Here is a 55,706-nt window from a genome sequence, read left to right as displayed (position 1 = left end):
GTGCTGGGCCTGATGGGCGTGACCCGTCGTGTCAACCACTTCGAAGATCCATCGTTGCAAATCTGGACCATCATCGCCTGGTTTGGCGCCGTCTCGATCGCACTGGGTATTGCTTCCATGCTGATCCAGTTCTTCGTCAGCTACCGCAACCGTCACGCTCTGCGCGACGTGACCGGTGACCCATGGGGTGGCCGTACGCTGGAATGGTCGACGTCGTCGCCACCGCCAGACTATAATTTCGCCTTTACGCCACAAGTGCACGAACTCGATGCATGGACTGACATGAAGAAACACGGTTACCAGCGTCCGACGTCCGGTTTCACGAAGATCCACATGCCGAAGAACACCTGGGCTGGTTTCGTGATCGCCGCACTGTCCGCACTGGTCGGTTTTGGCCTGATCTGGCAAATGTGGCTCGTCGCCAGCATTGGCTTCGTGATTATGATGGTTACCATCATCGTCCATACCTTTAACTACAAGCGCGATTACTACATTCCTGCGGAAGAAGTGGTCCGTACCGAAGACGCTTATACTAAATTGCTGAGCAGCCATGTCTGATACCATCGCCCATAACACCGGCGCCGCTGGCGCCGCACCAAGCACGCGCAGCTACTTTGTGCGCGAGCACCACCCGGAAAACGGCAGCCTGCTGGGTTTCTGGCTCTACCTGATGAGCGATTGCCTGATCTTCGCCTGTCTGTTCGCCACGTACGCCGTGGTCGGCCGCAGCTACGCGGACGGCCCGACGGGCGCCGCGCTGTTCGACCTGCCGCTGGTGGCCGTCAACACGGCCATGCTGCTGCTGTCGTCGATCACCTACGGCTTCGCCATGCTGGCCATGCAGCGCAAGCAATTGCGCAGCACCCTGGTCTGGCTGGGCATCACGGGCCTGTTCGGCCTGGCCTTCCTGTCGCTGGAAATGTATGAATTCATTCATCTGATCCACGAAGGCGCCGGTCCGCAGCGCAGCGCGTTCCTGTCGTCGTTCTTCGCCCTGGTCGGTACCCACGGCTTGCACGTGACGTTCGGCGTGATCTGGCTCGTGACCTTGATGTTCCAGTTGAACAAGCATGGCCTGACCCCGGAAAACGGCCGCCGCATGATGTGCCTGTCGCTGTTCTGGCACTTCCTGGACGTCATCTGGATCGGCGTCTTCACCTTTGTCTACCTGATGGGAGTGCTGCCATGAGCGACCACCACACACACGGCGATAGCCACCACCATGACAACCACGATCATGGCAGCCTGAAAAGCTACACGATCGGTTTCATCCTGTCGGTGATCCTGACGGCCATTCCGTTCTGGCTGGTGATGACGAAAGCCATCACCAACTCGGGCACCATGGGCCTGGTCCTGCTGGCGTTCGCGGCTGTTCAAGTCGTGGTACACATGGTGTACTTCCTGCACATGAACACCAAGTCCGAAGGCGGCTGGAACATGATGGCGCTGATCTTCACCATCATGATCGTGGGCATTGCCATGGCCGGTTCCCTGTGGGTCATGTACCACATGAACCACAACATGATGCCGGATCTGATGCCTGAGTACATGCATACGAAAACGGCTCCATGATGAGTAATACGCGCCCAAGCAACACCGGGCGCGCCCCTGGCGCCGCATCGCAAGATGCCGCGCCAGGCCCACGCGGCATGGCTGTGCGCTACGCATTAGCCTTGCTGGCGGGGATCTTGTTTGCCGGTTTCTGTGCCTTGGGCACCTGGCAAGTCAAGCGCCTGTTCTGGAAGCTTGACCTGATCGAGCGCGTCGAACAACGCGTACATGCGCCCGCAACGGACGCCCCTGGACCCGCAGCCTGGGCCAGCATCACGCAGCAAACGGACGAATACCGCCATGTGCGACTCTCCGGTACCTATCTCCCCATTTTTAATACCCTGGTGCAAGCAACGACGGCACTGGGCAGCGGTTACTGGCTGATGACGCCCTTGCGTCTGGCCGATGGCAGCACCGTGCTGGTCAACCGCGGCTTCGTGCCGAAACGCGAAGGCATCGCCGCCAGCACGCCGGCCGGCATCGTGCACGTCGACGGCTTGCTGCGCGTCAGCGAGACGGGCGGCGGCTTCCTGCGCGAAAACAGTCCCGCCACGCAACACTGGTATTCGCGCGACGTGGCCGCCATCGGCGCCTCGCACATGCTGAGCAACGTGGCGCCGTATTTTGTCGACGCAAAGGCCAAATCGGAAACGGCCGTTGATGCACCCGTCGGCGGCCTGACCGTGATTTCCTTCCACAACAACCACCTCGTGTACGCCCTGACGTGGTTCGCGCTGGCCCTGATGGTGGCCGGCATCACGTGGTGGCTCGTGCGCGAGGACAAGCGCCGCCGCGCGCGCCGTAATGCCGGTCTTCAAGAGAGTGACCATGCCGGGCAGGATTGAGATCCTGCCCAACCGCGAAGTGTTAGAGCGCGGCGCGGTGGCGGCCGAGATGGAACATCCGGCCGGCCACCAGAACATGAAGCTGCTGATCCAGCTGCGCTGGCTGGCCGTTATCGGCCAGATCAGCACGATCTTCGGCGTGGGCGTGGGACTGGGCATCGCCTTGCCCGTGCCCTACATGCTCGAAGTGCTGTCCTGCCTCATCGCTTTTAACCTTGCCAGCCTGCTGCGCTGGCATGAACGCCAGCCCGTTTCCAACACGGCCCTGTTCCTCGCTCTGCTGGTCGACGTCACCGTGCTGACGGCCCAGCTCTACCTGAGCGGCGGCATCAGCAACCCGTTTGCCTTCCTGTACCTGCTGCAAGTCATCCTCAGCGCCGTGCTGCTGGAAGTGTGGTCGACCTGGATCATGGTGGCCATCACGAGCCTGTGCCTGGCCGGCCTGGCCTTGCTGCCCGGCCCCTTGATTCTGCCGATCGACCCCGAGCGGGGCTTTTCCAGCCTCTACGTGCAGGGCTTGCTGATCTGCTTTATTTTGAATGCCGCCTTGCTGGTGGTGTTCATCACGCGCATCAACCGCAACCAGCGCGCCGGCGACGCCAAGGTGGCGGACTTGCGCCAGCGCGCGGCGGAAGAAGAGCACATCATCCGCATGGGCTTGCTGGCCTCGGGCGCCGCGCACGAGCTGGGCACGCCGCTGGCAACCCTGTCCGTCATCCTCGGCGACTGGCGCCGCATGCCGGAACTGAGCAAGAACAGCGAATTGCTGGAAGAAATCACGGAAATGCAGGCCCAGTTGCAGCGCTGCAAGAGCATCGTCAGCGGCATTTTATTGTCGGCGGGCGAGGCGCGCGGGGAATCTTCCGTGAAGACGACGATCAATACCTTCCTCAACGACCTGGTCGACGAGTGGCGCACCAGCCGCCCGATCCAGGGTTTCGAATACGATAACCGCATCGAGCACGACGTGCCCGTCGTCTTCGATTCGACCCTGAAGCAAACCATCTGCAATGTGCTCGACAATGCGCTGGAAGCGTCGCCCGAGTGGCTGCGTTTCGAAGCGACGCGCGAAGCGGATGCCTTGCACCTGGTCATTACCGATGCGGGCCCCGGCTTCGAGCCGTCGATGCTGACGCACCTGGGTAAACCGTACCAAAGCAGCAAGGGCAAGCCCGGCGGCGGCCTCGGTTTGTTCCTGGTGGTCAATGTCGCGCGTACCCTGGGCGGCACGGTGACGGCACGCAACCGGGTGCAGGGCGGGGCGGTGGTGCACCTGGCCTTGCCGCTGGCGGCCATCAAACTGGAAAGAGAAAGCGACCACCATGCAGGATGACCGTCTGTTACTGATCGTGGAAGACGATGCCGCGTTTGCCCGCACCCTGGGCCGCTCGTTCGAACGGCGCGGCTACCAAGTCATCCTGGCCACCAATTTCGACGAAGCGAGCGCCTTGCTCGAGCAGCATTGCCCCGACTACGCCGTCGTCGATTTGAAGTTGAATGGGAACACCTCGGGCCTGGCCTGCGTGCAGATGCTGCACCAGCATGACCCGGACATGCTGATCGTCGTGCTGACCGGCTACGCCAGCATCGGCACGGCCGTCGAAGCGATCAAGCTGGGTGCCTGTCAGTACCTGGCGAAACCGTCGAACACGGACGACATCGAAGCGGCCTTTGGCCACGTGGCCGGCAATGCCGACATCGAACTGACGAACCGCGCCACCAACATCAAGACGCTCGAATGGGAACGCATCCACGAAATGCTGGCCGAGACGGATTTCAATATCTCGGAAACGGCCCGCCGCCTCGGCATGCACCGGCGTACATTGGCGCGCAAGCTGGAGAAGCAGCGGGTGAAGTAAGGCGTTTCCCTGCAAACCTCGCCTGATAAAACCGCGAAGTGTGGCGCGAGCCGGAGTGTTGTTATTTTTGACGCCTGCCCCGATACGGGAGTGAATGGATGACCAGGGCACTGGGAATGACAGCATCGACGTTGCCAAAGATACGGGTACCATTTTCGTCCTTGAGCATCATTCCTGAATCGACGTCTCCGTCAAGATTGAGGACGGCATTCAGGCCGGTGCCCAGGGCGCCACCCGGGCGAAGTATCTCCGCCAGATCAAACAGTGAGGCGCTCGTCGTCTGTATCAGGTACACCCATCCCTTTTGATCGATACCCACCAGCGAGCGTACGGCCCTGACCGATTGTTGCGACTTGCGTATGCCGTTCACACCATTTTTTTCAATGACCATTGGGCCGGACTGAATGGCAGATAGGCAGTCGGTCGTGGCGATGGCGCTGATTTCATCGATGGCGATGCGTCCATCGCGGTGGATGCAGATGACCCCTCTGATTTTTGTTGAATCGTTGATGATTTTCGAGGTATGTTTGCCTTCGGATAAAATCAAGCCGGTCGGTATCGGCTTGATGAGGGAGCGCGTGTAGCCACCGTTAATTGCCGCAGCAGGAGTAATCAGGCGCATCACTTCTCGCAGGCTGAAGGCGATCTGCATGGAATTCTTGTCATGCGGATTGGACAAGTAGCGCACGTCAACGACCGATATGCGCACCAGCGCGGGATTGACACGGATAAGGTGAAAATCCACGGAATCGGCACTGCTTTTGTTCACCGCAACGGTTGCGTCGCTGATCTCTATGCCGGGCGCCACTTTTTTGTACTGCAACGGAATGCCTGCACTTGCCGATGGCATTGCAATGGTCGCCAGCACCGAGATGCCCAGGTAAACAAGTTGCCTTTTGAAATGGGACATTTATTGTTGCCTCATTTTTTTGTTTCTGACGATAATGACGCACGTAATGATGACATCCTTGTTCTGTACATCGGTTGGGCTGATCGATAGCAGATGCAGGTTGGGCAATCTTTTATGTTTGGAAAACTGGTCAAAGTTGAGTTTTTTGGCTAGCGAGATATTCAAAACGGGACGGCTCATTGGAATGGAATGATCGGAACCTCCGTCGTCATCGATCGGTTTCTGGTCCACGGTTGCCACATATCGAAAGTCGAGTTGTTCTGTGTCGACGTAGATGGTCAGTTCAACTTCCTGCTCGGGAGTCGAATAGAAAGGGATATTGTTGTCATTGAATTTGCCCCTGGCCGGCAGAATCATCACCTTCGTATAGCCGGAGTCCACATGATCATGCAGGAAGTCCAGAACGTTGGTTTTCAAGGCAGTCGATTCCTTGCTATCCGTATCGGTGCTCAATTTCAGCAATTCTTCCCGTATCAGCGATGGTGGATAGATATATTTTACGATCGGTGTAAAAATGAGTTCTTTGTATCCAATCCCCATGAATCCTAGCGCTCCAAGTAGAAATGTCAATGTGCCAATTTGTGCGGCCAGGAGTTTTAATTTGCGTTTGACGTACAGTTCCATCTGGGCATTAAAGTCAGCATCCTTCTGGCTGGAATCACGCTCGTTGCTGGATGCTTCCATGGGGCGCTCCGGAAGTAAAATAAGGACGGCAGCAAAGGAATACGAGCAATCAATGTCTCCAAAAAACGGTTGCAGCCATGGGGCGCTACATCCGTGGTTAATTCTTGCAGCTGCAGCTGCTTTGGTGCTGATAAATATCTAGATATCCTGCTAAACGGGGGCTATTTCCTGTTTCCATGCGCGGCTCGCCAGCAGCAAGATCATTGAAAACGCGGCAGGCAATGTGGCGACAATGCAGGGTACGCAGGCTAATTGTTATCGAATGTCAGTTCGATCATACTGTCATCGCTCCAATCCTGCTCCCGCAACGGTGGCGTGAACGACGAACCGCTGAAGGGCACGGGCGCGCTTTTGCCGTTGTAGCTGATGGTCGCGGCCGTGATGCGCCGTGGTTCGGAAAAGCTGTAGGTTCCCTTTTGCGACACGAAATTGCAGGGTCCGCCCAATGCGCCCATCGCCGTGCGCATAGCAAAAGGCAAGGTGTCCTTGTCGATGGCCCAATGGACTTCGCACGCCAGCCGCAGGTCGCCCAGGCGGCGCAACGTGTCGCTGGACGCCGCGCTCCTGACGTAGGGAATCCACCTGACCGAGCCCGCCTTGCGGTTCACGGTCAGCTCGGCCTTTTCATACAGCGGTCCCTGTTCGACGGGCAAGGTGAAGATATTGCGCTCCCCCATCGGTATGGCCATAGCCGCGTCATCGCTTTCCAGCCGCAGCGCGATGGCGTGCATGTCGACGTCGGCACGGCGCGGCTCCAGGATGAAGCGCAGCTGCGCGCCTGGCGCCAGCGCATGTTTTTCCTCGAAGCGCTTGACGCCCTTGAGCATGGCACTGTAGGGCTTCCAGTCCGGGTCGCGGATGCCCTTTACATTGACGGACGCCGCGACATCCTGAGCGGATGGCTCCGTGGCTTGCGCCGTATCCGCCTGGGCCTGTACCGCGGCGCCGTATAAACACAGCATAAGACCAGCTATTGCACGCATATTCATCCTGTTCATTTGAATCCCAAGTAATCTCACCTTGGCAGAGTGTAGAAAAAAACACAGGCGCCAGGTGGTTTTTAAGACAGGATGTCAATCGGGATGAATGGAGTGCTTGAAATCGCGTTTATCCGGATTCACCATCAATGATCCGCAGCTTGCACGGCGGCGCCCGATGTGACCAGGACTTCATGTTCATAGGCGCCCAGATGGCCGTAATGGCCTTTGGGACTGAGATAACCGGCAATATGCACGCGCGGCTGCTCATAGCTTGAATTGGGCGCCACCAGGCCGACGTCCCGCCACCCGACGCTGCCGAAGGAGTTGAACCACCATGCTCTGGCGTCAAGGTCGAGATCAGTATGGGCCGGTTGGAAAACGCTCTTTTCAAAGCCCCGCGACCAGACGCCATCGCGCTCGATGGCACGGTAGCCATAGCCTGCCATGATGTTGGTCCGTTCGGACGGATGATCGCGCCAATAGCGTTGGCCATTCACGTAGGCATCACGCATGGCGGCCGATTGCGTCACGATGCCGCCTGAGGGATGGGTCAAGCCTTGAAAGAACCATTGCGCGTAGTCGGCTGGCGGCGTGGATGCTTGCTTGTCCGCCGCCTGTGTTTGCGCAAACGCATGGGCATATTCAAGAACGATATCGGGAATATTCGCTGCGCTCGCCTTGCCGGCAAGGACAGTCAACAGCAGGAGTGTCGAGATAGATCGCAGCATCGCTTTGCACCTTTCTACTGATTAATACCTATGCCGGCGCCAGCCATTCCATCTTCTGCACCTGGATATGCGGATGGCTTTCCAGCGCTTCCCACTCCGGCAAAAAGACAAAGCCCTGTTTCCGGTAAAACGCGGCGGCGCGTGCATTTTCCGGCGCCACGTCGAGCACTGCCGACAGCGCATTGTTTCACGGCGTCGACCAGGCCCTGCGCCACGGCCATGCCCCGATATTCGCGATGCACCCACATGGCGATCAGGTGGCACTCGCCATTGCCGGCCACCACTTGCGCGGCCAGGCCGATGGGGTGTTCTCCGCCAAAGGCGAGGAAAAACGTGCGCTGGGGCGTGCTGGTGGCGCGCTGCTGCCAGTCGGCATCGGAAAAACCGGCGGCGCTGGCGTGGCTGGCGCCAAAGGCCGTGGGCGCGTCGAGCAGGGCGGCCAGACGCGTGGACTTCAGTGCCGGCCAGTCGGCGGCAGTGGTGGGGTGTATCAGCATGCTCAATTGAAGACGATCGCCGTCTTGTGCTCGATGCTGAGCCGGCATGCCTCGTACGCGGCCAGCCAGGCGACCAGTTCGCGCTCCAGGCCGTCCTCCGCGTCGATGCGCGCATTGATGCGGGCCGCTTCTTCATCGCTCAGTTCGTTACCCAGCAGGAAGATGCCCAGCGCGGGCGCGACCGTGACCAGTTCAGCGCGCAGGCTGTACGAGGAGCCCAGCATGCCACCCAGCAGCGCGTGTTCCTCATCGGCAAAAATGACTTCCTCGAAGACCAGGGGGAAATAAAAACCTTCGCAATCGGAATGGCAGATCAGGTGGCTGTCAAAGTCATCTTGCGCGGCATCGAGCACCGGATCCTCGCTTGCATCCTCGCCGTCGGCCAGTGGCGTGGCACGCCATTGCGCATCGAGGCGCGCATGGGCATACGCGCGGCGCAGCGTGTGCAGGAAGCTGTATGGAAAGGAATCGAGCATGACGCGCGAGTCCAGTTGCGGCAGCGCAGCTGGTTCGTTGTGCTGTGGCAATCCCGCCTTTTGCAGCAGCAGATTGGCTTCCTCCAAAGCGGTGACGAGCCACTGCGCGCCTTCCGGGTCTTCTTCCAGCAGGTCGGCAAGGGCGCCGACCGAAATTGCCAATCCCATCATGAACTCCTCTAGTTGCAGCTGCGCATCAGTCTAAACCATTTGCCTTTAATCATCATTTACGATTGATCCCACACTTCGATGGTCAGCAGCTGACCGGGCTTACAGGCGGCGATGCGGTCCTGGTGCACGGTAATGCAGCCGGGCCAGCCTGTGAGCCGGTCCTGCGGAAATTCGCCATCCTGCGCTTCGGCGATGCCCGCCTGCAGCAGGGGCACGACGACGTTCGCCAGCGCCGTGTAGCGGTTGGGAAAGCCGTTGAAAGCCAGCTGGGTTGCCTTGCCATCGTGGCACAGCTGGGCGATCCAGTCGGCGCCGAACAGGCCCGCTTCCCACGTGGCGAGAAAAGCGTCCTTGTTGACTTTCGTCATGTCGGCCATTTGCTCCGGCGTGTCTGTCGAGATAATGGTCCACCAGCCTGACATGGATTTTCCTTGTGAAAAGTAAAAAATTAACGGGTCATGGCGCGGCGCAGCAGGTAGCTGAGGCCATCGACGGCGGCCACCATCAGCAGCATGGCGACGATGACGGTAGCGGCGTTTTGCATCTGGAACAGCGACAGATGGTATTTCAGCATTTGCCCCAGGCCGCCAGCACCGACGACGCCGAGGATGGCGGCTGCGCGGATATTGTTTTCCCAGCGGTACAAGGTGTACGACATCATCTGCGGACCGCACTGGGGCAAGGTGGCGTACAGGAAGGCCACGGCAGGACGCGCGCCATTGATGCGCAAGGTGGTGGCCGGCAAGGGCGGGCAATTCTCAAACGCATCGGCAAACAACCGGCCCAGCACGCCCATCGTATGCAGCGCCAGCGCCAGGGTGCCCGCGAACGGGCCCAGGCCGGCGGCGATCAGCAGAATCGAAGCCCATACCAGTTCGGGAATCGAGCGCAGCACGTTGAGTATCGCGCGCGTGGCATTGCGCGCCAAGCGACCAAAGCGGCCGCTGGCGGGCAGGGCCAGCAGCGCGCCCACGAGTGCCGCGATCACCGTGCCGATGGCCGACATGGCCAGTGTCTCGAACGTGGCGACGCCCACTTTCATGAGGAAGTTCGGCGCCAGCTCGGGCGGGGCGAAGCCGTGCAGGAAGTCGGCGCTCGTGCGCACGGCGTCCGCGCTGAAGAACTCGCCCCATTTCAGGGGCAGGGTGGCGAAGCTGGCGATGACCAGCAGCAGCAAGCCGGCCAGCAAGGCCCAGGTCGACCACCGCACGGGCGATGGGGTGGGCAGCATGGCGTCAAGGTGATGCTTCATGCCAGCCTCCGGCGCAGCATGGCGGACACGGCGTCGGCGCCCGCCACCAGCAGCACGAACACCATCAGCATGGTGGCCAGTTCACTGCCCGCCATCATCTTCATCGATTCATCCATGCGCTGGCCCAGGCCGCCCGCGCCGACAAAACCCATGACGACGGAGCCGCGGATCGCGCATTCCCAGCGGTAAATCGTGTATGACACCAGTTCGGCGGCCGATTCGGGCAGGGCGCCGTACAGCAAGGCTTGTAATCTGCCGCTGCCATTGTGGAGCAGGGCGTTGCAGGCGGACGCATCCGACGATTCAAGGATTTCCGCGTAGACCTTGCCCAGCATGCCGCAATAGGTGAGCGCAATGGCGATCACGCCCGCCGTCGGTCCCAGGCCGACGATGCGCACCAACAGCAAGGCCCAGACCAGTTCCGGCACGCTGCGCAGCAGCACCAGCAGCGCGCGCACGGCGTGGCGCACGCTGGCAGCCAGCGGCGACACTCGGCCAGAGCCGATGCGCGAAATCGACAGCCGCTCCGTCACCAGCAGTGTCAATGGAATGGCGCCCAGCATGGCCAGCGCCATGCCGGCCGTGGCCATGGCTATGGTTTCCCAGCTGGATACGGCTACCAGTTGCAGGAATTCCAGCGAGTGGGCGGGTGGCACGAAGCTGGCGATGAATTGCCAGGTGGCGGCCAGGCTTTGCGCATCCCATAAAATCCACGGCTTGAATTCGGCCTGTACCAGCATCGGCCACAGCACGAGCAGCACGACGGCGCCGCCGGTCAGGCGGCCGCGCCAGGCGGGGTCGCGTGGCATGGCGGCGCTCTTCAGCAAAGGGGCCTCGCGGCGTCCAGCTTCGTTTCCACGGCCTCGAATTGCGGAGCGGGATCGGCCTTGTTGCGGTACAGTTCGGCGATCATCGCGTCGCTGACCTTGGCGCCAGGCAAGTCGAAGACAATCTCGCCATCGCGCAGGGCGACGATGCGCGTAAAGCAGGCGCGGGCGATTTCCACCTGGTGCAGGCTGCAGATCAGGGTGGCGTTGCGTTCCGTTGCTTCGGCCTGCAGCACATGGATCGTCTGCAAAGCCAGTGTGGGGTCGAGCGCGGACAAGGGTTCGTCGACAAGGAACACCTCCGCGTTCGACACGAGCGCGCGGGCCATGCCGCAGCGCTGGCGTTCGCCGCCGGACAGGCGGTCGACACGCGCATACAGTTTATCCTGCAGGTTGAATTTACCGAGGGCTTCCCACGCGGCGCGCGGATCGGCCGGCGCCAGCAGCGAGCGGATAGCCGTCCACAAACTCCATTGCGGCAAGCGGCCCGCCAGCACGGCGTTGACGACCCGCTGGCGCGGCGGCAGCGGCGGCGTCTGCGGTGCCAGGAACAGGCGCGCGCGCAAGCGGTGGCGCGCGGCGCTGGCGACTTGCCAGGGTGAAGTGCCAAGAATGTTCAATGTACCCGATTCCGGGCGCAGCGCGCAGGCCAGGGTGTGCAGCAAGCTGGTCTTGCCAGCGCCGGAAGGGCCGATCAGGGCGATCTGTTCACCTTGGGCCACGTCCAGGCTGAGTTCGCGCAGGGCCAGCGCATTGCCGGGCGCACCCGCGTGGTGGACGCTGACCTTGTGAAGTTGGAATGTCATGCGATGTTTCGGTTTTTTTTGGGGCGGTGTCGGATTACACGGCTGCGCCGCTAATCCGACCTACGCCATACAACGGACAGCGTAGGTCGGATTAGTCCGCAGGACGTAATCCGACAGGTTCGGCAATAAAGTTACTTCAACAGCTTCGCATCGCGCGCGGCCGCTTCGATATCCTTGTAGTTCTCGGCCTTGGTCGGGATGAACTTGGTGGCGCGCTGCAATTCGAGGATTTCCTTGCCTTCAGTCGTCGATGGGTCCAGCGCCAGGAAGGCGTCCGTCAGTTTCTTGCGCACGGCGGGGTTCATGTCGGCGCGCACGCTCCAGTTGTAGTCGTAGTAGCCTGGTGTCGTGTAGAACACGCGCACCTTGCTTGGGTCGACCTTTTTCGCTTCGACCAGTTTTTCCCAAACAGAAATGTTCAAGGTGCCCGCATCGACCTTGCCGCCGGCCACTGCCGCCACGGTGGCGTCATGCGCGCCGGAAAACGCGATGCGCTTCATGTCCGTGTCAGGATTGATCTTGGCTGCCAGCAAGTAGTAGCGTGGCATCAAGTGGCCCGAGGTCGACGATTCCGAGCCGAACGTGAAATTCTTGCCTTTCAGGTCGGACAACTGGTTGATGTCCTTGCTGGTGGTCACAAAAACCGAGCGGAATTTCGTGTCTTCCTCGCGCTGCACCAGCGGGACGATCTTGCCGCCGCTGCGCACGTTCGCTTGCACGAAGGTAAAACCGCCGAACCAGACCATGTCGAGCTTGTTATTGATCAAGCCTTCCACGGAGGCCGCATAATCGGTGACAGGCGTGAATTCCACCTTCATGCCCAGCTTTTTCTCCAGGTAGCTGCCCAGCGGCTTGAACTTGCGCTGCAATTCCGTCGGCGCTTCGTCGGGAATGGCGGACACGCGCAACACTTGCTGCGCTTGCGCCAGGCCGCTGTGGATGGCCAGGGTGGCGGCGACGGTGGCCAGGATGGCGGGAAATTTCGAGAATGTGGTCATGGGACTGCCTTTAAAAAATTGTTCATTAAAATACGGAAACCCCGGTCGTGCCTTCCAGCACGTCGCCAATCACTGTGGCGTCGGCAAAACCTTCTGCGCGGAAAATCGCCAGCACTTGCTCGACGGCTTCCGGCGCGCAGGCCACCAGCAGGGGGCCGGCCGTTTGCGGGTCCGTCAGAATCGCCTTGTCGATGGCGCTCAGGCTGTCGGCCAGCGCCACTTGCGCGCCATATCCCTGCCAGTTGCGGCCGGAGGCGCCCGTGATGTTGCCGTTTTGCGCCAGTTGCTGCACTTGCGGCAGCAGCGGCACGGCATCCATGGCGATACGCGCCTGCAACTTGGCGCCGCGCGCCAGTTCCAGGGTATGGCCCAGCAAGCCGAAGCCCGTCACGTCCGTCAGCGCATGCACGCCATCGAGCAGGGCCAGCTTCTTGCCCGGGGTATTCAATTTGGTGGTGTTGTCGATCAGGGAAGCGTAACCGCCCGCATCGAGCGCATTCTTCTTCAGCGCGGCCGACAGGATGCCCACGCCGATCGGCTTGCCCAATACCAGTTTGTCGCCGGCGCGTGCGCCCGCGTTGCGCTTCACTTGCGACGGGTGGACCAGGCCCAGCACGACGAGGCCATAGATCGGTTCGACGGAATCGATGGTGTGGCCGCCCGCGATGGGAATGCCGGCCTGGGCGCAGATGGTTTCGCCACCTTTTAATATGAGGCCGATGGTTTCCACCGGCAGCTTGTTGATCGGCATGCCGACCAGGGCCAAGGCCATGATGGGCGTGCCGCCCATGGCGTACACGTCGGAAATGGCGTTCGTGGCGGCGATGCGGCCGAAGTCGAACGGATCGTCGACGATGGGCATGAAGAAATCCGTCGTGGCGATCAGTGCCTGCTCGTCGTTGAGCTGGTAGACGGCCGCATCATCCGAGGTTTCTATGCCGACCAGCAATTCCTTCGGCAGGGGAAAGCCGCCGCTGCCCTTTAAAATGTCGGCCAGCACGCCCGGTGCAATTTTGCAGCCGCAGCCGCCGCCATGGGCAAATTCGGTCAATCGGATCGGTGTATTAGGTGTTGCTGCGCTATCGGACATGGTCTTCATCCTGCTGAAATAGGTAATTGGGTGGCAAGCCAGGCATCACGCGGCGCTGGCGGTACGGTTGCCGCCGACGATAGCACATAATGCGCGTGCGGCTTGCTCAAAGGCATGTTCTGAAATATCGGGCAGCACCAGCGGCGTCGCCTGGGCGTAGCGGCTGAAGTTGCGGGCGATCGACTGGCGGTAGACGGGGTCGTAATGCTGGACCAGCAATTCTTCCACCAGCTCGGCCATGCGGCCAGAGGTGGCCAGTTGCTGCCAGTGGGCAATTTTTTCCTTGCCATGCAGCTGCGTCAGCAGGGCCAGCTGCACGTTCAGGCGGGCCGGGTCGCCGACGAAATGCGCATAGTCCTGCATCAGCAATTGCACGCGCTGGTCCGTGGCCAGGAGCACGTCCGTGCAATCGGCCGCGCGCATCTTTTCCATCAGCGCATCGGGCACGCGCAAACGGCCCACTTTCTTGCTTTCCGATTCGATGAACACGGGCAGCTGCGGGTCGAAAGTGTGCAGTTGCTGCCACAGCGCGCTTTCAAACGCTTTTTGCGATGGCTGGTCTTCCTCGGGCAAGCCGCCCAGCACGGAACCGCGGTGGGCCGCCAATTGCTCCAGGTCGATCACTTGCGCGCCTTGCGTGTCCAGCACTTGCAGCAAGCGGCTCTTGCCGCTGCCCGTGGGGCCGCACAGCACATTGATGAAGTCGAAGCGCTCGGGCAGGGTGGCCAGCTCGGCGTTCACGTGGCGCCGGTAATCCTTGTAGCCGCCCTCGAGCTGCGTGACGGGCCAGCCGATGCGCGCGAGGATGTGCGCCATGGCGCCGCTGCGGTTGCCGCCGCGCCAGCAATAGACGAGCGGTTTCCAGTGCTGCGGATGACCGAGCAAACCGTCTTCGATATGCCGCGCAATATTCTTCGCCACCAGCGCCGCGCCCAGTTTTTTTGCCTCGAAGGCGCTCGTCTGTTTATATAAGGTGCCCACGCGCACGCGCTGTTCGTCGTCGAGCACGGGCAGGTTGATGGCGCCCGGCAAGTGGTCTTCCGCGAACTCGGACGGGCTGCGCACATCGATGATGGCATCGAACTCGCTCAAGCGGGGCAGGATATCGCTGAAAGGCTGAACTGCGGGGTATTTCATCGTGGCGCGGGTGCTGGCAAGGGGAAAGACGTATTATCCCCGATAAACGCCCGTGCCGTCAGTCCCTGCAAGCAATGGACCTCAGGCGGCTCAAGCCGCATCCGTTCCCAGGGTGGCCAGTTCCGTGCTGGCGGCCGTCGCCATCAGGGCAATGACGACCGCGGCGTCGCCCGCGTCCAGGTCGCCGCTGACCTCGAGCAAGTCGCTGACGAGAAAATTGACGGCGTTGCGCACGCCTGAAATGCTGGCGGCGAGGCCCTGGCAATCCGTGCCCAGCTGCTGGCACGCCGCCTTCATGCCATTGAAGGCGCCGATCTGGCCATTCAAGCCGCCGATCTGGCCTTGCAGGTCGCTGACATCGGACTTCCATTTCAAGTACAGGCCCAGCGCCACGGCCAGGCCGACGAGGCCGAACGGACCCAGCGCCAGCAGATAGTAATAGCGCTTCTGCGCCGCATCGAGTTCGCTTTGCGCGTCGCCCAGTTGCCCCTGCAAGGCCGTGACCTGGCTTTGCAAGCCCGCTTCGACACCGGCAAGCTGGTTGAAATAGCCCATCAATTGCGCCGTTTGCGCCGTCAGCGTGCCGGCCGTGCCGTTGGCCGTGCCTTGCAGCTGCTGTGCCTGCTGTTGCAGGGCCGACATCGCCGCCTTGATATCGGGCAGCGGCGCTTGCGCCGCCAGCATGCTTTGTACTTGCGCCAGCTGCGGCGTTGCCGTCTGGACGAAGGCGGCAACAGCCTGTTGCAGCGCGCGCGTCTGCGTCACCATGGGCTGGATCAAGGCGTTGCAGCCGGCCTGGATCTGCTGGGCGGCTGGCGGCAAGCCACCAAGGGCCGCGATCTGCTGCTGCGCGGCCAGCAGGTTGGCGAGGGTTTGCGTCAGCAGGCCGGCCATGGCGCTCACGCCGCCGCGGCAACGGCCGCTTCGCCCACCGTCTGGCCCTTGGGTGCGACGATGCTGGTGACGCCCGTCATCTGGCCCTTGATGGTGGTGATGTCCGTGGTGACGGCTTGCATTTCCGTGTTGGCGGCCGTCAGGAACAGGGTGCGGATGGTGTCCGTGTTTTGTATGCCTTGCTGCAGGTCGCTGATCAGGCTGCCCAGGTCGCTGCTGAGAAATTCCCACGCGTTTTCCATCTGCGTGGCCGATTGCACGGCCGCCTGCACCTGGTTCGACAGGCTGGCATAGCCGCTGCTGATGCCGGTGGCCAGCTTGACTTCGGCCGTCAGCGACGCTTCCTGTCCCAGCAGGGTCGCCTTTTCATCGTTGAGGTTTTTCAGGGTGATGGCCGACGCCACTTCGCCGCCTATACCGGCGGCCACGACGGCAACACCGGCCACCACGAGCGGCGTCGACGTGCCTGCCGTGACGAAATCGGCCACGCCGCCGACGACGACCATGAAGGTGCCGCCCACGATGGCCAGCCCGCTCAGCACGGTGCCGGCAATGGCGCCGTCGATCTGTCCCTGGATGGTACCGAGCTGGCTGTTGATGGAGCTGAGCACGCCATTGTCGCCATTCACGGCCGCGTTCAAGTCGCTGACGGTGGTGGAAAACGAGGCGGAATCCGTGGTCAGGTTGTCGTGCAAGGTCTGCAGGGCGCTGACGACGCCATTCGCGGCCGTCTGGTATTGCTGGGATTGCTGTTGCAGCGCCGTCAGGGTAGCGATCCATTGCGCCTCCGTCGAGCCGGTTGGCAAGGCCGTCAGCACGGCGTTGTTGAGCGCGTAGTAATTGCCGATATTGGCGATGTTGGCAATGATCGTGGGCTGGATGACATTCAGGTAGGCCGTGGCGTGGGTTTGCGCCTGGCTCAGGCCATCGTTGATTTGCGACTGGTATTTCAGCAAATTGGCGTCGCCCGAAAAATCCACGCTGGGCTGCTCGTTGATGCTGTTGGCGTAGGTTTGTATCAGCAGCGCTTGTGAACACTGCGATTTGTTGGCGGTGCTGATGCCTTGTGCTGCCTGGTTTTGATTCGACATGCGCGGCTCCTGGTCGGATGGGTCATTGTGTGGGCGGTCGGATAAACAAGCGGTGGCGCACCGTTCAGGAAGCGCCTGTCATGGCTTGCTCCAGCGGCGCCAAGCTGGCGGCCAGCAGCTGCCACGCCGTGTTGGCGTAGTCGAGCTGCCCGCCCAGCGTTTCGGTGTCGGCGCTGCTGGCCATGCCGGCGACGGCATCGGCAAAGGCGGCCAGACCGGCGCTGATGCCCGTCGCTGGCGGTGCTTGCGGCGACTGGCCCCAGTCCTCGGCCAGTACCTGGGCCGTGTCGAGTGCGTTGTGAAAGGCGCTGCTGAACTGGCTGTTCTGTACCTGCACCACCTTGGCCACGGCCACCAGCGCATCGGCGCCGGCCAGCTGCTGGTAGGCGCTGGCCAGCAGGGCATTGTTGGCGTTCAGGGCCGCGCGGGCCTGGGCCGTTTCGGCCACGCCCTGTTCCGCCGCATCGATGCCTTGCACCACGAAGTCGCCCGATGGCGCGGTCTTTCCATCACCCTGGGCATCGCTGATGGTGGTCATGGTCTTGACGATCAATTCCGTCACGGCAGCGCCCGTCTTGTTGGCACCGGCGACGATATCGGCGATATTCGTGTTGATGGCGGCTTTCAGCTGGTCGATGCTGGCCGATGACGCGCTGGCGGCGGCGCCGAGGGCGGCGATGGTGGCGGACAGCGCCGTATTGAAGCCCGCGTTGAGCGGCGCCAGTTCGCCGGCGCTGACGCGCATGTCGCCCGTCAGCGCCTGGGCTTGCTGGTTGATGTGCCCCGATTGCACGGCCAGTTGCCGGTAGACCTGCGCGATGTCGGCGCGTGTGCCGGCATCCAGCGCCGCTTGCGCCAGCCGGGGCCGTTGCAGCTGGTAGGCGGCGTTCCATAGCGCGGCAAAGGCCGTCGCCTGGCTCAGCAAACCGATGTAGGCGGGCAAGATGCGGTCGCCGGCGGTCATCGCGCGGCTCTTCATTTGCGACTGGAACTGGCTGACCTGGTAGGCCAGGCCGGCATCGACTTGGGCATCAAGGTCGAGATTGGCCTGCTGCTCCAGCAGATCGGCGGCCGTCTGCGTGAACAGGAACTGGTCGCTGGCGGAAAAATAGTCGACTTGCAGGGCCTGCGGCCCTGGATTGGATGTGCTTGCCATAGGGTTTCCGGGAGGGTGGGCGAACGGGAGTCCGCACACTATCGCCCAACCCGCGCTTGCCGCTTTGACCTGCCGCAATCGAGCCGAGGGAACGTTAAGCTAGCAAGCGCCCCAGCAGCGGCGCCAGCAGCACCGTCACGACACCGGAAAAAATCATCGTCAGGCTGGCCACGGCGCCTTCTTCCGTGCCGATCCGGCGCGCCACGGACAAGCCAAAGCCGTGCGCAGCCGCGCCATACGGCGCGCCACGGGCGATGCGCATGCGCAAGGGCAGCAGTTTCAGCAGCGGTTTGCCCAGCATCAGGCCGAACAGGCCCGTCATGACGACGAAGATGCCCGTCAGCTGGGCCGAGCCGCCCATATGGCGCGACGCTTCCAGCGCGAACGGTGTCGAGACAGATCTGGCCAGCAGGCTGCGCGCCATGTCGCCATGCACGCCCAGCAAGCGGTCCAGCAGCAGGGTGGCGGCGACCGACGCGACGATGCCGGCGCAGCTGCCCAGCGACAGGGCCAGCCAGTGCTTGCGGATCAGCTTGCGCTCCTGGAAGATCGGGAGCGCGAAGGCGATGGTGGCCGGTCCCAGCAGCCACGGCAGCCAGTGCGTCTCGCCGAAATACGTGGCGAACGGCGTCGAGGTGGCCTGCACGATGACGATCAGTAACGCCGAGGTGCAGATGGCGGGCGTGAGCAAAAAGTGCGGATGGCGGCGGTGCAGCGCCTGGTTGGCGTAGAACAGCACCAGGGTCAGCAGCAAGAACAGCAGGGACAGGAGCACGGTATTCATGCCTGCGCCCTCGCTGCGCGCTGGCGCAGCAGTTTGTGCAGGCGCAACTTGCGTTCATAGCGGCACACCCATTCCACGGTGAAGGCCGTGGCCAGCATCACGCTGGCAAAGCCCAAACCGATATTTACGAACAGCATTACACCCTGTGACTTCAACAGCTGAGTAAATTGCACCACGGACACGACCAGCGGGATAAAGAACAGCAGCATATTGGCCAGCAGCCAGTTCGCGCCCAGTTCGATGGCGGCGGGCCGCACCCAGCCTGCCAGCAGCAAGGCCACCAGCACGAACAGACCCACGACGCCGCCGGAAAACGGCAAGTGCAGGGCGGAGGCGGCCTCGTCGGCCAGCCACCAGGCGGCGATCAAGATGCCCACTTGCCACACGGTCTGCGCGGGCTGGCGCCAGGCAGGGACGGAGAGTGGGGCGGTAGTGGAATAAGGGACGGCTTTCACGGCAGGCTTTCTAGCGGCAAGGGGAAGGTTTCATTGTAGGGACCCCGCATCAAAAGATAAAATGACTTAAACTCATGATTATCATTCGAGTTTGGAATGCATCATGGATATCCGCTCCCTGCGCTACTTTGTCGAAGTGGTCGAGCAAGCCAGTTTTACGCGCGCGGCCGCCAGGCTGCACGTGACGCAGCCCACCGTCAGCAAGATGGTCGCCCAGCTGGAACAGTCGCTGGACCTGGCCTTGCTGGACCGCGCGGGCAAGCGCTTTACCCTGACGGACGCGGGCAAGGTGGTGCTGTCGCGCGCGCATGAATTGCTGGCCCTGCACGCGGAACTGAAGGTGGAATTGCGCGACTTGCAGCAGCTGGAACGGGGGGAACTGCGCGTTGGCGTGTCGCCGCAGACGCACTCGACCCTGGCGCCGTGGCTGGCCGAGTACCATCAGCGCTATCCCGGTATCGAGCTGAAGATGTATGAAAGCGGCACACAGGCGATCGAGCGCGACTTGCGCACCGGCACGGTGGAACTGGGCACCATGCTCGACTACCCGGGCAATGCGGCCACGTGGCAGGATTTCGAAGCCTTGCCCCTCGTGCGCTCGCCGCTGTGCCTGCTGGCCGCGCCCGGCTCGCCGTGGCAGGGGCGCGCTTCCGTGGCCCTGGCCGAGCTGGCCGACAGTCCCTTCATTTTCTACGGCGCCGCGTTTGCCTTGAACGACATCGTGCTCGACGCCTGCCAGCGGGCCGGTTTCGCCCCGCGCATCACGGGCCGCAGCGGGCAGTGGGATTTCATTGCCTCGCTGGTGCAGCTGGGCGTGGGCATATGCCTGCTGCCGAAGATGTATTGCGATACCCTGGATCAAACGCAATTTACAGTCATTCCCCTCGATGGTCCCCCTGTGGAGTGGAATCTGATGCTGGCCTGGCGCCGCGGAGGGCGGCTGTCGTTTGCCGCCCGCGCCTGGCTCGAGCTCGTCAGGGTGCGCATGGCGCAGCCCGGGCGATTACAATAGCCGCTCGCCAACCACCGCCAAGCATATGAAGAACACAGGTAAAACCAGACTGAAACGCACGGCAGGCTCGCTGCTGCTGGGATTGTTATGCACGGTGGGACTGATGAGCGAAATGGGCTATGCCCAGGCCGCCATCCCCGTGTATGGCTATTTCGTCAAGAATACCTATCCGCACGACCCCCAAGCATTTACCCAGGGTTTGCTGTTCAAGGATGGCCATCTGTATGAAAGCACGGGCCAGAACGGCCAGTCTTCCTTGCGCAAGGTGGAATTGGCGACGGGCAAGGTGCTGCAGAAAAGCATGCTCGACAAAAAGGTATTCGGCGAAGGCATCACGGACGTGGGCGATGAAATCCTGGGCCTGACCTGGGTGTCGAAGACCGGCTATGTGTTCGACCAGAAAACCTTCAAGCTCAAGCGCACCTTCAGCTACCAGGGCGAAGGCTGGGGCCTGGCCAGCGATGGCAAGTTCGTCTACATGAGCGACGGCAGCTCCGCCATCCGCGTGCTCAATCCGAAAACCCTGGCCGAGGTGCGCCGCTTCGAGGTGAAGGCGGAAGGCCGTGCCATCGAGCGCCTGAACGAACTGGAAATAGTCGACGGCGAGCTGTACGCCAATGTGTGGGGCGCGGACGTGATCGCCCGCATCGATCCGGCCAGCGGTAAAGTTGTCGGCTGGATCGACCTGACAGGCTTGCTGCCGCCGGAACAGCGGGGCACGGCCAATCCCGATGCCGTGCTCAACGGTATCGCCTGGGATGCACGGGGCAAACGCTTGTTTGTCACGGGCAAACTGTGGCCGAAGCTGTTCGAGATCGAGCTGATCGAAATCCAGCGCCGTTGATGTTTCCAATTGGGCAGTGTTGCTGGCGAGGAATCGTTTAGAATTCTGATTCTTCGCCCAGTGCGACCTTTACAGGATGCCATGCTGTCCCTCTCTTTATGCCGCCTGGCGGCCGCCGCCAGCCTGCTTGCCGCCATCTGGCCCGCCGCACAGGCGCAGACGCCCAACATGCCGGTGGTCAGGCAATACGGCGACTTTGCCGTCACGAATGGCCGTTACGACGCTCTCGTCACCTTGTCTTTCCGCCGGCACGGCTACTGGCCCGGCGGCGCGCGCGAAGTGGTGGAAGTGCGGCCCATCAAGGCCACGCGCGAAGGCCAGCCCATGCTGCTGGCCTTTACCAAGGGCTATACGGGCCAGGGCACGATACTGATCGGCGTGCAGAATGGCGAACCGCTGATGCGCCCCATCAGTCCCTTGCAGCGCGACAATATGGTGCGCACGGAGCGCGACCCCGAATGGGGCGTGCCGCAGCCGGGCCGTCCCGAGATGCTGCTGTTTCCCCGCGACGGCCGCGCGCTCGATACGGGCACGGGCGAGCTGCTGTGGTTTGACGTGCCGGGCAACGTCAGCGGCGACTATCCGCGTGCCATGCTGGTTTCCGTCTCGCCCGACGGGCGGCGCGGCGCCTATCTGACGAATGCGCTGACGAAGGTGGGGATCATCGTTGCCACGCGCGATGACGGCGTGGCTGGCGTGCTGGCCTTGCCGCCAGACACCTATCAACGGTGGCTCAAACCTTTGTCTGATGCCGCTTCCGCGCAGGCGAGCGCTGCCATCAAGGCGGGCAAGGGCCGCACGGATTCGATCCGTATCCGGCGCGAGCTGGAACTGGCCTGGTTCGGCCAGCAATTTCAATGGAAACAAGGCAAGAACGGCTTGCAAGTGACGGGGCTGGGCCTCATTTCCGCGCCGCCGGAAGGAAAACAGCCATGACAATATCTAAACTGATCGCCGGCTGCTGCGCCGCCTCCTTGCTGGCCGGCTGCGTGCACGGCGAAACGTTCCCCAAGGATTATCTGGCGCAAGATATCGACAAGCAACAAGCCTTGCTGGAACTGGACGTGGTCTTCGGCAAAGAGCCCGATGACAAGCTGACGTCGCGCACGACGGCGCGCAATACCGTCGAGTACACGGGCGCGCCGCATATCGTCGTGCCGTTTTACCAGAAGGGACTCGGCTTCGACCAGGGGTTTGCCGGCACCTATATCTTTGGCGTCGTGTATCCGGTTGCCAAGGTCGAGACGGCCACGGCCAGCAGCCGCGTATTTGGCCAGAAACTGGATGGCCAGCAGGCGGGCAACCCGCGCTACCGCTTCCGTGTGCCTGGCAAGGCGCAGTGGAACAGCAATGAAACCTTCATGCTGAGCTTTGAGCGCAAGGGCCGCCGCGAAGAAATCACTTTCCGCTTCAGCAACGAGCAAAGCTGCTCATCCGCCTTCCTGGCCACCACGCCACACTATGGTTTTCCCATCAAGGTCGTCGCCACGTTCAAGGACAACAAAGGTTGTCTGAAAGTATGCGACAGCCGCGAACAGTGGCCCGGCTTTTGCGCCTTCCAGCCGCCGCCGGCCGCCTGACTATCACCATGCAAGCCACGCGCCGGCACCTGCCGGTGCGGCGCTTATACACGCACAGCTTTTGCCGATTCTATTCAATTGTCATCGAATGGCAGCTGAAAACGCCTATTTTCACGGTGTAAGGCGGTCTGCATTGACCCTTGATCAGCGCATAAATCTTGCCGCAAAAGTATCTTTCCCAGGCGTATGATTTCTTGCCGTAATCAGCGCGCGCAGATGGCGCGGTGCGGCCCGATATCCGAAACGCATCCTTCCTGTGGAGAGACAGAATGAAAATGCCCGTTTTAGGAAGCACCCAGCCCGCCATCAGCAACCGTCCGCTCGACATGCTGGCCACCGACACGGCCGCCGTGCGCGCCATCGCCCAGGCGGCCGTCAGCGTGGAGCTGTTCACCATTCCCCTGTACATGGCCACCATGTACTCGATCCAGGGCACGCACCAGATCAACTCGAAAGGCATCACGTATTACGAAGGCCGCCAGTGGCCGGGCATGGGCACCACGGCCCGCCCCGAACTGGCCGAGCAGAAAGCCTTCAATATCATCTTCAGCGTCTTCATCCAGGAAATGCTGCACTTGCAGATGGCGGCCAACCTGGCCACGGCCATCGGCACGGCGCCGTGCTTCACGGGGTCGGAGCTGCAATCGCAGGACCACGGCTGGACCTGCTATGGCGAGCACTGCACCGTGATCCCGCACATCGTCGACTTGCAGGACACGTCCGGCTACCGCCACGTGCGCGTCAACCTGGAAGAACTGAACGACAACCAGTGTGACCTGTTCCTCGCCATCGAGCAACCGGAACAGCAGGCCCGCGCCCAGCTGGCCGAGTTCGACAGCCAGGATCACACGAAATACTTCCCGGAAGTGCCGCTGCCGGGCTGGACGCCGGGCAAGCACGTGCACGATCTGCCCCTGTTCGGCACCATCGGCTACATGTACGAATGCTATGCGCGCTATATCAGCATCGAATACACGGATGGCCAGACTCTGTGGCAAAAACTGTTCGTCAACGGCTCGGTGCAGCAAGACATGTTCAACAGCCGGGTCCAGGGCCATGCGCGGGCGGAATTTCCCCGCTTCGACACCTGCTTCGGCCCGCAGGACCAGGATGGCGGCCAGACGGGTTCGTTCAACAAGGCCATCGATATGATGGCGGCCATCACGGACCAGGGCGAGGGCAGCGAAGCGGCCATCCAGCGCTACCGGCGCGACGCGGCGCAGCGCCTGATGGCCGTGCAGCCCGACTACCGCGAAGACCTGGCCGCCTTGCAGTGCGATTACCCGTCCTACGCGAACAATGGCAAGGACGCCGAATCGCGCGACGCCCAGGCGCGCCACGACAGCGCCCCGTTCGACCATTACGAGCGCTTCGGTCACGTGAAAGCCATGCTGCCCGTGAAGACCTGGGCCGGCTGGCACAGGGAAGGCCAGCGCTGGAGCGAAGCCATGCTGACCAACGAGCGCTACAATCCGGCCACCGCACCGAAGAACATCCCCGCGCCGGCCGACGTGGCGGGCGCCCTGAACCGTCTGAAGGATACCAGCGGCACCCTAGGAATGCTGAGCACGGTGGCCACGGGCGCCATCTACGGCATCACTTCCGTGCTGGACCAGTACTGGCTGAACCAGCAACTGGACTTCCCGTATCCGTCGATGGTGGGCGCGGGCGACCGCATGGCCATCTGCTGGGCCGTGCTGGGCCAGGCACCGAACCTGGCGACGGGCGTGCCGCTGGCCGACAAGAGCGTGCTGTACCACGCCTGCCAGGGCATGCACCTGGAGGGCGAAGCGCCGTCCACCTGCGCCGCGCTGGCCGTCTACCATACGTGCCGCGGCTCCAACGGCTGCCACGCCCAGGGCGGCTGCGGCTTTGCCCAGGCCGACACGGGCGGCTCCTCCTGCGGCCATTCGGTCAAGGCCGCCGCAGCGCCGGGCTCGCCATGCTATGTGCCGCCACCTCCGCCGGCGGACGATAAAGTCTACAGCGCGCCCAGCGACAACAAATGCGCGAGCTTCGGCGGCTGCGCCGTGCCGATTTCGGCCTCGCAGCTGTATCCGAACACCACGGGCAAGGAACCGCCCGAGCCCGCCACCATGACCCTGTACGATTTCGGTCCCGCGCCCGAGCACCGCAGCAAGCCTCTGGGCCAGAGCATGAGCTTTACGCTGGGCGACAACGTTTACGACAAGGCCTGGGAAGCCTACGGCAAGGTGATGGCGGCGCGCGGCACGCCGGTGGGAGCGCCGCCGGCGCCCACCGACCTGCGCCTGGCCTTGCCACCGTCGACCTGATGCGGGGCATCCTGCACGAGGCGCGGCCGCGCCTGGGCCTGCCGAACCTGGGCCTGGGCGTGGGGCTGCGCCCGCCGCACTACGAGCACATCCTGCGCCACGGGCCGCAGGTGGACTGGTTCGAGATCATCAGCGAAAATTTCATCGACAACCACGGCTATGCGCGCCACGTGCTCGAGCAGGTGGCGGCGCAGGTGCCCATCGTCATGCATGGCGTGTCGCTGTCGATCGGCAGCAGCGATCCCCTGAGCCTGGCCTACCTGCGCAAGCTGCGCCAGCTGGCCGCCGAGATCCGGCCCATGTGGATTTCCGACCACCTGTGCTGGACGGGCGCCGCCTCGCTCAACAGCCACGACCTGCTGCCGCTGCCGCTGGACGAGGCCAGCCTGCGCCACGTGGGCGCGCGCGTGCGGCAGGTGCAGGAATTCCTCGGCCGGCCCCTGATCCTGGAAAACCCCAGCACCTACGTGGAGTTTGCCCAGTCCAGCATGCCGGAATGGGAATTCCTGGGGCGCCTGGCCGAGGACACGGGCTGCGGGCTATTGCTCGACGTCAATAATGTTCACGTCAGTGCGCATAACCACGGCTATGACGCGGCCGCCTACATCCGCCAGCTGCCGCACGACCACATCGTGCAGATCCACCTGGCCGGGCCGACCGTCTGCGGCGCGATGCTGATCGATACCCACGATGCGCCCGTGCCGGCCGCCGTCTGGCGCCTGTACGCGCTGGCGCAGCAGCTGACGGGCGGCGTGTCGGCCCTGCTGGAATGGGATGCGGAGATTCCCCCGTATCCGCAACTGCTGGTCGAACTGGACAAGGCGCGCGCGGCGGTGCGGGGCGAATTTACGGACGCCGCGCCAGCCAAGGTTGCCGCCGCCGTCTCCACGCCGCTGGGCTTTCACCTGGAGGCGGCCCATGCGCCGTAACGGCCTGCCTCTGGCGCAATTGCAGGCGTGGTTCCTGACGGCCATGACGGCGCCCGGCGGCGCCGTGCACGGCGCGCAGCTGGCCAGCGAGCGCCACGGCCTGACGCAGGAGCAAGTGCTAAAACGGGCGCGGGGCGGGCCGGCGCCGCTGCACATCCATGCGGACGGCTACGTGCAGCGCCTGCTCGAATGCCTGCAGGCCGACTATCCCGTCTTGCGCAAGGTGATGGGCGACGAGCTGTTCGCGTTCTTTGCCCGCGCCTATGTGTGGCGCCACCCGTCCGCTTCGCCTACCTTGTATGACCTGGGCGGCGGTTTTGCCGATTTTCTCGCCGCCAGCCAGCGTGGCGCCGGGGCACAGGGAGACGCCTTGCGCTTTGCCGTCGAACTGGCGCAGCTGGAGCGGGCGCGCAGCGAAGCGGGCAGGGCGCCGGGGCTGGAAAAACGGCCGCCGCCAATCTTGCCTTCCGGCCTGGACTTGATGCTGGGAATGGCGCCGGCCTGGCGCCTGGCGCCGTGCACGCGGCTGCTGGCGCTGTCGTTCCCCCTGTGTGCTTTCTGGCAGCAGGCGCAAGCGGCGCCCGACGACGCCGTGCCGGCCCAGCCCGTGGCCGCTCCCGCCTTTGTCGCCATCTCGCGCCTGCATTACCGGCTTGCCATGCAGGAGTTGCCGCCGTGGCAGTTCTACTGCCTGCAAGCGCTGGCCGGCGGCGCGCCGCTCGCGCAATGCGCGCGGCAGGCGGCGCAGTCCAGTGGCAGGGCGCCGGACGAAGTGCTGGCCGACACGATGCTGTGGCTGCCGATGGCGGCCGCGGCGGGGCTGGTCGCGGTCGATGCGTGAGCGGACGGCGGCGCACGCAAAAAAGGCCGATGAAAATCGGCCTCGATGGTCAGTACAAGTATTGCTTAACGGTAAAACGCTTCGACTTTGCCCTTGAGCTTGATCTGCAGCGGACGGCCGCGGCGGTCGAGCGACTTGGTGGAAGCGACCTTGATCCAGCGTTCGCTGATGCAATATTCTTCCACGTCAAGACGTTCCTTGTCGTTGAAGCGGATGCCGACGTCGTTCTCGAACACGGCTGCAACGTGATAAGGGCTGCTAGGGTCGATCGACAGGCGATCGGGCAATGGGGGTAAGGTGGTGGTATCGTTCATGGCCGTCATTATCGCCCAGAATGCGGTTACAGACAACGGCCTTTCGCGTGCCGGCTATCTGGCCGGACGCGAAATGGCGGGTTCGGCCGTGTGCGTGGAGGGTGACGGTAGTGATGAGGAACCGTGCTGCGTTCCCGTCGGGTCGGCCAGCTGAATGGTCGTGCCGTGCTGCCAGGCATCGGCCCCGTCTATGATGGCGGGCGCGGCGATATCGGCCCGCTGGCGGCGTTTTTCGGCCGAATCGATGCGGAAACGGCGGTCGCGCGCGGCAACCATGGCGGCGTCGGCCTGGCCATCGTTTGTGAATCCCATCATCAGTTGCGGCACGCCCAAGGGCAAGGTCTTGTGTACATCCGTGTGCCACGTATGCCAGGTCTTGCCATACGTGGCGACGAGTTTTTGCATCAAGGCCTTCTCGGCCACGGCGGGAATGCCGGGGGCGATCAGCTGGCCTGATTTGACTTCATGCACGTGGCTGTGCCACAGCGCTTTTTCCGCCGCGGGCAAACCTTCGTACAGCCTGGCGCTGACGATGTATTCGACGCCCATCAGCTTGGCATCTTTGACATTGCCATCGTAGATCACACATTGGATCAGTTCTTCATTGACGATGGCGCAATAATGATGCGCTTCCATCTGGCCGCGCAGATTGCCATTATAGAAATGAAAACCGTCAAGATAGGCGTTCAGCGCCGCAATCGGCGGCCGGGCTTGCAATGCGTCGGCGCCCGCGTCCAGCACGCGCGTGGAGACCCCGGCCGGTGCGCCCGGAGCCTCCACGTTTGATGCCGTATTCCTGGCGCCGCAGGCGGCAAGGCCCATGGCCAGCCCGGCGCACAGCATGGCCGTCAGTGCTTTCATGTTGAGAAGGCGCCTCTGGCCATGCCACCGGGATCAGGATTTGTCGTCATTCTTGTGGCTTTGACGTCCCGCTTCCACGTGCTGCTCATGCGTGCCGCCGCGCGTGCCGGTGCCGGAACCAGATTGCTGGCCCGACTGTTGGCCCGATTGCTGCGAGCCCGATTGCTTGTCGCCGTCATTCTTGTGGCTTTGGCGTCCCGCCTCGACATGCTGCTCGTGCGTGCCACCCTGGGTACCGCCCGACGATTGGCGGGTGCCGGACTGTTTGTCCGACTGCTGGCTGCCCGATTGGCCCGATTGCTGTTTGTCCGATTGGCCGCCCGATTTGTCGTTGCTGTTCGAAGTCATGGTCATGTCCCCTATGGTTGGTTTGCGTAATCATCCGGTTCAACATTGGCTGCACCGTTGAGACCATTCTCGCTGCCTGCGTCGGGCTTAGCCATAGGGACACGACTTGTCGCCACGTAGGAAAACTCCGTGGTGGATGACAACCATTTCTACATTGCTACTACAGATGCCGCGTTTCCTGCGGCGGCGCATTCCACTCGTCATGCCGGCCATCGACAAAGGTGACGGGCACTTGCGCCAGCTCGGCCGCCGATGCGTCATCAAGGCAGTTGACGCCGATGCCGACGAACGGGCCGCTGCGGGGCGAATCGCCGCGGCCAAACGGGCGCACGCCGCAATGGCGGCAAAAATAATGGCGCTCGCGGCGAGCGCCGAAACGGTATTCGCTCAACTCGCCTTCACCGGCCAGCAGGCGAAAATCCGCGGGCGGGACCAGGCTGGCCCAGCAGCGGATTTTCAGGCAGTAGGAACAGTTGCAGCGCAGGCTGGGGGCCGCCAGGTCGATCTCGGCCGCAAAGCGCACGACGCCGCAGTGGCAACTGCCATGGTAGGTTTTTTTCATGCAGCCCACTTTACAGGGTTGCCGTACTGTCATGCAACTGCTGGAATTGCGACAGCTGCTGTTGCATCAGCCGCGCATACTGGCCGCCCGCACGCAGCAGTTCGGCGTGCGTGCCTTGCTGGCAAATCCGGCCTTTGTCCATGACGATGATACGGTCCGCCTTGACGATCGTGGAAAAGCGGTGGGCGATGATGATCGTGGTGCGCCCTTGCATCAAGGTATCGAGCGCGAGCTGCACCTGCTGTTCGCTGGAGGCGTCGAGCGCGCTCGTCGCTTCGTCCAGGATGAGGATTTTCGGCGCGCGCAGGATGGCGCGGGCAATCGCGATACGCTGCTTCTGTCCGCCGGACAATTGCACGCCCCGTTCGCCCACGAGGGTCTCGTAGCCGTCCGGAAAGGCTGCAATAAAATCGTGGGCATGCGCCAGGCGCGCCGCCGCCACCATCGCTTCGCGCGCCACGACCCGGTCCGGCACGGCAAAGGCGATATTGTCGGCGATGCTGCCGGAAAACAGGGCCGGTTCCTGCTCCACCACGGCCATCTGGCGCCGCAGCTGCGTTACGCCCAGCACGTGCGCATCGATACCGTCGAACTGCAGGCTGCCCGCGTCTATCTGATAGTGGCCCAGCACCAGGCTGGCGATGGTGGACTTGCCCGCGCCCGAAGCGCCGACGAGGGCGATTTTCTCGCCCGCGCGAATGAACAGGCTGACGCCGTCGAGGGCCGTCACCTGCGTGCGCTCGGGATACGAAAAACGTACGTCGCGCAGCGCGATTTGGCCGGCCAGCGGCGGCTGCGGCGCAGCCTCGGGCACGGCGCGGTGGCTGCGCAGGATCTCGAAGATGCGGTCGGTCGAGCCCATCGTGCGCATCCACGTGTTCCAGAATTCGCTGATGGAGCCGGCCGTGTCCGTCACCATGCTGGCATAGATGACAAAGGCCGTCAGCTCGCCCACGCTCAAGCGGCCCTGGCCGATCAGGTGGGCGCCGAAGCACAAGGTGGTCAGCAGGGCAACGAAGGCGAGCAAGCCCTGCGCGCCCTGGAACACGGCCAGCAGCCGCGTGCCGGCCAATGACACGCCCAGCAGTTCGCGCATCGCTTGCGCGTAGCGCGCCATGGCGCCGCCTTGCTGGTTGAACGCCTGCACCAGGCGCGCATGGGCAAAGTATTCCTGCGCCACCTTGCCGCTGGCGGCCAGGGTGGCGGAAATGGCCCGCGCGCGCTGCCGGTAATTACTGCCTGATAACTTGCCCAGATACAGGCTGATGGGAATGAACAGGGCCAGCGGCAAGCTCAGCATGGGCGACAGATGCAGCAGCATGGCGATGCCGCCCAAAAACACGCACAGCGAGCGCAAGGCATTGGCCGCGCCGATCGTCAGGCTTTCATGCAGGGCCGACACGTCGGACGTGAGTCGGCTGTTCAGCTCGCCGCCATGGTGCTTGTCGAAAAAGGCGATGGGCTGGTTGATTACCACGTCGAACAAGCGCCGGCGCACGCCCATGACGATCATGTGGCCGCCCGATTGCAGCAGATAGAAGCGGGCGGCCGAGGCCAGCGCATACAGCAGGCTGAAGGCCAGCATGGCGGCCACCATGCCCGGCGTAACGCCGCGCCGCGTCAGTTCCGCCACGTTATCGATGAAATACGCGATGGCTTGCGGAAAGGCCAGCTGCGCACCCACGGTGAGGGCCATGCACAGCAGGCCGGCGGCGATGCGCCAGCGCACCGGGTACAGCAGGCGCAGGCGTTCCAGATGGGGGCCGATGTTTACATGGTTCATGCGGCGCGCTCCTGCGACGGTTCGGCGTTCAATTGTTCGGCCAGGGCCAGCCAGTCTTCATCGCCGATCAGGCCGGCCGCTTCCACCGTGCCCTCGTGATTGACGAACACATAGAAAGGCGAACTCATCAGCGGGTTCACGCACCGGTAATCGCGTAGCGTCAGCCGCGCCGTGGCTTCCCGCAAGATGCTACTGGGCAAAAAGGCGCGCAGCCGGCGGGCCGGTTCTTCACTGATCAGCCACAGGGCCAGGCCGGCGTCCCGCGCCAGCGGCAGCAGCTGTTCGATACCAGCCAGCTTTTCCGCGCATTTCGGACAACGGCTGGCCAAAAACAGCAGCACGGCCGCCTGGCCCGCGGCACCCGGCTGGAAACGCGCGCCGCCAGCCAGGGGACGGGCTTGCACTGCCGGCAGGGGCTCGCCCGGCACCAGCGCCGCAGGCGCGATGCGTTCGCGGCGGCTGGCGCGCAGCACGGCCAGGGTCAGCCAGATATTGCCGGCGAGGGCAAAGGCCAGCGCTGCCAGCACAAGTTGCAAGGTCGTATCATCCATCAGCCGGCCCTTGCCAACGTGGCGATGTCGTGCAGGGAAATCACGGCCACGCAGACGATGGCCGCCAGTCCGGCGGCCAGGACCGAGGTGGCGACGGGCAGGGATGCCGTCTGCTCGGATGCGAAATAGGCGCCGTTGATGCCGACCGCCAGCACGTTGCGCAGCAGGTCGTATTGCGAGACGGGCCGCGCCGCTTCGCCAAAGCAGCTGCAGCGCACCACGCTGTGCGTGAAGTAGCGCCAGGCCAGGACGGCCGTGAGGGTACTCAGCAGCACGAGCGACAGCAGCATCGGCAGCTGCGTGCCGCCCGCCAGCAGCCAGCCGGCCAGCAGCAGTTCCGCCGCCACCAGGGCTGGCGCAGCGAATTGGGCGGCGGCGGGCGGCACGCCGAACGAGGTGGCCAGGTTGCCGCGAAATTCCCTGTAGCTGCGCAGCTTGCCCACGCTGGCCGCCAGCAACAGCAAGGCGATGACATAGCGTGCGATATCGGACAAAAAGGGGAGTGCTGTCAGCATTGCGTGCTCCACAGCGGCGCAAAGCCGCCCGGACGCTGGCGCCGCAGCTGCACGCCGTCGCGCGACGCCAGCAGGGCATCGTTCCACGGTTCGTCTGGCGCGCTGCGCAGGGCGCCGCCTATGCTCGATTGCAACTGTGTCGAGATGGCCCAGCCCAGCCGTTCGGCATGGGCATCGCGCGTCATGTTCAAGCCCAACTGGGCCAGCTCTTCGCGCGTCAACGCATAGTTATGCGAGTGGTACCCGGTCACCAGTTGCGCGACGATGGCGCGCCGCGCTTCTGGCGTGGCATCGGGCAATTGCCAGGCCAGCAATTCCTCGCCGATCTGTGCCAGCTCCAGGGTGGTACGGTAAAAGGCCGTCAGGGAAGGGGGGAAGATGCTGCCGCACAGCAAGGACAGCGATTGCTGGCGCGCCTCGGCCGCATCGACGCCGAACCACTGCTGCGCCATGTCGCCGAATACCTTGATGTCCAGGCTGGACATGGAGCCGCCGTCGGCGCCATCGAGCTGCGGGTCGATGGGCGAGAACAGGGCGAGGTCGCCGGCGATGATGTCATCGGCGCCCAAGGCCAGCAGGGTGGCGGCCGACTGGCAGTGGAAGGGCACGATAAAGCTCAGGTGGCGGGCATGCTGGCGCAGCAGAAGGGCGATGCGCCGCGCCGCGTTGACGATGCCGCCGCGGCCGTGCAGCACCACGTCGAGGCGCGCCACGGGGCCGATGCCCTGGCACAGTTCATACAGGGCGGGCAGCAGTTCCATGTCCAGGTGCGAGGCGGCCAGGACGATGGCACGGCTGTCGCGCGCCAGTTCCAGTTCGCGCAGCTGGACGGGGATCTGGTTCAGGTCTGGCTGCGGCATACGGCTCCTTCGATCAGGGTTGTGGCCACGCTTTCCAGCATGGTCAAGGCAGGCACCAGTTGTTGCACATACAAAAATTGACCAACAGGGTTGTTTTCCAGGAAAACGTACTCGCCGTCGGGCGTGACGATGAGATCGAGCGCGCCATACTCGAGGCCATAGCTGTGCACGAAAGCGAGGCAGCGCTGCTGTATTTCCGCTGGCAAGGTGCATGCTTCATAGCGGATGGGGGCTGACATATCGCGCGAATCGATGGCCGTGCGCGCATCATCCTGGGAATACAGACGCGCGGCAAACAGTTGCTTGCCGATCACGGTGATGCGCAGTTCGTATTGCTTGGCTATATATTCCTGGAACTGGCAGCTCAGTTCGCTGACCGCGTCCAAGCTGTCCAGCATGGCATCGTCGACAATGGTGGTGCCGATGCCGGCGCTGACCCTGTCAACGTCCTCGACCGTTTCGGCGGCCAGGCTGGGCGTGGACATGCTCTTGAAAATGATGGGCCCGTTGATGGCCGCGCGGAAAGCGCGCACGTCGTCGGGCACATTGGTAATCACGGTGGCGGGCACGCGAAAGCCCATGCGCGCGGCGCGCGCAAGCTGTTCGCCTTTCCATTGGGCGCCGCGCAGGGCCAGCGGATGGCTGAGCCAGTAGCAATCGAGCCCGTACAGCACGCTGAAGACGGCTTGCTCCGTTTCCAGCTGGGCGTAGGCGCGTTCCTGCAGCGTCAGGTCGGCGCTGGCGTAGGCATAGTCGGCCGCCTTGCGCAGCCAGACGGCGCCCACCTGCTGCAAGTCAAGCCAGTCGCCATCGGGCAAACGGCGCAGGCGCGCACTGGCGCGGCCGTCCTGCTGGCGCTGGCACAGCTGGTAATCGCGGGGAAAGGCGTCAAGATCGATACGGAAGGGGGCATGGCCGCGCGCGGCGAGGATGGCTACGACCAGGTCGGCGTGCAGATCGCCGCTATGGCTGATAATCAAAACCTTTTTGTGCATGTAGGGAGGCCTGCGGTAAGGGAAGGTGAAAAGCCTTGCCGTGGCAAGGCTGGTTCAACGTATCAGCAGAACTCGCCGCCGTCACTCGAGCCGATGCGCGAATAGCGGTATTGTTCCTCGCTGTCGACTGCCGTGCAGCCGGCTACGGCAACACCGTCGCGTACCTTCCAGGGCGCAGGACGGGCCGGCTTTTCCTCTTCCTTCTTTTCCGCCAGTTTGAATGCGAACAGCTTGGGTTCTTTTTTATCGAGCATGGAATCCTCTATTAATGGTTGTGTTTCGATTTTTACCAATAACTGCTTATAAAAATGAAATCTCCAATTGAAAGGTGTTTATATATTCATTGGGCGCAGAAAAGCCGCGCCAACGGCGCCAGTTTGAATATAGGGAAATATAATGCAACCCGACGCCAGGCAGGGGTTATGGCATGCCGGGGATCAGCAATACTGGCCGCTGTCGTTCGGCCTGAGGCGGGAAGAGTCGCGATATTGATCATTCGTGCCGACGGCGGTGCAACCGGCCACGGCGACGCCGTCGCGCACTTTCCAGGCAGTTGCGGGCGCCGCCTGTTTTTGTACCTGTTTTTCAGCCAGTTTGAATGCGAACAATTTGGTTTGATTTTGCATTGTACTATCCTCTTGTGATGGTTAAGTACTGCTTGCACTGTATGCCATGGTCTATGGCCATTCGATATTAGCGCCGGAATAAATAAGCGTCAATTGAAAATCAATCGTATTCGCGATTATCTTTTGGGAATACTCACCAAATATCACGCGGTCCATTTATATTATTGCAGTGCGATAAATAATAAGGATTGCGTTTTAAATGAACGGCAATCGGTCTGATTATGGATGGCAAACGGATAGCCTAGGCGCGCGGCCACGCGCTATAATGGCGCCTGTTGAATGGACAGGGCAGGAGCCACATGATGGAAATGGCAGTTACCGACAGCCTGCGTCAGCTGGCATACGCGCAAGCCGCAGCCTTCGTGCAGACGCTCGACGGGCGCGATCCTGTTGCGCTGCAACGCGACTGGGGCCTGTCGCCGGGCGTGGCCGACGAAATCATCGAAATGCTCAACAGCTATTTTGCGGCGGACCAGGCATTGTCACTGGCGCCGCTGGCGCAAGCTTTCGTATCGGGCAAGGGCGGCCGTCCCGCCGTCGACGTGTATGCCACTGATGCGGGACCGCTGGGCCTGGAATGCCGGCTGCTGGCCAATGGCAAGCCTGGCGAAGCGATCCTGCACCTGGAAATGTCCGGCCACGATGGCGCGCTGCGCCTCCATTACCGCTATATCGGATCCTGAGAACAAGATGATGAAGAACCTGACTGAACTGATCAGCGAAAAACAGCAGCGCATCTGCGACAAATTCGGCTTGCCGGCGCAGGTGCCCGAACCCATGGTGGCCCTGGCCACCGGCAGCCTGGCGCAGTCGCCCATCTACGGCACGCGCATCGAGCTGCCGGAAAATGGCACGATCAGCTGGTTTATCCATTGCGGTGAACACGACGACGCCAGCGGCTTTTACCAGCCCCTGCATGCGGAACACCTGCACGAGATGCTGCCGCAGGTGGTCGATTACCTGGCCTTGCCCAGCGGTGCCAAGTTCATTCTCGACCGGGAAGGGTACGAGGATGTGTGGCTGGACGAGTAACTTTCTGACTGGCAAGATTATCGTTGACGTTGACAAATAGGTATGGGATGCTGCGGTTCCGTTTTCTCTTGCCGAAAGCCGCATCGTGAAGCCATGCCTGCCGTCCGTCCTGCTCGTCATGGCGCTTGCCGCCAGCCCCACCAGCCATGCGCAGGCGTTCCCCGCGGAACATGATATTGCCACCTTCGTGCGCAGCGAAATGCAGGAGCGCCAGATTCCCGGTTTGCAACTGGCCGTGATACAGCATGGCAAGGTTGTGTTGAAGCGCAACTTCGGCCTGGCCAGTCTGCAATACCAGGTGCCCGTGACGGATACCAGCCTGTTTTCCATCAACTCGGCAACGAAAGCGTTTGCGGGCGTGGCCGTGATGCAGCTGGTGCAAGAGGGCAAGATCGACCTGGCCGCACCGGTCGGCCAGTACCTGACAGACTTGCCTGTCGCCTGGCAAGCCGTGACGGTGACCCAATTACTCAACCATACCTCGGGCTTGCCCGACGTGCTGGACCAGCGCAGCGGCAAGCTCGTGGGGCCGCTGCCGGACGACGCCGATGCGGCGTGGACAGCCGTGCAGGCGCTGCCCGTGGAAGCCCCGCCAGGCCAGCGCTACCGCTACAACCAGACCAATTACGTCTTGCTGGCGCAATTGATCGAGCGCCAGGGCGGCCAGCCCTTTACCGCCTTCATCCAGCGCCGGCAGTTCGACGTGGCGGGCATGCGGCACAGCGGCTTTGGCGACGCGAAGGATGTGGTTGCCAACAAGGCCAGTTCCTACGTGCTGGACCGTAGCGGCAAGGGCTACCGCAACGTGATCGAAGACTTTCCCGTGTTCCTGCGCGCCGGGGCCGGCATCAACAGCAATGCGGGCGAACTGGCCAACTGGCTCATCGCGCTGCAGTCGGGACGCTTGCTGGCGCCCGCCGGTGTGGAACGGCTGTGGCAGCCGACCAGCTTGAATGACGGCAAGCCGGCGCCGTGGGCGCTGGGCTGGCCCACCATCGGCCGCGATGGCCACCGCGCCGTGGCCGGCATCGGCGGTGGCCGCTCGGCCTTTTATGTGTATCCGAACGATAGCCTGGCCGTCATTATCCTCAGCAACCTGGCCGGCGGCCAGCCGGAACAGCTGATCGATACCGTCGCCGGCTTCTATCTTCCCGCCCTGCGCCAGCAGCGCGGCGGCGCGTATGCCGCGCACTTGCTGCGCACGAAGGCGGCGAGCGCCGGTTTCGACGGGCTGGACAAGAAACTGGCGGCCATCCTGCGCCAGCACGGCTTGCCGGAACCCACGGAAGACGACTTGAACGCCTGGGGCTACCGCCTGCTGGGGCGGCAGCAGCCGAAACAGGCCGTGGCCGTCTTCCAGCTGGGTGTGCAACTGTACCCGCAAGGGGCGAATGGCCACGACAGCCTGGCCGAAGCCTACGAGGCGGACGGCGCCACGGCGCTGGCCGTCACGCATTACCGCCGTTCGCTGGAACTGGACGCGGGCAACACGCACGCCGTGGCGCGCCTGCGCGTGCTCGGTGCCAATTAGCGGGCTGCCTGGCCGTGCTCGGCCCCGTGCATGGCCAGGTAAGCGGCCAGGTTGTCATCGGCGATGCCCAGGGCGCGCAAGACTTCCCTGGTGAAGGTGACAGGCGCCGTGCCCGGTGCCGTGATGACGCGCTGGTCGGCCACGGCCCACGGCACGTCCTGGTACAGGGCCGCGCCCGCATAGCCCGTATCCGCCAGGTTATCGGCCGAATTCGAGGTGTGGCGCACGGTGTCGAGCACGCCCGCCTGCGCCAGCACGCGCGTGCCGTCGCAAATGCCGGCCAGCACCACGCCCTTGTCGCGGGCCGCGCGCAGCAGCGGGCCCAGGTCGGGCGCCTTGCCGCTTTGCCAGAAGCTGCCGCCACACACCATCAGCAAGTCGAGTTCGTCGAGCACGATCTCTTCGAGCGCCAGTTGCGGCGTGACCAGCATGCCGCCGGACGAGGTGACGGGCAAGCCGCCCGGCGTGGCGAACTGCGTGTAAAAGCCGTAGTACAGCCGCGCCGTGGAATTGAGCAGGGCGGTTTCCCAATCGGCAAAGTTCTCGGTCAGAATGGTGATGGCACGTGTCATGAAAAGTCCTGTCGCAGATGGAGATATCAATAGTACTGGCTTGCTAGCCAGCGGGTGCCGAAATCATAATAAAAAGTACTGACAATTTCTGTCAGGAGCGCGCAGGAAATGATGGCACAAGTTGATGGCACAAGTTGCAATGAAAAAGCCCGGCGCCGCCGCGGGAAGCGGCGGGGCCGGGCCCCTGTATTTGCTACGAGTTTGCTGCCGATTACTTCTCGGCGAACGCGCGCTCGACAACGAAGTCGCCAGGCGTCGAGGTATTGCCTTCCTTGAAGCCACGCGCTTCCAGCATTTCCTTCAGGTCGCGCAGCATGTCCGAGCTGCCGCAGATCATCACGCGGTCTTCGGCCGGGTTCAATGCCGGCACACCCAGGTCTTCGGCCAGCTTGCCGTTCTCGATCAGTTCCGTGATGCGGCCCATGTTGCGGAAGTCTTCGCGCGTCACGGTCGGGTAGTAGCGCAGCTTGTCGCTGACCATTTCGCCCAGGAACTCATGCTTCGGCAAATGCTCTTCCAGCAAGTCGTGGTAAGCCAGTTCATCGACCTGGCGCACGCCGTGCACGAGGATCAGCTGGTCAAAACGCTCGTAGATGTCCGGATCGCGCACGATGCTGAGGAAAGGCGCCAGGCCCGTGCCCGTCGACAGCATGTACAGGCGCTTGCCCGGCAGCAGGTAGTCGGATACCAGGGTGCCCGTCGGCTTGCGGCCGACGATGACGGTGTCGCCCACTTGCAAGTGTTGCAAGCGCGACGTCAATGGGCCGCCCGGCACCTTGATGCTGAAAAATTCCAGATGGTCTTCGTAATTGGCGCTGGCGATACTGTAGGCACGCAGCAAGGGCTTGCCGTCGACGCGCAGGCCGATCATGGTGAAATGGCCATTCGAGAAACGCAGCGACGGGTCGCGCGTGGTGGTAAAGGAGAACAGGGTATCCGTCCAGTGGTGCACGCTTAAAACGCGCTCTTCATTCATCGAACTCATAGTATGTGTTGGCTGGTCAAAAAAATGGTTAGTTGCTGGCAACTGCTGGCAAAAGTGAAACCCTGTGTAGGCCCAGACGCTATTGTACCGGCCTCCACACGAAATTGTTACCGTCTATCGCCGCCAATGCTGCCGCACGCGGTGCCAACATTATAGTGCGAATGGCAAGGCAGGGCTGGAATTGGCCCGGAAACGGGCCGTGGACATGCGGACTCTTGACCTGGCTCAGTTTTTTGCCGGGGGCGTCAAGACGCTGCCCGGCGCTGCCAGAACGGCGCATCGCGCCAGCGCTGCTCGGCGCCGTAGAAGCCGCGCCGCATCTGCAGATAGGTTTCAAACGCGGCGAAAACGCTGCGCCGGTAGCCGGCCGCCATGCCCCGGTCGCCGGCCAGATAAGCTTCCGCCACCCGCGCCGCATGGATGCCCGAGGCCATGGCCTGGCCGATGCCCAGCGACGAGATCGGGTCGAAGCAGGCGGCCGCGTCGCCCGCCGCCGTCCAGTTTTCATCGGCCGGCAGCGACGCCACCCGGCTGTGGATGGCGTAATGGCGCAGCGCGCTCGGCGGGGGCAGGCGCGCGAGGATATCGCCCACATGGCGCGTGCCCATGCCGGCCTCGCGCCAGGGCGCCGCTTCCTTCAGCCGCAGGCGCTTGAGGATGTCGGCATCCGTGATGAAGGCCAGCGCCACGCGCTCGCCCGGCAGGGGCGCGGCGTAATACCAGCCATGTTCCGTCGTTTCCACCAGGGTGCGGTGCGGCAGGAATTGCGGCTCGTCCAGCTGATAATAGGCGTACAGCGCCACCAGCGAGTCTTCCGTGTGGATCGGACGCTTGCGCTGGCGCACGATGGCCGCCTGCTTGCCGCTGCAATCGATCAGGTAGCGGGCCGTCAGGTCCGTTTCCTGCCCCTCGCTCGCCACGCGCAGACGCCACGGGTCGCCGTGTTCGAGCTGTACCAGTTGCGCCGGACGCAGCAACGCCACGCCCGCCAGGCGCGCCTGTTCGAGCAGGATGGCGTCATATTGCCGGCGGTCCAGGTGCAAGCCGTGGCCGTGGCTGCTGAAGACGGCTTCGCGCGACATCAGCTCCGCGCTGCCCCACGCGGCTGCATGGGAAAACGCGGGCAGCTGGGCGCCGTCCAGCAGGTCGCGGCCGACGCCCAGAAAGTCCAGCATCGAGAAGATGGACGACGATACCGTTTCGCCGGCCCGGTAATCGTCGAACAGCTGCTTTTCCAGCAAGGCGATGCGCAAGCCCGTGTAGCGGGCCAGGGTCAGGGCGGCGGCAGTGCCGGCGGCACCGCCGCCGACAATGACGACGTCGTAGTCGCGCGATGACGACGTGCTTGGCGTGACACTCAATGGGAAAACCGGCGCCGGTTGGCAGGCTGGATTTTCTTCGGCGTGTCGTGCACGGCCACTTGCGCGCCGCCAGTGGCAAACAGCTGCGATGCCTTCTCGGGCGCCGTCTGCGGATCTTCATCCTTGAGGAACCAGGCGGGCAGGTAGTTCGAATCGTCGCCCGTGATGAAGCTGCTGGCATTGCCGACCCCGACGCTGGCGGCCACGAACTTGGCGTGATTGCGCTCCTTTTCCACAAAATACGGGTACTGGCGGCCCGACTCGGCATCCTGGTTCTGGTTCACGATGAAACCGAGGTAGTGCCATGAGCTGATCATCTGCGAAAAACTGTTCATGCCGCGGCTGTACATCACCTGCATGCCGGCCGGCACGCCGGCGAGCGCCTGTTCTTCCTTGGTGGTGGCGCCATTGATCACGTTCCACGGGCTTTGCGGCGGCCACCAGTAGGCGTAATAGGTGGGCGGCACGGGGATGAGCGTGTCGGGATTCTTGACCAGGTCCGGATTGTCGAAGTTGATCATCTGCACGGAACAGTCATAGAAGTCGGCCTGCCACGGGATGGCCATGCGCTTGGTCAGGTCGCCCGGTTCGCAGCCGGTGCCGACGGTCGGGTCGTTCCAGTCCAGCGGTGCGCACTCGTCGCGGCCCGGCGACAGGCCGTTTTTTGCGTAGTCGGCATCCACGCGGTGCAGGATGGCGTACGGTTTCGCGTAGATGATGGGATTGCGCACGCTCCACGTCACTTCGATGCCGGGGCACATGGGTTCGCCCACGCAATTGCCGATGGCCGCCTGATCGAGCGGGTCGATGCCGGGCAAGGCCAGGCCCGGCGCATCGGCGGCGAATTTGCCGGCCGCCCATTGCTGCAGGGCAAAGTATTGCGTATCCGTCAGCACGGAAAACTTGCTGATGACGTTGTTGCGCACGGAATTGCTGCCCGAATTCAAGGGCACGAGAGGAATGCCGGCGGCGGGGTTCTCCGTGGTGGCTTCGCTGAACAATTGTCCGCCCTGGCCACCGGTGAATCCGGGCGCCTGTTCCTCCGTGCCGGGCCGGATGGCCGACGGCTTCCTGAAATAGCTGAAGAATTTTTCGCGCTGCGGCCGGTTCGCTTCCGACGCATCGGCCACGTCGAAGTTAGGGCGGATGAAGGCCGTCATCGACGGCACCGTCGCCACCCACTGGTAATCGCCTATCCTGGCAAGGAAGGGCTGAATGTCCTGCCCGTAATTGACGACATAGTCGGGATTCCAGCCATCGCTGCCGCTCCAGCGGGCCGTGTCGTAGGCCTCGGGCAGCGCGTTCTTGTATTTGATGGCCATGTCGGCCACGACGTCATCCCAGGTGGAAATATTCACCAGCTCGGGCGCGAACTTCGGCGAGCCGATGACGACCCAGGCTTTCAGTTCCACGGACGGGCTGCCATCCGTGAAATGGATGGTCGCGCTGACGGGGCCATCGCCCACGTCGTCATTCCACGTATCGCCGCCGCCAAAGCCCGTGATGCTTTCGGAGCCGCCCGCGCGGCCATAGGCGCCGATCACCAGCAGGTTGCCGCGTGAATCCGTGCGCATTTCACCGAGCGTGCGCACCGGATAGCCTTGCGTGATGGCGTGCGGATCGGGGAAGGACACGTGCGCATAGGAACCGGCGCCATCCTTGTCGAAATGGGCCTTGCCCAGCGGCGCATCGAGTGTGCGCGGTCCCGGATCGACGATCAGTTTTTGCCGTGCCTCATCTCCCTTGACGGTGTCATTGCGCAGATTGGTCCAGGACGTGGGCGTCAGATTCCAGGCGGGCGGCGTCTTTTCCCAGGTTTCATAGCTGTTGTATGGGCCGAACATCAGGTCGCCCAGCAGGGGAATGAAGTTCCACCACGCTGCCTTCTTGTTTGCCACGTGCACCGTCCACTCGATCTTGGCAATGTTCGGGTCCTGCAGGTCGACGAGGACTTTTTCGCCGGGACGTCCCGCCACGGACTTGTAGATGCGGAAGCTGGCTGCCTGGCGCCGCACGCGGCCGGCCGCATCCTTGAATTGGGCAACGCGGACCGGCTTGCCATCGACGAGCTGCGGATCGTTGTTGCTGTCGACTTCGATCGGCAGCCCGCCGATCGTTTCCGGCGCCAGATAAAACGAATCATGGCTGTTGCCCACACGGGCAACGCCGATCGATGGGTGTATCGAGTACTGTTCCGTGCTATTCATCAAGTTTTCCCCTGAAAGGTTGGCAATCCTGGTGGCATATCTGGCGGCAGCTACGGGGAAAGATACAGAGAAAAATTGACAAAAAAGTCACCCATTGTCACTGCTCAACAATATTTACCGGCACTCTGATACCGCTCAAGTCAACGATTCGGAAATTTCCGGGCACGCGCAGGCGTAACGGAGCAGGGTAGTGGCGCATGAGCTTGTATGATGTTGCTAAAAAGAATTATCACCAATCCACGCGGGCGACCGCCCGCCAGGATGCCTGTCCAGCAAAGGAAATCATGATGTATAAAACAGTGCGCGACCTGTTCCTGCATTTCAAGGAAGCCGTCCCATTCCGCCTCGTCCCCGCCCTGATCTGCACGGCCTTGCTGGTGAGCATGCTCTTGCTGCCGGCGCCCGATGGCTTGACGCCCAAGGCCTGGGGCCTGGTGGCGATTTTCCTCACCACGATTCTGGCGATCATCCTGAAAGTCATGCCGATCGGCGTGATGGCCATGATGGCCATCGTCATCGTGTCCTTGTCGCAAGTGACGTCGACCTCGTCCAAGGGCGCCATCACGGATGCGCTCAGCAGTTTTTCGAATCCCTTGATCTGGCTGATCGTCGTGGCGATCCTGATTTCGCGCGGCCTGAAAAAGACGGGGCTGGGCAGCCGTATCGGCCTGCTGTTCATCTCGCTGCTGGGCAAGCGCACCATGGGCATTGGCTACGGCCTGGCCATCTGCGAACTGGTGCTGGCGCCCTTTACGCCCAGTAACACGGCGCGCGGCGGCGGCATCGTCCACCCCGTCATGAAATCGATCGCCAACGCCTTCGATTCCGACCCGGCCAAGGGCACGGAAAAGAAGGTCGGCACCTACCTGGCCCTCGTCAACTACCACGCCAACCCGATCACCTCGGCCATGTTCCTCACGGCCACGGCGCCGAACCCGCTCGTGGTCGACTTCGTGGCCAAGGCCAGCGGCCAGAGTTTCCACCTGACGTGGACCACCTGGGCCCTGTGCATGCTGCTGCCGGGCCTGGTCTGCCTGCTGGTGATGCCGCTGATTATCTACTGGCTGTCGCCGCCGGAACTCAAAGCCACGCCCGACGCCGTCACCTATGCCAAGGCGGAATTGAAAGGCATGGGCCCGCTGTCGCCGTCGGAAAAAGTCATGCTGGGCACCTTCGCCCTGTTGCTGCTGCTGTGGGCCAACGTGCCGGCCATGCTGTTCGGCCCCGCGTTTTCGCTCGATGCGACGGTGGTCGCCTTTGTCGGCTTGTTCGTGCTGATCATTACCGGCACCATCGATTGGGATGACGTCTTGTCGGAAAAGAGCGCCTGGGACACTTTGGTGTGGTTCGGCGCGCTCGTCATGATGGCCGAGCAGCTGAACAAGACGGGCGTGATCGCCTGGTTCTCGGCCGGCATGAAAGCGGCCATCGTCGCCAGCGGCATGGACTGGCTGCCGATCGCCGGCGTGCTCGTGCTGGTGTTTGTCTTCTCGCACTACTTCTTCGCCAGCACGACGGCCCACATCAGCGCCATGCTGCTGGCCTTCCTGACGGTGGGCCTGCACCTGATCCCGGCCGAATACCACGTGCCGTTCATGCTGATGATGACGGCCGGCTCGGCCATCATGATGACCCTGACGCACTACGCGACGGGCACTTCGCCCATCATCTTCGGCAGCGGCTTCGTGACGATGGGCAACTGGTGGAAAGTTGGCTTCATCATGTGCGTGATCGAATTGCTGATCTTTGCCGTCGTCGGCACGACGTGGTGGAAGGTGCTGGGCTACTGGTAATGCCAGCGGACAGCGGCCAGCCGCCCCGTCACGGCAGCTGGCCGCGCACGATGTGCAGCAGATACTCGCGCGCGGCGGCCCGTTCCATGCCTTTTTCCATCAGCGGCGGCAACAGCCGTTCAAACAGCTGACGCCGCTGCAGCGATGCCTCGGAGGTGTCGCGCCGGTCTGAAAAGAAATCCATCAGGGTCGAACCGCACAGGCAGTTGCGGTAGACCTCGACGATGGCCACGTTGTTGTCGTCGAAGCTTTGTTTCAGCCCCGAGACGTTCTGGCGCATCGATTGCGTCTGCAAAATGAAATCGTCCGCCGTGGCGAATTCGCGCCCGCAACAGGCGCAATGCTTGGGGAAGGCGGCTTCGGCCAGCGCCCGCAAGCCTTCGAAGAACAGCTGATCCTGCATGGCGGCTCCTGGTGGCGCGCTAGGCGGCACGGTTGCTGATCTCGATACCATGCGGGCCCACCGGTGGCCGCTGCACGCCCGATTCGAAGCGCACGAAGGCTTCGCGCAAATGGTCTTTCAGCAAGGTTTCGTCCCAGGGCTTGGTGATAAACTTGTACACCGAGCCCTCGTTGATGGCCGCCGTGACCGAATGCAGTTCCGGGTAGCCGGACAGCATCACGCGCACGATTTCCGGATAGATACCCTTGATGCGGCGCAAGAGCTCGTTGCCGGACATGCCCGGCATGCGCGCATCCGTGAGGATCACGCCCACGGCATGGGCGGCCACCAGTTCCAAGGCTTCCTGCGGCTTGCTGGTGCTGAGTATCTGGTAACCCTCCTTGCGCAGCGAGCGGCGCAGGGCGGACAGGATGTGCTCTTCGTCGTCCACCAGCAGCAGCACGCGCTGCGGCGTTTCGGCATGGCAGCTGTCGGGCGGCAAATGGGTGCCCGCATGCAACATCAGATCCATCTCGGCGCCGGGCAGCGGGCGGCTGAAATAATAGCCCTGCATGGCGTCGCACTGGTTGGTATTGAGAAATCCCAATTGTCCCTCCGTTTCCACGCCCTCGGCCACCGTCGTCATGTGCAGCGACTTGGCCATGGCGATGATGGAGCGGGTCAGCGACGCGCCATCCACGCTGTCGGTCACGTCGCGGATGAACGATTGATCGATCTTGACGACGTCGATGGGGAACTGCTTGAGGTAGGAAAGGCTCGAATAGCCGGTGCCGAAGTCGTCCAGCGACAAGGTCACGCCGATTTCCTTCAATTCTTCCAGCGCCTTCACCACGAGGTCGCGGTTCTGCATCAGCACGCTTTCCGTCAGCTCCAGCTCCAGGCAGTGGGCCGGCACGCCGCTGTCGGCCAGCACTTCGCGCACCAGTTGCGGCATGTCGACCTGGCGGAACTGGCGCGCCGACACGTTGACGGCTATCGTCAGGTGCGTAAAGCCGTAGGCATGCCAGACGCCCAGCTGCGCGCACGCCGTGCGCAGCACCCATTCGCCGATGGGCACGATCATGCCCGTTTCCTCGGCCAGGGGGATGAAGCGGTCCGGCGGCACCAGCCCGATGCCGTCGCGGCGCCAGCGCAGCAGCGCTTCCATGCCATAGATCTTGCCGCTGGTGAGGTCGACCTTGGGCTGGTAGTGCAATTCCAGCTCGCCCAGCGCCAGCGCCTGGTGCAGCGCGTGTTCGATTTCGGCCCGTTCCTCCACCAGCACGCCCATCTTGTGATTGTAGAACTGGTAGCCGTTGCGGCCCTTGTCCTTGGCGCTGTAGAGGGCCGCATCGGCCGTCTTGAGCAGCATGTCGCCGCTGTCGCCGTCGGACGGAAACACGCTGGCGCCGATGCTGGTGCTGATGTGCAGGGTATGTTCGCCCAGCACGAAAGGATCGGCGAACACCGCCAACACCTTTTTCACGATCTGTTCGGCCGTCTCGATGTCGGGCAGGTCCGTCAGCAGGATGACGAACTCGTCGCCGCCCTGGCGGGCCACGGTGTCGCCCTCGCGCACGGCCAGCTTCAGGCGCCGCGCCACTTCCCGCAGCAGCGCGTCGCCCACGGGATGGCCATAGCTGTCGTTGACGAACTTGAAACGGTCGAGGTCCATCATCAGGGTGGCCAGGTGCAAGCGGGTGCGGCGGGCATGGGCGATGGCCTGGCCGATGCGGTCGTTCAGCAATTGCCGGTTGGGCAAGTCCGTCAGCGCGTCGTGGTTGGCCAGGTATTCGATGCGCAATTCCTGCAGCTTGCGGTCCGTGATGTCCTGCACGGTACCGCGCATCAAGAGCACTTCGCGGCCTTCGCGCACGGCTTCGGCCTGGTGAAAGACGATGCACTCGCCGCCGTCCGGCCGCAGCACCTTGTGTTCGAGGCCATAGCTGGTGCCGCTCGCATGCAGCTCCATGAAGGCATCGAGCAGCAGGGGCCGCTGGTCTTCCGGCAGGCACTGCAGCAGGCGGTCGAAGCTGGTGGGGCCGGTATCGGCATCCAGGCCCAGAATGCGCAACAGCTCCGGCGACCAGTAGCCGTCGCCGCCGGCGACCCGGTATTCCCAGTTGCCGAGGCGGGCCAGCGCCTGCGCGTGGTTGAGGCTTTCCTGGATACGGCTCAATTCGGTGAGGGCGCTGCTGGCCCGCAGCAGATAGCGCAGCCGGTGCGCCAGCAGCCGCCATTGCATGGGCTTGGAAATGAAATCGCTGGCGCCCGCTTCCAGCGCCTGCTTGATGGAGTCGTCGTCGTCGTTGCCGGTCAGCACGACGATGGGCACGTGCGCGCCGCCGGGCAGACGGCGCAGCTGCTGGCAGCATTCGAAGCCGCTCATGCCGGGCATGGCGACGTCGAGCAGGATCAGGTCGGGCACGCCGCGCTGGAAGGCGGCCAGCGCTTCCAGGCCGCTGGCCGCTTCCTCGATGCGGAAGCCTTCCGGCTCCAGCGCTTCCGTCACGAGGATGCGCGTCATGGTGTCGTCGTCGACCACCAGGACCAGTGCTTGCGGGGGCAGTGCGGTATTCATATGGCTTCCTTCTCAATGGCCAGGGCGGCGAGGACACGGTCGAGCTCTTGCTGGATGCCGCGGATATGGTTGAGCGCGCTGCCGACGTCATTGCCGCGCGCGTATTGTTCGATTTCACGGCAGGTGGCCGACAAGCCCAGCGCGCCCACGTTGGCGCAGCTCGATTTGAGCGTATGCGCCGCCAGCTGCAGGGCTGCGGCATCGCTGGCCTCGGCGGCCACTTCCAGCTGGCCCAGCAGGCGCGGGGCGTCGCTGTAGAACAGGTCGATGATGCGCCCCAGCACGTCGGGACGGCCGGGACGCCGCATGGCGCGCAGGTTTTGCAGGGCGGCGGCGTCGAGGATGGCGGCTGATTCCACCGGCGCCACCTCCGTGGTTACTGTAGGCGTTTCCGCTGCGGCCGGCGCGGCCGGCGACGGACGCCAGCGGGCCAGGACTTCCAGCAGCGCGGCGCGCGTGTACGGCTTGGCCAGGTAGTCGTCCATGCCCGTGTCCAGGCACAGTTCGCGGTCGCCGAGGATGGCGTTGGCCGTCAGGGCAATGATGGGCGTGCGGCCTCGGCCTTGCTCGCTTTCCATGCGGCGCAAGCGCCGGGTAGCTTCAAAACCATCCATTTCCGGCATCTGGCAATCCATCAGGATCACGTCGAACGGGTAGCGCTCCCACAGGGCCAGCGCGCGCGCCCCGTTGTCGGCCGGCGTGGCTTCGTAGCCGCTATCTTCCAGCATGGCCAGGGCGATTTCCTGGTTGATCGCGTTGTCTTCCACCAGCAGCATGCGCAGCGGCGCCTGGCCCGCGGCCGCGGTGTCCGCTGGAGCGGGCAGGGCAGGCATGGCAGCACTCGTTGGCGCCAGGGTGCCGTAGCCGCAGACAGCTTCGATGCAGTGGCGCAGTTCCATCGCCCGCACGGGCTTGGTCAGGCAGTATTCCACGCCCAGCGCCGTCAGCTGGCGCAGCTCGGCCGAGGCGTCCAGCGAACTGAGCATGATAATTTTCAGGGCCGCCATGCCGGCGTCGGCCTTGATCGCGCGCACCAGCTCGGCGCCATCCATGACGGGCATGCGCATGTCGATGATGGCCAGGTCGAACGGGCGTGCGCCGCGCAGCGCGGCTTGCAGCAGGTCCAGCGCTTCGGCGCCGTCGGCGGCGCTGGCGGCGGCCATCTGCCACTCGATCGCGTGCTGCAGCAGGATGCTGCGGTTGGTGGCATGGTCGTCGACGACCAGCACGTTCAAGGCGGCCAGCGACACGCGCGGCGCCGCCGGTGGCGCGTCTTCGGGCGCCACGATGCCCACGGCGATGGTGACGGCGAAGCTGGAACCCTGGCCCGCCACGGATTTCAGCACAATGTTGCCACCCATCATTTCCACCAGCTGCTTGATGATGGCCAGGCCCAGTCCCGTGCCGCCGTATTTGCGCGAAGTGGTGCTGTCGGCCTGGCGGAAAGGCTGGAAGACGGCCGCTGCCGCTTCCGGCGCCATGCCGATGCCCGTGTCGCGTACTTCCAGGCGGATCTGGCCGGCGGCGGGGCAGCTGACATCGACGGAAATCTCGCCCCGTTCGGTGAACTTGGTGGCGTTATTGAGCAGGTTGGTGAGGATCTGGCGCAGGCGCACGGGGTCGCCGCGCACGTGCTGCGGCACGTCGGAGGCGATGCGGCAGGTAAATTCGATGGCCTTGCGCTGGATGCCGTTGGCAAACAGCGCCACGACATCGTCGATCACCTGGCGCAGGTCGAACGGGATATGTTCGAGCACCAGCTTGCCCGCCTCGATCTTGGAAAAGTCGAGGATGTCGTCGATGATGCTCAGCAGGCTTTCGCCCGAGCGGTGCACCGTGTGCACAAAACGCTGCTGCTTGGGACTCAGTTCCGTGCGCTGCAGCAATTCCGTCATGCCCAGCACGCCATTCATCGGCGTGCGGATCTCGTGGCTCATCTTGGCCAGGAATTCCGACTTGGCGCGGTTGGCGGCGTCGGCCTCGGCCTTGGCCTGCTTGAGCGCCAGGTCGCGCTGTTCCACGTGCTCGAGCATGCCGTTGAAGCCCTTGATCAATTGCCCCAGTTCATCGCTGCCATGCTGCGCCACGCGCACCGACAGCGCCTTGCCGCCGCGGATATGGGCAATCGCATGGGACAGGTGCGCCAGCGGCCTGGCGATGGACGCGCTGATCAGCCCCGTGATGGCCACGCAGGCCAGCAGCAGCACCAGCGCGATGCCGAGGATCAGCATGAAGGCATGGCGCACGCCATCGCGCACCTGGGTCACGGCGTCCTGCTGCTGCCCCGTGATGCGCGCCACCTGCTGCGTGGAATGGGCGGCCTGTTCGCGTTCGAAGGCCCGCACGTGGTCGATGGCCTCGCCAAGTGCCGCCTGGCTGTCCAGCACGCTGCCCTTGGCTTGCACCAGCCGCTGTCCCGACCGTTCCACCGCGTCCAGGTAGGTATCGACGCTGCGCGTTTCGGCCAGCAAGCCCAGCTGGCCTATGCTTTGCAGCAAGGTCTGCATGGTGCCCATGTCGCGGTGCAGTGCGCCGATGTGCTGCGCGATATCGGCGCCCAGGCGCGTGACGTCGCCGGCGGCCGTGGCGAGCATGACTTCGCCCACGTCGATGCTGATGGCGTCGACAGCCAGGTTGATTTCGCCGCTGGCGTCCTCGATGCGGGCCGAGGTGCGCATGTAGCGGTTGGCCTGCGCCAACCGGTCGCGTCCGATGGCCAGCTGCAGTTCGATGGGATCGAGTTCCTCGGCCAGACGCAGGAGAGCGGTGGCCAGGGTGGCGCTGACTTGCTCCTTGAGCGCGGCATAGTGCGCCTGCTGCGCCGCGCTGGCGCCGGCCTCGGCCAGCAGCCCGGCGCGCAAGGCCAGCAAGCCGGCGGCGGGATCGAGCATCTGGCGCGCCGTGGCCAGCAGTGTCGTTCGCAGCGCCTGCTGGGCGGGGCTGATGTCGCGCTCGCCGCTTCCCTGCAGATGGGCGACGGCCGCCGTCAGCCGTTCGCGCAAGGGTGCGATGCGGAAGCGGTTCTTCACGGCCTCCGTTTCGGCCAGCGCAATCTGCATGTCGAGGATGCTCTTGCGCAAGTCGGTCAGGTAGCGCGCGTTCTCGTTCAGGCGCTGGCTTTGCAGCTGCACTTCGGCTGCCGTGGCCTGGGCCTGGCTGTCGACCAGGCGTATCTTGCCGCGCGCGGCCTTGGCGGCGGCCTTGATCTGCGCCAGGACCTGGCCCATCTCCATCGCCTGCGCCTTGTAGTAGGCCTCGTTTTCCAGGCGCTTGCGCACGGCGACGCGCATGCGCTGGAATTCCTGTTCGAAGGCCGCGTGATAGCGGGCCGCCTGCGGCTCGCCGTGGCGCCGCAATTCATTGCGGATGCTCTCGGCGGCCTGGATATTGGCGACGATCTTGTCCGACACCTGTTCCAGCTGCGCCAGGTCTTGCGCCTTGCCCAGCTCGAAAAAATCCGAGGCCATGTCCTGCACGGTATAGCGCAGGCGCAACACGTCCGTGTACAGCGGCACGGTCCGGTCGGTCAAGCCATGCACATGGGTTTCGATGCCTTTCACCAGCAGCAGGCTGGCCGCCGCCATGGCCGCCACGCCGGCCAGCAGGACGCTGGTACTGATGATCAGCTTGGTCCTGATTTTCATGCCTGGCTCCAGGGCGGGCCGGAAAAGTGGGCGCGCATCACTTCGCGCCAGGCCCCGGGTCCGCCGGCACGATCTTGCCGTCGGCGATGCGGGTCAGGAAGACGGCCGTCGACGCCTGGTGGTTGTCGGGCCGCAGCGTCACCCGCATGCCGCCCAGATCGAGGCGGTCGAACGTTTCGAAGCTCTGGATCAGGCGCTCGCGCGTGAGGTCGCTGCCCGTGCGGCGCAGCGCCGCCACCATCAGGGTGGCCGAGATGCAGCCTTCGAAACTGACGAAAGACAGCCTGGCCGCCGGCACATGTTTGGCCAGCAGCGCGGCGCAGTCGGCGGCGATCGGCAACTGGCGGTCGTCCGGCAAGGGCACTACTTGCGAAATGACGATGTTGTTGCCTTCCGTGCCCAGCAGTTGCAGCAAGCTGTCCGTGCCGACAAACGATACCGTGGACAGGGCCGCCTTCAACCCCGCCTGGCTGGCTTCGCGCACGAACGCCGCCACCGGCGTGTAGGGGCCGGCCATGACCACCGCTTGCAGGTCGTGTCCGATCAGGGCCGCCAGTCCCGCCTTGACGGCCGTGGTGCCGCGCTGGAACGACCCCTTGGCGACGAGTTCCAGGCCGCGCCGTTGCAGGGCCCGCACGGTGCCGTCGAGCACGGCGTTGCCGAAACCGTCGTCCTGGTACAGCACGCCAAAGCGCTTGACGCCCCGGCTGGCGAAATACTGCACCAGGGCATCGGACTCATCGTCATAACTGGCGCGGAAGTTGATGATTTCATGCACCACGGGGCGGCGCAAGGTCATCGCGCCCGTAAACGCGCCCACCAGCGGCACCTTCATTTCCTGGACGATCGGTATGACGGCGTTGGTCGTGGGCGTCCCTACGTTGCCGAACAGGGCGAACACTTGTTTTTCCTCGACCAGCCTGAGCGTTTCGCTGATGGCGCGGTCCGGATCGTAGCCGTCATCGGCGACCACCAGCTCGATGCTGCGGCCATGGATGCCGCCGCGCTGGTTCGCTTCCTGGAACACGGCCGTTGCGCCGTCGAGCATGGCTTTCCCCAGCCCCGAGGCCGCGCCCGTTTGCGCATTGACCATGCCCAGACGGATGTGCGTCTCGGTGACGCCCGGTTCGGCGGCGTGGACCATGCCGGCCACGAGGGTGATAGCGAGCCAGCAGCATTCCGGGAAAACGCGCATGAGCTACCTTTATGGAGGTTGACCGGTATCAATTGGCACAGGGTTGACAACGAGTATGGAGCAAATTGCCAACGCAAAACTCACACATAGTCACAGTCATGGTCACGGCGCGGAAAGCAGGCCAGATACGCCTCAGGACACGGGCAGCTGCACCACCACCTTGCCCCGTGCACGGCCCTGCGCCAGATAAGCCAGCGCCTGTTTCGCCTCAAGAAAAGGAAACACACTGTCGATGACGGGGCGGATGGTTCCCGCCTCGATCAGGGCGGCGATCTGCGCCAGCTGGCCGCCGTCGGGACGCACGAAATGGAAGGCATAGCTGGCGCCGCGCCGCCGCGCCAGGCCGATGATCTTGCGGCTGAGCAAACCAAACACCAGTTTCAGCACCACGTTCATGCCGCGCGCGCGGGCAAAGGCGGCGTCCGGCGGACCGACCAGCGAAACGACGCGGCTGCCGGGCTTGACGATGTGCAAGGCTTTTTCCAGCCCGTCGCCGCGCACCGTGCCCAGCACGGCGTCGTAATCGCGCAGCACGTCCTCGAACGGCTGTTTCTTGTAGTCGATGACCTCATCGGCGCCCAGGCCGCGCACCAGTTCCACGTTCGCCGTGCTGGTGGTGGTGCCCACGCGGGCGCCCAGGTGCTTGGCCAGCTGGATGGCGAACGTGCCGATGCCGCCGGAACCGGCCGGGATGAACACTTTCTGGCCCGGCTTCAGCTGCATGCGCTCATGCATCGCTTGCCACGCCGTCAGGCCCACCATGGGAATCGACGCCGCCTGCACGAAATCGAGGTTGGCCGGTTTCAGCGCGGCCGCCTGTTCGGGCACGATGGCAAATTCGGCCAGGCTGCCGTGCGGGGTGTCGAAAATGCTCGCATACACGGCGTCGCCCACTGTAAAGCGCGTGACGCCGCTGCCCACGGCCACGACCACGCCGGCCAGGTCGCTGCCCAGGGTGGCCGGCAAGCGCGTTTTCAAGATCGGCTTGAAGTCGCCCTTCGGGATCAGGTTGTCGATGGGGTTCAGGCCGACGGCGTGCACCCGCACCAGCAATTCGCCGGGGCCGGGCGTGGGGCGGGGCAGTTCCGCAAACGCCGCATAATCGAGGCCGCCGTATTGTTTGAGTTGCAAAGCTTGCATGATGTTCTCTCTGTATGCTGAAAAGGCGCCGGCGCTCAGGCCAGGCGCAGGTCCTTGCGCAAGCCGGCATCCATCAGCGCGGCCGGCATGAAACGGCGCATCAGGCGCAAGCGCGCCGCCAGCGGCCCGGCCGTGTAGCGCAGCTTGGGCTTGCTTGTCTGCGCCGCCGCCAGGATGGTGTCGGCCACGATGGCCGGATCGTCGGCGCCGGCCATCAGCGTCTGCAGCCGGCTGGTGATGGCCGCGCTCACTTGCCGGTAGGCGGACAGCGGGGTATCGGGCGCCAGCAGATTGGCTTCGAACGTGGTTTTCGTGTAGGCCGGTTCGATGACGCTGGCGCGGATGCCCCAGCCGCGCACTTCATGGTCGAGTGATTCAGTGTAGCCCTCGATCGCGTGCTTGGTGGCGGAATACAGCGCACCGTAAGGCATGGGCAAAAAGCCCAGGACGGAACCGATATTGAGGATGCGCCCGCCACCTTGGGCCCGCATGTGCGGCAGCACGGCCAGGGTCATGCGCAGCACGCCATAGAAATTCGTGTCGAAGATGGCTTGCGCCTGCGCCACGCTGCTTTCCTCGGCGCCACCCGGGGCCACGCCGAAACCGGCGTTATTCACCAGCAGGTCGATGCGGCCTTCGCGCTGGATTACCTCTGCCACGGCGGCTGCGACGGAAGAGTCGCTGGTGACGTCGAGCGCCAGCATCGCATGACCGGCTGCGGCCGCTTGTCCGCCGCGGCGGCTGGTGCCGTACACCGTGTAGCCCGCTTGCGCCAGGCGCCGGGCCGTGGCCGCGCCGATGCCGGACGAGGCGCCGGTGACGAGGGCAATCTTCTTGTTATTCATGGCAATTCCTTCAGTGGTTGACAGCATTGGATATAGTATATGACGATCATCATATTTTTGTTTCAAAAAAAGCCCGGGACGGATCAAGGCCACGGGCAGGGCAATTAGCTAGGTGTTTGAAACTGCGCCAGGGTGGCCGCGCACAGCGCGTCCGACAGGGCCGGCTCGTCCACGGCGCGCGCGAGAATGGTGGTGCCGATCATGGCGCACACGGTCGCCATCGCTTGCGCATGCGCTTCGGGCTGGCCCCAGTTCGGCAACTGGCGCGCGAACAGGTCGATCATTTCCTTGATATGGATGGTGGCGGCACGCCGCACCTCGGGCGCCTGGCGCGGCATTTCCGAACCCAGCGCCGACACGGGGCAGCCCACCTCGATGGCGGCGATGTGTTCGGGCGACAGGTAGGCGGCCAGCATGGCCTGCAGCGCCTGGCCAGGCGCTGCAGGCCATGCTGGCCGCCTACCTGTCGCCCGAACACATCGCCGCCATCGAGGTGGGCTGCCCCGTGTCGGCGCTGGGTTCGGAAATGCCGCGCCAGGCGCCCGAGGTGCGGCGTGCCGCCACCATCCATATCAAGGAAATGATCGACCTGTTCGCGCGCCAGTTGCCGAACTGGGGCCAGCCCGAAGCGCATGCGCAAGCGATGGCGACCGTGTGCGCCATGATCGGCACCACCATTCTCGCGCGCGCCGTGGACGAGCCGGCCCTGTCGGACGCGCTGTGCGCGGCCACCCTGGCGCAGTTTCAAACACCTAGCTAATTGCCCTGCCCGTGGCCTTGATCCGTCCCGGGCTTTTTTTGAAACAAAAATATGATGATCGTCATATACTATATCCAATGCTGTCAACCACTGAAGGAATTGCCATGAATAACAAGAAGATTGCCCTCGTCACCGGCGCCTCGTCCGGCATCGGCGCGGCCACGGCCCGGCGCCTGGCGCAAGCGGGCTACACGGTGTACGGCACCAGCCGCCGCGGCGGACAAGCGGCCGCAGCCGGTCATGCGATGCTGGCGCTCGACGTCACCAGCGACTCTTCCGTCGCAGCCGCCGTGGCAGAGGTAATCCAGCGCGAAGGCCGCATCGACCTGCTGGTGAATAACGCCGGTTTCGGCGTGGCCCCGGGTGGCGCCGAGGAAAGCAGCGTGGCGCAGGCGCAAGCCATCTTCGACACGAATTTCTATGGCGTGCTGCGCATGACCCTGGCCGTGCTGCCGCACATGCGGGCCCAAGGTGGCGGGCGCATCCTCAATATCGGTTCCGTCCTGGGCTTTTTGCCCATGCCTTACGGTGCGCTGTATTCCGCCACCAAGCACGCGATCGAGGGCTACACTGAATCACTCGACCATGAAGTGCGCGGCTGGGGCATCCGCGCCAGCGTCATCGAACCGGCCTACACGAAAACCACGTTCGAAGCCAATCTGCTGGCGCCCGATACCCCGCTGTCCGCCTACCGGCAAGTGAGCGCGGCCATCACCAGCCGGCTGCAGACGCTGATGGCCGGCGCCGACGATCCGGCCATCGTGGCCGACACCATCCTGGCGGCGGCGCAGACAAGCAAGCCCAAGCTGCGCTACACGGCCGGGCCGCTGGCGGCGCGCTTGCGCCTGATGCGCCGTTTCATGCCGGCCGCGCTGATGGATGCCGGCTTGCGCAAGGACCTGCGCCTGGCCTGAGCGCCGGCGCCTTTTCAGCATACAGAGAGAACATCATGCAAGCTTTGCAACTCAAACAATACGGCGGCCTCGATTATGCGGCGTTTGCGGAACTGCCCCGCCCCACGCCCGGCCCCGGCGAATTGCTGGTGCGGGTGCACGCCGTCGGCCTGAACCCCATCGACAACCTGATCCCGAAGGGCGACTTCAAGCCGATCTTGAAAACGCGCTTGCCGGCCACCCTGGGCAGCGACCTGGCCGGCGTGGTCGTGGCCGTGGGCAGCGGCGTCACGCGCTTTACAGTGGGCGACGCCGTGTATGCGAGCATTTTCGACACCCCGCACGGCAGCCTGGCCGAATTTGCCATCGTGCCCGAACAGGCGGCCGCGCTGAAACCGGCCAACCTCGATTTCGTGCAGGCGGCGTCGATTCCCATGGTGGGCCTGACGGCGTGGCAAGCGATGCATGAGCGCATGCAGCTGAAGCCGGGCCAGAAAGTGTTCATCCCGGCCGGTTCCGGCGGCATCGGCACGTTCGCCATCCAGCTGGCCAAGCACCTGGGCGCCCGCGTGGGCACCACCACCAGCACGGCGAACGTGGAACTGGTGCGCGGCCTGGGCGCCGATGAGGTCATCGACTACAAGAAACAGCCGTTCGAGGACGTGCTGCGCGATTACGA

Annotated in this window: 58 protein-coding genes and 2 pseudogenes (2 of these 60 cut by a window edge); 20 read left to right on the top strand and 40 right to left on the bottom strand. The window is 63.5% G+C overall.

All coding sequences use genetic code 11. The annotated features are described in order from the left end of the window. The 6 genes in view from cyoB to JAB6_RS09010 are tightly spaced (each overlapping or abutting the next) and all read left to right on the top strand, a layout consistent with a single transcriptional unit that may run on beyond the window. Positions 1-558 carry the 3' end of a cytochrome o ubiquinol oxidase subunit I gene (gene cyoB / locus JAB6_RS09035; protein WP_034748052.1) on the top strand. The gene continues 1,446 nt to the left of window position 1, outside the view, so the window shows 558 of its 2,004 coding nt (coding positions 1,447-2,004); its start codon lies beyond the left edge, outside the window; the stop codon is at positions 556-558. Further along, entirely contained in the window at positions 551-1,189 is a 639-nt protein-coding gene (cyoC, locus tag JAB6_RS09030; RefSeq protein WP_034788486.1) for a cytochrome o ubiquinol oxidase subunit III, read from the top strand. The genes cyoB and cyoC overlap by 8 nt, the downstream gene beginning before the upstream one ends. After that, positions 1,186-1,572 carry a cytochrome o ubiquinol oxidase subunit IV gene (gene cyoD / locus JAB6_RS09025; protein ID WP_034748058.1) on the top strand — a complete coding sequence of 129 codons (387 nt, stop codon included), beginning with the start codon at positions 1,186-1,188 and terminating at the stop codon, positions 1,570-1,572. The genes cyoC and cyoD overlap by 4 nt, the downstream gene beginning before the upstream one ends. Next, complete coding sequence (locus JAB6_RS09020) at positions 1,569-2,396, top strand: SURF1 family protein (protein ID WP_083292616.1); 828 nt, start codon at positions 1,569-1,571, stop codon at positions 2,394-2,396. Before cyoD ends, JAB6_RS09020 begins: the two co-directional genes overlap by 4 nt. Beyond that, positions 2,380-3,729, top strand: a complete 1,350-nt coding sequence (locus JAB6_RS09015; protein ID WP_034748064.1) for an ATP-binding protein — start codon at positions 2,380-2,382, stop codon at positions 3,727-3,729. The genes JAB6_RS09020 and JAB6_RS09015 overlap by 17 nt, the downstream gene beginning before the upstream one ends. Continuing rightward, positions 3,719-4,255, top strand: coding sequence for a response regulator transcription factor (locus tag JAB6_RS09010; RefSeq protein ID WP_034748067.1), 537 nt, complete (start codon positions 3,719-3,721; stop codon positions 4,253-4,255). Before JAB6_RS09015 ends, JAB6_RS09010 begins: the two co-directional genes overlap by 11 nt. 61 nt (positions 4,256-4,316) lie before the next feature. On the opposite strand, the gene JAB6_RS09005 is transcribed toward JAB6_RS09010, so the two are convergent. The 18 genes from JAB6_RS09005 to JAB6_RS08920 form a co-directional block, all read right to left on the bottom strand. After that, positions 4,317-5,165: a phosphodiester glycosidase family protein gene (locus JAB6_RS09005; protein ID WP_070302338.1), complete on the bottom strand. Its 849-nt coding sequence runs from the start codon at positions 5,163-5,165 to the stop codon at positions 4,317-4,319. Then, positions 5,166-5,849: a hypothetical protein gene (locus JAB6_RS09000; protein ID WP_070302340.1), complete on the bottom strand. Its 684-nt coding sequence runs from the start codon at positions 5,847-5,849 to the stop codon at positions 5,166-5,168. A gap of 248 nt (positions 5,850-6,097) precedes the next feature. Next, positions 6,098-6,811, bottom strand: a complete 714-nt coding sequence (locus JAB6_RS08995; RefSeq protein WP_070302342.1) for a hypothetical protein — start codon at positions 6,809-6,811, stop codon at positions 6,098-6,100. 161 nt (positions 6,812-6,972) lie between these two features. Then, complete coding sequence (locus JAB6_RS08990) at positions 6,973-7,557, bottom strand: hypothetical protein (protein WP_139143326.1); 585 nt, start codon at positions 7,555-7,557, stop codon at positions 6,973-6,975. Positions 7,558-7,571: 14 nt separating this feature from the next. After that, complete coding sequence (locus tag JAB6_RS08985) at positions 7,572-8,054, bottom strand: GNAT family N-acetyltransferase (RefSeq protein WP_217494614.1); 483 nt, start codon at positions 8,052-8,054, stop codon at positions 7,572-7,574. Positions 8,055-8,056: 2 nt separating this feature from the next. Next, positions 8,057-8,701 (bottom strand): hypothetical protein, encoded by a 645-nt coding sequence (locus JAB6_RS08980; RefSeq protein ID WP_254671527.1) that lies wholly within the window; start codon positions 8,699-8,701, stop codon positions 8,057-8,059. Positions 8,702-8,757: 56 nt separating this feature from the next. Beyond that, complete coding sequence (locus tag JAB6_RS08975; RefSeq protein ID WP_070302348.1) at positions 8,758-9,123, bottom strand: hypothetical protein; 366 nt, start codon at positions 9,121-9,123, stop codon at positions 8,758-8,760. Between the two features lie 26 nt (positions 9,124-9,149). Then, on the bottom strand, positions 9,150-9,953 hold the full coding sequence (gene phnE, locus JAB6_RS08970; RefSeq protein ID WP_070302350.1) for a phosphonate ABC transporter, permease protein PhnE: 804 nt from the start codon (positions 9,951-9,953) through the stop codon (positions 9,150-9,152). Next, entirely contained in the window at positions 9,950-10,762 is an 813-nt protein-coding gene (locus tag JAB6_RS08965) for an ABC transporter permease (protein WP_070302415.1), read from the bottom strand. Before JAB6_RS08965 ends, phnE begins: the two co-directional genes overlap by 4 nt. 11 nt (positions 10,763-10,773) lie before the next feature. Next, positions 10,774-11,586 (bottom strand): phosphonate ABC transporter ATP-binding protein, encoded by an 813-nt coding sequence (locus tag JAB6_RS08960; protein ID WP_070302351.1) that lies wholly within the window; start codon positions 11,584-11,586, stop codon positions 10,774-10,776. A 131-nt stretch (positions 11,587-11,717) separates the two neighbouring features. Beyond that, entirely contained in the window at positions 11,718-12,584 is an 867-nt protein-coding gene (locus JAB6_RS08955) for a putative selenate ABC transporter substrate-binding protein (protein ID WP_070302353.1), read from the bottom strand. Between the two features lie 25 nt (positions 12,585-12,609). Beyond that, positions 12,610-13,674 (bottom strand): selenide, water dikinase SelD, encoded by a 1,065-nt coding sequence (gene selD, locus JAB6_RS08950; RefSeq protein ID WP_070302355.1) that lies wholly within the window; start codon positions 13,672-13,674, stop codon positions 12,610-12,612. A 45-nt stretch (positions 13,675-13,719) separates the two neighbouring features. Further along, positions 13,720-14,811, bottom strand: a complete 1,092-nt coding sequence (gene mnmH, locus JAB6_RS08945) for a tRNA 2-selenouridine(34) synthase MnmH (protein ID WP_070302357.1) — start codon at positions 14,809-14,811, stop codon at positions 13,720-13,722. Positions 14,812-14,901: 90 nt separating this feature from the next. After that, on the bottom strand, positions 14,902-15,714 hold the full coding sequence (locus tag JAB6_RS08940; RefSeq protein WP_139143327.1) for a hypothetical protein: 813 nt from the start codon (positions 15,712-15,714) through the stop codon (positions 14,902-14,904). Beyond that, entirely contained in the window at positions 15,711-16,796 is a 1,086-nt protein-coding gene (locus JAB6_RS08935; RefSeq protein WP_070302362.1) for an HBL/NHE enterotoxin family protein, read from the bottom strand. Before JAB6_RS08935 ends, JAB6_RS08940 begins: the two co-directional genes overlap by 4 nt. A gap of 64 nt (positions 16,797-16,860) precedes the next feature. Continuing rightward, entirely contained in the window at positions 16,861-17,952 is a 1,092-nt protein-coding gene (locus JAB6_RS08930; RefSeq protein WP_070302363.1) for a hypothetical protein, read from the bottom strand. 94 nt (positions 17,953-18,046) lie between these two features. Then, positions 18,047-18,736 (bottom strand): LrgB family protein, encoded by a 690-nt coding sequence (locus JAB6_RS08925; protein WP_070302365.1) that lies wholly within the window; start codon positions 18,734-18,736, stop codon positions 18,047-18,049. Continuing rightward, entirely contained in the window at positions 18,733-19,191 is a 459-nt protein-coding gene (locus JAB6_RS08920) for a CidA/LrgA family protein (protein ID WP_070302367.1), read from the bottom strand. Before JAB6_RS08920 ends, JAB6_RS08925 begins: the two co-directional genes overlap by 4 nt. A 103-nt stretch (positions 19,192-19,294) precedes the next feature. On the opposite strand from JAB6_RS08920, the gene JAB6_RS08915 reads away from it, so the two are divergent. The 7 genes from JAB6_RS08915 to JAB6_RS08885 all read left to right on the top strand — a co-directional run bounded on the left by JAB6_RS08915 (position 19,295) and on the right by JAB6_RS08885 (position 26,691). Next, the gene (locus JAB6_RS08915; protein WP_070302369.1) at positions 19,295-20,203 is read left to right on the top strand and encodes a LysR family transcriptional regulator; all 909 of its coding nucleotides are present in this window, start codon (positions 19,295-19,297) and stop codon (positions 20,201-20,203) included. Positions 20,204-20,228: 25 nt separating this feature from the next. Then, on the top strand, positions 20,229-21,047 hold the full coding sequence (locus tag JAB6_RS08910) for a glutaminyl-peptide cyclotransferase (protein WP_217494615.1): 819 nt from the start codon (positions 20,229-20,231) through the stop codon (positions 21,045-21,047). Between the two features lie 81 nt (positions 21,048-21,128). Beyond that, on the top strand, positions 21,129-21,983 hold the full coding sequence (locus JAB6_RS08905) for a hypothetical protein (protein ID WP_051990890.1): 855 nt from the start codon (positions 21,129-21,131) through the stop codon (positions 21,981-21,983). After that, complete coding sequence (locus JAB6_RS08900) at positions 21,980-22,627, top strand: hypothetical protein (protein ID WP_070302371.1); 648 nt, start codon at positions 21,980-21,982, stop codon at positions 22,625-22,627. Before JAB6_RS08905 ends, JAB6_RS08900 begins: the two co-directional genes overlap by 4 nt. A gap of 269 nt (positions 22,628-22,896) precedes the next feature. Next, positions 22,897-24,921: a ferritin-like domain-containing protein gene (locus JAB6_RS08895; RefSeq protein WP_070302373.1), complete on the top strand. Its 2,025-nt coding sequence runs from the start codon at positions 22,897-22,899 to the stop codon at positions 24,919-24,921. Next, complete coding sequence (locus JAB6_RS08890; RefSeq protein WP_070302376.1) at positions 24,921-25,850, top strand: DUF692 domain-containing protein; 930 nt, start codon at positions 24,921-24,923, stop codon at positions 25,848-25,850. Before JAB6_RS08895 ends, JAB6_RS08890 begins: the two co-directional genes overlap by 1 nt. Beyond that, positions 25,840-26,691 (top strand): DNA-binding domain-containing protein, encoded by an 852-nt coding sequence (locus JAB6_RS08885; protein ID WP_070302378.1) that lies wholly within the window; start codon positions 25,840-25,842, stop codon positions 26,689-26,691. The genes JAB6_RS08890 and JAB6_RS08885 overlap by 11 nt, the downstream gene beginning before the upstream one ends. 65 nt (positions 26,692-26,756) lie before the next feature. Here JAB6_RS08885 and JAB6_RS08880 read toward each other — a convergent pair whose 3' ends face one another. From JAB6_RS08880 to JAB6_RS08830, 11 genes are all read right to left on the bottom strand, one after another. Then, positions 26,757-27,005, bottom strand: a complete 249-nt coding sequence (locus JAB6_RS08880) for a DUF3297 family protein (RefSeq protein ID WP_010398340.1) — start codon at positions 27,003-27,005, stop codon at positions 26,757-26,759. Positions 27,006-27,059: 54 nt separating this feature from the next. Then, positions 27,060-27,866 carry an OBAP family protein gene (locus JAB6_RS08875; protein ID WP_083292617.1) on the bottom strand — a complete coding sequence of 269 codons (807 nt, stop codon included), beginning with the start codon at positions 27,864-27,866 and terminating at the stop codon, positions 27,060-27,062. A gap of 33 nt (positions 27,867-27,899) precedes the next feature. Further along, a complete protein-coding gene (locus tag JAB6_RS08870; protein ID WP_051990946.1) occupies positions 27,900-28,214 on the bottom strand; it encodes a hypothetical protein in 315 nt (104 codons plus the stop codon). 160 nt (positions 28,215-28,374) lie between these two features. Then, positions 28,375-28,776, bottom strand: a complete 402-nt coding sequence (locus tag JAB6_RS08865) for a GFA family protein (RefSeq protein ID WP_070302380.1) — start codon at positions 28,774-28,776, stop codon at positions 28,375-28,377. Between the two features lie 10 nt (positions 28,777-28,786). Next, positions 28,787-30,559 carry an ABC transporter ATP-binding protein gene (locus tag JAB6_RS08860; protein ID WP_070302382.1) on the bottom strand — a complete coding sequence of 591 codons (1,773 nt, stop codon included), beginning with the start codon at positions 30,557-30,559 and terminating at the stop codon, positions 28,787-28,789. Next, positions 30,556-31,110, bottom strand: coding sequence for a redoxin domain-containing protein (locus tag JAB6_RS08855; RefSeq protein WP_070302384.1), 555 nt, complete (start codon positions 31,108-31,110; stop codon positions 30,556-30,558). Before JAB6_RS08855 ends, JAB6_RS08860 begins: the two co-directional genes overlap by 4 nt. Next, complete coding sequence (locus JAB6_RS08850) at positions 31,110-31,625, bottom strand: MauE/DoxX family redox-associated membrane protein (protein ID WP_070302386.1); 516 nt, start codon at positions 31,623-31,625, stop codon at positions 31,110-31,112. The genes JAB6_RS08855 and JAB6_RS08850 overlap by 1 nt, the downstream gene beginning before the upstream one ends. Beyond that, positions 31,619-32,485 (bottom strand): hypothetical protein, encoded by an 867-nt coding sequence (locus tag JAB6_RS08845; protein ID WP_070302388.1) that lies wholly within the window; start codon positions 32,483-32,485, stop codon positions 31,619-31,621. The genes JAB6_RS08850 and JAB6_RS08845 overlap by 7 nt, the downstream gene beginning before the upstream one ends. Continuing rightward, positions 32,467-33,480, bottom strand: a complete 1,014-nt coding sequence (locus JAB6_RS08840; protein WP_070302390.1) for a RimK family alpha-L-glutamate ligase — start codon at positions 33,478-33,480, stop codon at positions 32,467-32,469. Before JAB6_RS08840 ends, JAB6_RS08845 begins: the two co-directional genes overlap by 19 nt. Before the next feature lie 62 nt (positions 33,481-33,542). Next, entirely contained in the window at positions 33,543-33,734 is a 192-nt protein-coding gene (locus JAB6_RS08835; RefSeq protein ID WP_070302392.1) for a hypothetical protein, read from the bottom strand. Between the two features lie 183 nt (positions 33,735-33,917). Further along, a complete protein-coding gene (locus JAB6_RS08830) occupies positions 33,918-34,106 on the bottom strand; it encodes a hypothetical protein (RefSeq protein WP_070302394.1) in 189 nt (62 codons plus the stop codon). A 299-nt stretch (positions 34,107-34,405) separates the two neighbouring features. On the opposite strand from JAB6_RS08830, the gene JAB6_RS08825 reads away from it, so the two are divergent. From JAB6_RS08825 to JAB6_RS08815, 3 genes are all read left to right on the top strand, one after another. Next, positions 34,406-34,789: a hypothetical protein gene (locus JAB6_RS08825; RefSeq protein WP_217494616.1), complete on the top strand. Its 384-nt coding sequence runs from the start codon at positions 34,406-34,408 to the stop codon at positions 34,787-34,789. A gap of 7 nt (positions 34,790-34,796) precedes the next feature. Further along, on the top strand, positions 34,797-35,138 hold the full coding sequence (locus tag JAB6_RS08820) for a hypothetical protein (RefSeq protein WP_175444516.1): 342 nt from the start codon (positions 34,797-34,799) through the stop codon (positions 35,136-35,138). 85 nt (positions 35,139-35,223) lie between these two features. Beyond that, positions 35,224-36,669 (top strand): serine hydrolase domain-containing protein, encoded by a 1,446-nt coding sequence (locus JAB6_RS08815; protein WP_083292618.1) that lies wholly within the window; start codon positions 35,224-35,226, stop codon positions 36,667-36,669. On the opposite strand, the gene JAB6_RS08810 is transcribed toward JAB6_RS08815, so the two are convergent. The 4 genes from JAB6_RS08810 to lodA all read right to left on the bottom strand — a co-directional run bounded on the left by JAB6_RS08810 (position 36,666) and on the right by lodA (position 41,794). Next, positions 36,666-37,241 carry a type 1 glutamine amidotransferase family protein gene (locus JAB6_RS08810; RefSeq protein WP_070302396.1) on the bottom strand — a complete coding sequence of 192 codons (576 nt, stop codon included), beginning with the start codon at positions 37,239-37,241 and terminating at the stop codon, positions 36,666-36,668. The two genes, JAB6_RS08815 and JAB6_RS08810, sit on opposite strands and share 4 nt — an antisense overlap. A gap of 211 nt (positions 37,242-37,452) precedes the next feature. Beyond that, on the bottom strand, positions 37,453-38,226 hold the full coding sequence (locus JAB6_RS08805; RefSeq protein ID WP_034748152.1) for a ferredoxin--NADP reductase: 774 nt from the start codon (positions 38,224-38,226) through the stop codon (positions 37,453-37,455). Positions 38,227-38,471: 245 nt separating this feature from the next. After that, the gene (locus JAB6_RS08800; protein ID WP_070302398.1) at positions 38,472-39,587 is read right to left on the bottom strand and encodes a tryptophan 7-halogenase; all 1,116 of its coding nucleotides are present in this window, start codon (positions 39,585-39,587) and stop codon (positions 38,472-38,474) included. Beyond that, on the bottom strand, positions 39,584-41,794 hold the full coding sequence (gene lodA, locus JAB6_RS08795; protein WP_070302400.1) for a CTQ-dependent lysine 6-oxidase LodA: 2,211 nt from the start codon (positions 41,792-41,794) through the stop codon (positions 39,584-39,586). Before lodA ends, JAB6_RS08800 begins: the two co-directional genes overlap by 4 nt. 287 nt (positions 41,795-42,081) lie before the next feature. On the opposite strand from lodA, the gene JAB6_RS08790 reads away from it, so the two are divergent. Continuing rightward, positions 42,082-43,587, top strand: a complete 1,506-nt coding sequence (locus JAB6_RS08790; RefSeq protein WP_034748161.1) for an anion permease — start codon at positions 42,082-42,084, stop codon at positions 43,585-43,587. A gap of 28 nt (positions 43,588-43,615) precedes the next feature. Here the strand turns inward: JAB6_RS08790 and JAB6_RS08785 are convergent, their stop codons facing one another. From JAB6_RS08785 to JAB6_RS08755, 7 genes and pseudogenes are all read right to left on the bottom strand, one after another. Beyond that, positions 43,616-43,990 carry a hypothetical protein gene (locus JAB6_RS08785; protein ID WP_070302402.1) on the bottom strand — a complete coding sequence of 125 codons (375 nt, stop codon included), beginning with the start codon at positions 43,988-43,990 and terminating at the stop codon, positions 43,616-43,618. A gap of 19 nt (positions 43,991-44,009) precedes the next feature. Next, a complete protein-coding gene (locus tag JAB6_RS08780; protein ID WP_070302408.1) occupies positions 44,010-46,550 on the bottom strand; it encodes an EAL domain-containing protein in 2,541 nt (846 codons plus the stop codon). Then, positions 46,547-50,194: a response regulator gene (locus JAB6_RS08775; RefSeq protein ID WP_070302410.1), complete on the bottom strand. Its 3,648-nt coding sequence runs from the start codon at positions 50,192-50,194 to the stop codon at positions 46,547-46,549. Before JAB6_RS08775 ends, JAB6_RS08780 begins: the two co-directional genes overlap by 4 nt. Before the next feature lie 37 nt (positions 50,195-50,231). Then, the gene (locus JAB6_RS08770) at positions 50,232-51,389 is read right to left on the bottom strand and encodes an ABC transporter substrate-binding protein (protein WP_254671528.1); all 1,158 of its coding nucleotides are present in this window, start codon (positions 51,387-51,389) and stop codon (positions 50,232-50,234) included. Between the two features lie 132 nt (positions 51,390-51,521). Next, the gene (locus JAB6_RS08765) at positions 51,522-52,529 is read right to left on the bottom strand and encodes an NADP-dependent oxidoreductase (RefSeq protein ID WP_070302411.1); all 1,008 of its coding nucleotides are present in this window, start codon (positions 52,527-52,529) and stop codon (positions 51,522-51,524) included. A gap of 35 nt (positions 52,530-52,564) precedes the next feature. After that, a complete protein-coding gene (locus tag JAB6_RS08760; protein WP_070302413.1) occupies positions 52,565-53,374 on the bottom strand; it encodes an oxidoreductase in 810 nt (269 codons plus the stop codon). A 104-nt stretch (positions 53,375-53,478) separates the two neighbouring features. After that, a pseudogene (locus JAB6_RS08755) lies at positions 53,479-53,811 on the bottom strand (TetR/AcrR family transcriptional regulator); the annotation flags it as partial. Here JAB6_RS08755 and JAB6_RS08750 point away from each other — a divergent pair. The 3 genes and pseudogenes from JAB6_RS08750 to JAB6_RS08740 all read left to right on the top strand — a co-directional run. Next, positions 53,802-54,134 (top strand): annotated as a pseudogene (locus JAB6_RS08750) (TetR/AcrR family transcriptional regulator); the annotation flags it as partial. The pseudogenes JAB6_RS08755 and JAB6_RS08750 overlap by 10 nt on opposite strands. A gap of 104 nt (positions 54,135-54,238) precedes the next feature. After that, a complete protein-coding gene (locus JAB6_RS08745) occupies positions 54,239-55,048 on the top strand; it encodes an oxidoreductase (protein ID WP_070302413.1) in 810 nt (269 codons plus the stop codon). Between the two features lie 35 nt (positions 55,049-55,083). Next, positions 55,084-55,706, top strand: partial view of an NADP-dependent oxidoreductase gene (locus JAB6_RS08740; RefSeq protein ID WP_070302411.1) — the 5' portion only. 385 nt of this gene lie beyond the right edge of the window; only the first 623 of its 1,008 coding nucleotides appear in the window; its start codon is at positions 55,084-55,086; its stop codon lies beyond the right edge, outside the window.

This window comes from Janthinobacterium sp. HH104 (genome assembly GCF_001758715.1).
Lineage (GTDB): Bacteria > Pseudomonadota > Gammaproteobacteria > Burkholderiales > Burkholderiaceae_D > Janthinobacterium > Janthinobacterium aestuarii.
This window is presented reverse-complemented; position numbering and strand designations above follow the sequence as displayed.

Coding starts and splice junctions, on each gene's coding strand:
- cyoC (WP_034788486.1), top strand. CDS start 551: ATGTCTGATACCATCGCCCATAACACCGGCGCCGCTGGCGCCGCACCA.
- cyoD (WP_034748058.1), top strand. CDS start 1,186: ATGAGCGACCACCACACACACGGCGATAGCCACCACCATGACAACCAC.
- JAB6_RS09020 (WP_083292616.1), top strand. CDS start 1,569: ATGATGAGTAATACGCGCCCAAGCAACACCGGGCGCGCCCCTGGCGCC.
- JAB6_RS09015 (WP_034748064.1), top strand. CDS start 2,380: ATGCCGGGCAGGATTGAGATCCTGCCCAACCGCGAAGTGTTAGAGCGC.
- JAB6_RS09010 (WP_034748067.1), top strand. CDS start 3,719: ATGCAGGATGACCGTCTGTTACTGATCGTGGAAGACGATGCCGCGTTT.
- JAB6_RS09005 (WP_070302338.1), bottom strand. CDS start 5,165: ATGTCCCATTTCAAAAGGCAACTTGTTTACCTGGGCATCTCGGTGCTG.
- JAB6_RS09000 (WP_070302340.1), bottom strand. CDS start 5,849: ATGGAAGCATCCAGCAACGAGCGTGATTCCAGCCAGAAGGATGCTGAC.
- JAB6_RS08995 (WP_070302342.1), bottom strand. CDS start 6,811: ATGCTGTGTTTATACGGCGCCGCGGTACAGGCCCAGGCGGATACGGCG.
- JAB6_RS08990 (WP_139143326.1), bottom strand. CDS start 7,557: ATGCTGCGATCTATCTCGACACTCCTGCTGTTGACTGTCCTTGCCGGC.
- JAB6_RS08985 (WP_217494614.1), bottom strand. CDS start 8,054: ATGCTGATACACCCCACCACTGCCGCCGACTGGCCGGCACTGAAGTCC.
- JAB6_RS08980 (WP_254671527.1), bottom strand. CDS start 8,701: ATGATGGGATTGGCAATTTCGGTCGGCGCCCTTGCCGACCTGCTGGAA.
- JAB6_RS08975 (WP_070302348.1), bottom strand. CDS start 9,123: ATGTCAGGCTGGTGGACCATTATCTCGACAGACACGCCGGAGCAAATG.
- phnE (WP_070302350.1), bottom strand. CDS start 9,953: ATGAAGCATCACCTTGACGCCATGCTGCCCACCCCATCGCCCGTGCGG.
- JAB6_RS08965 (WP_070302415.1), bottom strand. CDS start 10,762: ATGCCACGCGACCCCGCCTGGCGCGGCCGCCTGACCGGCGGCGCCGTC.
- JAB6_RS08960 (WP_070302351.1), bottom strand. CDS start 11,586: ATGACATTCCAACTTCACAAGGTCAGCGTCCACCACGCGGGTGCGCCC.
- JAB6_RS08955 (WP_070302353.1), bottom strand. CDS start 12,584: ATGACCACATTCTCGAAATTTCCCGCCATCCTGGCCACCGTCGCCGCC.
- selD (WP_070302355.1), bottom strand. CDS start 13,674: ATGTCCGATAGCGCAGCAACACCTAATACACCGATCCGATTGACCGAA.
- mnmH (WP_070302357.1), bottom strand. CDS start 14,811: ATGAAATACCCCGCAGTTCAGCCTTTCAGCGATATCCTGCCCCGCTTG.
- JAB6_RS08935 (WP_070302362.1), bottom strand. CDS start 16,796: ATGTCGAATCAAAACCAGGCAGCACAAGGCATCAGCACCGCCAACAAA.
- JAB6_RS08930 (WP_070302363.1), bottom strand. CDS start 17,952: ATGGCAAGCACATCCAATCCAGGGCCGCAGGCCCTGCAAGTCGACTAT.
- JAB6_RS08925 (WP_070302365.1), bottom strand. CDS start 18,736: ATGAATACCGTGCTCCTGTCCCTGCTGTTCTTGCTGCTGACCCTGGTG.
- JAB6_RS08915 (WP_070302369.1), top strand. CDS start 19,295: ATGGATATCCGCTCCCTGCGCTACTTTGTCGAAGTGGTCGAGCAAGCC.
- JAB6_RS08910 (WP_217494615.1), top strand. CDS start 20,229: ATGAAGAACACAGGTAAAACCAGACTGAAACGCACGGCAGGCTCGCTG.
- JAB6_RS08905 (WP_051990890.1), top strand. CDS start 21,129: ATGCTGTCCCTCTCTTTATGCCGCCTGGCGGCCGCCGCCAGCCTGCTT.
- JAB6_RS08900 (WP_070302371.1), top strand. CDS start 21,980: ATGACAATATCTAAACTGATCGCCGGCTGCTGCGCCGCCTCCTTGCTG.
- JAB6_RS08895 (WP_070302373.1), top strand. CDS start 22,897: ATGAAAATGCCCGTTTTAGGAAGCACCCAGCCCGCCATCAGCAACCGT.
- JAB6_RS08890 (WP_070302376.1), top strand. CDS start 24,921: ATGCGGGGCATCCTGCACGAGGCGCGGCCGCGCCTGGGCCTGCCGAAC.
- JAB6_RS08885 (WP_070302378.1), top strand. CDS start 25,840: ATGCGCCGTAACGGCCTGCCTCTGGCGCAATTGCAGGCGTGGTTCCTG.
- JAB6_RS08880 (WP_010398340.1), bottom strand. CDS start 27,005: ATGAACGATACCACCACCTTACCCCCATTGCCCGATCGCCTGTCGATC.
- JAB6_RS08875 (WP_083292617.1), bottom strand. CDS start 27,866: ATGAAAGCACTGACGGCCATGCTGTGCGCCGGGCTGGCCATGGGCCTT.
- JAB6_RS08870 (WP_051990946.1), bottom strand. CDS start 28,214: ATGACTTCGAACAGCAACGACAAATCGGGCGGCCAATCGGACAAACAG.
- JAB6_RS08865 (WP_070302380.1), bottom strand. CDS start 28,776: ATGAAAAAAACCTACCATGGCAGTTGCCACTGCGGCGTCGTGCGCTTT.
- JAB6_RS08860 (WP_070302382.1), bottom strand. CDS start 30,559: ATGAACCATGTAAACATCGGCCCCCATCTGGAACGCCTGCGCCTGCTG.
- JAB6_RS08855 (WP_070302384.1), bottom strand. CDS start 31,110: ATGGATGATACGACCTTGCAACTTGTGCTGGCAGCGCTGGCCTTTGCC.
- JAB6_RS08850 (WP_070302386.1), bottom strand. CDS start 31,625: ATGCTGACAGCACTCCCCTTTTTGTCCGATATCGCACGCTATGTCATC.
- JAB6_RS08845 (WP_070302388.1), bottom strand. CDS start 32,485: ATGCCGCAGCCAGACCTGAACCAGATCCCCGTCCAGCTGCGCGAACTG.
- JAB6_RS08840 (WP_070302390.1), bottom strand. CDS start 33,480: ATGCACAAAAAGGTTTTGATTATCAGCCATAGCGGCGATCTGCACGCC.
- JAB6_RS08835 (WP_070302392.1), bottom strand. CDS start 33,734: ATGCTCGATAAAAAAGAACCCAAGCTGTTCGCATTCAAACTGGCGGAA.
- JAB6_RS08830 (WP_070302394.1), bottom strand. CDS start 34,106: ATGCAAAATCAAACCAAATTGTTCGCATTCAAACTGGCTGAAAAACAG.
- JAB6_RS08825 (WP_217494616.1), top strand. CDS start 34,406: ATGATGGAAATGGCAGTTACCGACAGCCTGCGTCAGCTGGCATACGCG.
- JAB6_RS08820 (WP_175444516.1), top strand. CDS start 34,797: ATGATGAAGAACCTGACTGAACTGATCAGCGAAAAACAGCAGCGCATC.
- JAB6_RS08810 (WP_070302396.1), bottom strand. CDS start 37,241: ATGACACGTGCCATCACCATTCTGACCGAGAACTTTGCCGATTGGGAA.
- JAB6_RS08805 (WP_034748152.1), bottom strand. CDS start 38,226: ATGAGTTCGATGAATGAAGAGCGCGTTTTAAGCGTGCACCACTGGACG.
- lodA (WP_070302400.1), bottom strand. CDS start 41,794: ATGAATAGCACGGAACAGTACTCGATACACCCATCGATCGGCGTTGCC.
- JAB6_RS08790 (WP_034748161.1), top strand. CDS start 42,082: ATGTATAAAACAGTGCGCGACCTGTTCCTGCATTTCAAGGAAGCCGTC.
- JAB6_RS08785 (WP_070302402.1), bottom strand. CDS start 43,990: ATGCAGGATCAGCTGTTCTTCGAAGGCTTGCGGGCGCTGGCCGAAGCC.
- JAB6_RS08780 (WP_070302408.1), bottom strand. CDS start 46,550: ATGAATACCGCACTGCCCCCGCAAGCACTGGTCCTGGTGGTCGACGAC.
- JAB6_RS08775 (WP_070302410.1), bottom strand. CDS start 50,194: ATGAAAATCAGGACCAAGCTGATCATCAGTACCAGCGTCCTGCTGGCC.
- JAB6_RS08770 (WP_254671528.1), bottom strand. CDS start 51,389: ATGCGCGTTTTCCCGGAATGCTGCTGGCTCGCTATCACCCTCGTGGCC.
- JAB6_RS08765 (WP_070302411.1), bottom strand. CDS start 52,529: ATGCAAGCTTTGCAACTCAAACAATACGGCGGCCTCGATTATGCGGCG.
- JAB6_RS08760 (WP_070302413.1), bottom strand. CDS start 53,374: ATGAATAACAAGAAGATTGCCCTCGTCACCGGCGCCTCGTCCGGCATC.
- JAB6_RS08745 (WP_070302413.1), top strand. CDS start 54,239: ATGAATAACAAGAAGATTGCCCTCGTCACCGGCGCCTCGTCCGGCATC.